The 57,671-nt window shown below is 44.4% G+C and carries 54 protein-coding genes and 16 tRNA genes (2 of these 70 running past the window's edge); 51 read left to right on the top strand and 19 right to left on the bottom strand.

The window, feature by feature from the left end; all coding sequences use genetic code 11:
- The 7 genes from HC752_RS03000 to HC752_RS02970 form a co-directional block, all read left to right on the top strand.
- Positions 1–198: the end of a DUF2170 family protein gene (locus HC752_RS03000; protein ID WP_190333594.1), read on the top strand. The gene continues 204 nt to the left of window position 1, outside the view; 198 of the gene's 402 nt are visible here — the last part of the coding sequence; its start codon lies beyond the left edge, outside the window; it ends in the stop codon at positions 196–198.
- Positions 198–884 (top strand): PspA/IM30 family protein, encoded by a 687-nt coding sequence (locus tag HC752_RS02995; protein WP_190333593.1) that lies wholly within the window; start codon positions 198–200, stop codon positions 882–884. Before HC752_RS03000 ends, HC752_RS02995 begins: the two co-directional genes overlap by 1 nt.
- A gap of 15 nt (positions 885–899) precedes the next feature.
- Positions 900–1,925 carry a potassium channel protein gene (locus HC752_RS02990; protein ID WP_190333592.1) on the top strand — a complete coding sequence of 342 codons (1,026 nt, stop codon included), beginning with the start codon at positions 900–902 and terminating at the stop codon, positions 1,923–1,925.
- Positions 1,926–1,927: 2 nt separating this feature from the next.
- A complete protein-coding gene (locus tag HC752_RS02985; protein ID WP_190333591.1) occupies positions 1,928–2,563 on the top strand; it encodes a YjfK family protein in 636 nt (211 codons plus the stop codon).
- A gap of 20 nt (positions 2,564–2,583) precedes the next feature.
- Positions 2,584–2,997, top strand: a complete 414-nt coding sequence (locus HC752_RS02980) for a DUF350 domain-containing protein (RefSeq protein ID WP_190333590.1) — start codon at positions 2,584–2,586, stop codon at positions 2,995–2,997.
- Between the two features lie 10 nt (positions 2,998–3,007).
- Positions 3,008–3,631 carry a DUF1190 domain-containing protein gene (locus HC752_RS02975; protein WP_190333589.1) on the top strand — a complete coding sequence of 208 codons (624 nt, stop codon included), beginning with the start codon at positions 3,008–3,010 and terminating at the stop codon, positions 3,629–3,631.
- 93 nt (positions 3,632–3,724) lie between these two features.
- Positions 3,725–4,888, top strand: a complete 1,164-nt coding sequence (locus tag HC752_RS02970) for a glutathionylspermidine synthase family protein (RefSeq protein ID WP_190333588.1) — start codon at positions 3,725–3,727, stop codon at positions 4,886–4,888.
- A 75-nt stretch (positions 4,889–4,963) separates the two neighbouring features.
- Here HC752_RS02970 and HC752_RS02965 read toward each other — a convergent pair whose 3' ends face one another.
- The 6 genes from HC752_RS02965 to HC752_RS02940 all read right to left on the bottom strand — a co-directional run bounded on the left by HC752_RS02965 (position 4,964) and on the right by HC752_RS02940 (position 12,099).
- Positions 4,964–5,392 carry a hypothetical protein gene (locus HC752_RS02965; protein WP_190333587.1) on the bottom strand — a complete coding sequence of 143 codons (429 nt, stop codon included), beginning with the start codon at positions 5,390–5,392 and terminating at the stop codon, positions 4,964–4,966.
- Between the two features lie 132 nt (positions 5,393–5,524).
- Positions 5,525–6,493: a sel1 repeat family protein gene (locus tag HC752_RS02960; protein WP_190333586.1), complete on the bottom strand. Its 969-nt coding sequence runs from the start codon at positions 6,491–6,493 to the stop codon at positions 5,525–5,527.
- A 36-nt stretch (positions 6,494–6,529) separates the two neighbouring features.
- The gene (locus tag HC752_RS02955) at positions 6,530–7,498 is read right to left on the bottom strand and encodes a sel1 repeat family protein (protein WP_190333585.1); all 969 of its coding nucleotides are present in this window, start codon (positions 7,496–7,498) and stop codon (positions 6,530–6,532) included.
- A 4-nt stretch (positions 7,499–7,502) separates the two neighbouring features.
- Positions 7,503–11,051 (bottom strand): hypothetical protein, encoded by a 3,549-nt coding sequence (locus tag HC752_RS02950; RefSeq protein WP_190333584.1) that lies wholly within the window; start codon positions 11,049–11,051, stop codon positions 7,503–7,505.
- A complete protein-coding gene (locus tag HC752_RS02945; RefSeq protein ID WP_190333583.1) occupies positions 11,048–11,572 on the bottom strand; it encodes a DUF4123 domain-containing protein in 525 nt (174 codons plus the stop codon). Before HC752_RS02945 ends, HC752_RS02950 begins: the two co-directional genes overlap by 4 nt.
- The gene (locus HC752_RS02940; protein WP_104400393.1) at positions 11,572–12,099 is read right to left on the bottom strand and encodes a PAAR domain-containing protein; all 528 of its coding nucleotides are present in this window, start codon (positions 12,097–12,099) and stop codon (positions 11,572–11,574) included. Before HC752_RS02940 ends, HC752_RS02945 begins: the two co-directional genes overlap by 1 nt.
- 347 nt (positions 12,100–12,446) lie before the next feature.
- Between HC752_RS02940 and HC752_RS02935 the strand changes: the two genes are divergently transcribed.
- The 3 genes from HC752_RS02935 (at position 12,447) to HC752_RS02925 (ending at position 15,622) form a co-directional block, all read left to right on the top strand.
- Positions 12,447–13,331 (top strand): hypothetical protein, encoded by an 885-nt coding sequence (locus tag HC752_RS02935; RefSeq protein WP_190333582.1) that lies wholly within the window; start codon positions 12,447–12,449, stop codon positions 13,329–13,331.
- A gap of 279 nt (positions 13,332–13,610) precedes the next feature.
- Positions 13,611–14,423, top strand: coding sequence for a bifunctional hydroxymethylpyrimidine kinase/phosphomethylpyrimidine kinase (gene thiD, locus HC752_RS02930; protein WP_190333581.1), 813 nt, complete (start codon positions 13,611–13,613; stop codon positions 14,421–14,423).
- A gap of 326 nt (positions 14,424–14,749) precedes the next feature.
- A complete protein-coding gene (locus HC752_RS02925; RefSeq protein WP_190333580.1) occupies positions 14,750–15,622 on the top strand; it encodes a TraB/GumN family protein in 873 nt (290 codons plus the stop codon).
- Positions 15,623–15,761: 139 nt separating this feature from the next.
- Here the strand turns inward: HC752_RS02925 and rluF are convergent, their stop codons facing one another.
- The 3 genes from rluF to HC752_RS02910 all read right to left on the bottom strand — a co-directional run bounded on the left by rluF (position 15,762) and on the right by HC752_RS02910 (position 17,747).
- The gene (gene rluF / locus HC752_RS02920; RefSeq protein WP_190333579.1) at positions 15,762–16,811 is read right to left on the bottom strand and encodes a 23S rRNA pseudouridine(2604) synthase RluF; all 1,050 of its coding nucleotides are present in this window, start codon (positions 16,809–16,811) and stop codon (positions 15,762–15,764) included.
- Between the two features lie 77 nt (positions 16,812–16,888).
- On the bottom strand, positions 16,889–17,470 hold the full coding sequence (smrA, locus tag HC752_RS02915) for a DNA endonuclease SmrA (protein ID WP_190333578.1): 582 nt from the start codon (positions 17,468–17,470) through the stop codon (positions 16,889–16,891).
- Between the two features lie 136 nt (positions 17,471–17,606).
- Positions 17,607–17,747 carry a DUF3149 domain-containing protein gene (locus HC752_RS02910; protein WP_190333577.1) on the bottom strand — a complete coding sequence of 47 codons (141 nt, stop codon included), beginning with the start codon at positions 17,745–17,747 and terminating at the stop codon, positions 17,607–17,609.
- 446 nt (positions 17,748–18,193) lie between these two features.
- Between HC752_RS02910 and HC752_RS02905 the strand changes: the two genes are divergently transcribed.
- A tRNA-Pro gene (locus tag HC752_RS02905) sits at positions 18,194–18,270 on the top strand.
- Positions 18,271–18,368: 98 nt separating this feature from the next.
- Here the strand turns inward: HC752_RS02905 and ybaK are convergent.
- The 8 genes from ybaK to hemA all read right to left on the bottom strand — a co-directional run bounded on the left by ybaK (position 18,369) and on the right by hemA (position 26,772).
- Positions 18,369–18,842, bottom strand: a complete 474-nt coding sequence (ybaK, locus tag HC752_RS02900) for a Cys-tRNA(Pro) deacylase (RefSeq protein ID WP_190333576.1) — start codon at positions 18,840–18,842, stop codon at positions 18,369–18,371.
- Between the two features lie 79 nt (positions 18,843–18,921).
- The gene (gene ushA / locus HC752_RS02895) at positions 18,922–20,577 is read right to left on the bottom strand and encodes a bifunctional UDP-sugar hydrolase/5'-nucleotidase UshA (RefSeq protein ID WP_190333575.1); all 1,656 of its coding nucleotides are present in this window, start codon (positions 20,575–20,577) and stop codon (positions 18,922–18,924) included.
- Between the two features lie 826 nt (positions 20,578–21,403).
- Positions 21,404–22,255 (bottom strand): 3-deoxy-8-phosphooctulonate synthase, encoded by an 852-nt coding sequence (kdsA, locus tag HC752_RS02890; protein ID WP_190333574.1) that lies wholly within the window; start codon positions 22,253–22,255, stop codon positions 21,404–21,406.
- Positions 22,256–22,268: 13 nt separating this feature from the next.
- Positions 22,269–23,078 (bottom strand): SirB1 family protein, encoded by an 810-nt coding sequence (locus HC752_RS02885; protein WP_190333573.1) that lies wholly within the window; start codon positions 23,076–23,078, stop codon positions 22,269–22,271.
- Between the two features lie 3 nt (positions 23,079–23,081).
- Positions 23,082–23,465, bottom strand: a complete 384-nt coding sequence (locus tag HC752_RS02880; protein WP_190333572.1) for a SirB2 family protein — start codon at positions 23,463–23,465, stop codon at positions 23,082–23,084.
- A gap of 59 nt (positions 23,466–23,524) precedes the next feature.
- Positions 23,525–24,373, bottom strand: a complete 849-nt coding sequence (prmC, locus tag HC752_RS02875; RefSeq protein ID WP_190333571.1) for a peptide chain release factor N(5)-glutamine methyltransferase — start codon at positions 24,371–24,373, stop codon at positions 23,525–23,527.
- Between the two features lie 35 nt (positions 24,374–24,408).
- Positions 24,409–25,497 (bottom strand): peptide chain release factor 1, encoded by a 1,089-nt coding sequence (prfA, locus tag HC752_RS02870; RefSeq protein WP_190333570.1) that lies wholly within the window; start codon positions 25,495–25,497, stop codon positions 24,409–24,411.
- Between the two features lie 18 nt (positions 25,498–25,515).
- Positions 25,516–26,772 carry a glutamyl-tRNA reductase gene (gene hemA / locus HC752_RS02865; RefSeq protein WP_190333569.1) on the bottom strand — a complete coding sequence of 419 codons (1,257 nt, stop codon included), beginning with the start codon at positions 26,770–26,772 and terminating at the stop codon, positions 25,516–25,518.
- A gap of 140 nt (positions 26,773–26,912) precedes the next feature.
- Between hemA and lolB the strand changes: the two genes are divergently transcribed.
- From lolB to HC752_RS02760, 21 genes are all read left to right on the top strand, one after another.
- Positions 26,913–27,560, top strand: coding sequence for a lipoprotein insertase outer membrane protein LolB (gene lolB / locus HC752_RS02860; RefSeq protein ID WP_190333568.1), 648 nt, complete (start codon positions 26,913–26,915; stop codon positions 27,558–27,560).
- Complete coding sequence (ispE, locus tag HC752_RS02855; RefSeq protein ID WP_446751417.1) at positions 27,557–28,429, top strand: 4-(cytidine 5'-diphospho)-2-C-methyl-D-erythritol kinase; 873 nt, start codon at positions 27,557–27,559, stop codon at positions 28,427–28,429. The genes lolB and ispE overlap by 4 nt, the downstream gene beginning before the upstream one ends.
- Before the next feature lie 29 nt (positions 28,430–28,458).
- Positions 28,459–29,403: a ribose-phosphate diphosphokinase gene (locus HC752_RS02850; RefSeq protein ID WP_190333566.1), complete on the top strand. Its 945-nt coding sequence runs from the start codon at positions 28,459–28,461 to the stop codon at positions 29,401–29,403.
- Between the two features lie 209 nt (positions 29,404–29,612).
- Positions 29,613–30,203, top strand: a complete 591-nt coding sequence (gene pth, locus HC752_RS02845; protein WP_190333565.1) for an aminoacyl-tRNA hydrolase — start codon at positions 29,613–29,615, stop codon at positions 30,201–30,203.
- A gap of 10 nt (positions 30,204–30,213) precedes the next feature.
- Positions 30,214–31,305, top strand: a complete 1,092-nt coding sequence (gene ychF, locus HC752_RS02840) for a redox-regulated ATPase YchF (RefSeq protein ID WP_190333564.1) — start codon at positions 30,214–30,216, stop codon at positions 31,303–31,305.
- A gap of 294 nt (positions 31,306–31,599) precedes the next feature.
- Positions 31,600–31,676 (top strand) — tRNA-Met (locus HC752_RS02835).
- A gap of 38 nt (positions 31,677–31,714) precedes the next feature.
- Positions 31,715–31,799 (top strand) — tRNA-Leu (locus HC752_RS02830).
- Positions 31,800–31,871: 72 nt separating this feature from the next.
- Positions 31,872–31,946 (top strand) — tRNA-Gln (locus HC752_RS02825).
- 92 nt (positions 31,947–32,038) lie between these two features.
- Positions 32,039–32,115: transfer RNA gene (locus HC752_RS02820), tRNA-Met, on the top strand.
- 62 nt (positions 32,116–32,177) lie between these two features.
- Positions 32,178–32,262: transfer RNA gene (locus tag HC752_RS02815), tRNA-Leu, on the top strand.
- A 29-nt stretch (positions 32,263–32,291) separates the two neighbouring features.
- Positions 32,292–32,376, top strand: a tRNA-Leu gene (locus HC752_RS02810).
- Positions 32,377–32,432: 56 nt separating this feature from the next.
- Positions 32,433–32,507 (top strand) — tRNA-Gln (locus HC752_RS02805).
- A 51-nt stretch (positions 32,508–32,558) separates the two neighbouring features.
- Positions 32,559–32,643: transfer RNA gene (locus HC752_RS02800), tRNA-Leu, on the top strand.
- Positions 32,644–32,711: 68 nt separating this feature from the next.
- Positions 32,712–32,786 (top strand) — tRNA-Gln (locus tag HC752_RS02795).
- A 51-nt stretch (positions 32,787–32,837) separates the two neighbouring features.
- A tRNA-Leu gene (locus HC752_RS02790) sits at positions 32,838–32,922 on the top strand.
- Between the two features lie 72 nt (positions 32,923–32,994).
- Positions 32,995–33,069, top strand: a tRNA-Gln gene (locus HC752_RS02785).
- A gap of 133 nt (positions 33,070–33,202) precedes the next feature.
- A tRNA-Gln gene (locus HC752_RS02780) sits at positions 33,203–33,277 on the top strand.
- Between the two features lie 53 nt (positions 33,278–33,330).
- Positions 33,331–33,415 (top strand) — tRNA-Leu (locus HC752_RS02775).
- Between the two features lie 13 nt (positions 33,416–33,428).
- A tRNA-Met gene (locus HC752_RS02770) sits at positions 33,429–33,505 on the top strand.
- Positions 33,506–33,557: 52 nt separating this feature from the next.
- Positions 33,558–33,642, top strand: a tRNA-Leu gene (locus HC752_RS02765).
- Positions 33,643–33,823: 181 nt separating this feature from the next.
- Positions 33,824–34,873, top strand: coding sequence for a lactonase family protein (locus HC752_RS02760; RefSeq protein ID WP_190333563.1), 1,050 nt, complete (start codon positions 33,824–33,826; stop codon positions 34,871–34,873).
- 27 nt (positions 34,874–34,900) lie between these two features.
- On the opposite strand, the gene HC752_RS02755 is transcribed toward HC752_RS02760, so the two are convergent.
- Positions 34,901–36,052 carry a 2-octaprenyl-3-methyl-6-methoxy-1,4-benzoquinol hydroxylase gene (locus HC752_RS02755; RefSeq protein ID WP_190333562.1) on the bottom strand — a complete coding sequence of 384 codons (1,152 nt, stop codon included), beginning with the start codon at positions 36,050–36,052 and terminating at the stop codon, positions 34,901–34,903.
- A gap of 220 nt (positions 36,053–36,272) precedes the next feature.
- Here HC752_RS02755 and HC752_RS02750 point away from each other — a divergent pair, with 220 nt between their 5' ends.
- From HC752_RS02750 to HC752_RS02665, 18 genes are all read left to right on the top strand, one after another.
- Positions 36,273–38,006, top strand: a complete 1,734-nt coding sequence (locus HC752_RS02750) for a substrate-binding domain-containing protein (RefSeq protein WP_190333561.1) — start codon at positions 36,273–36,275, stop codon at positions 38,004–38,006.
- On the top strand, positions 38,003–39,238 hold the full coding sequence (locus HC752_RS02745) for an ABC transporter substrate-binding protein (protein WP_190333560.1): 1,236 nt from the start codon (positions 38,003–38,005) through the stop codon (positions 39,236–39,238). Before HC752_RS02750 ends, HC752_RS02745 begins: the two co-directional genes overlap by 4 nt.
- A gap of 55 nt (positions 39,239–39,293) precedes the next feature.
- Positions 39,294–40,169, top strand: a complete 876-nt coding sequence (locus HC752_RS02740) for a carbohydrate ABC transporter permease (RefSeq protein ID WP_190333559.1) — start codon at positions 39,294–39,296, stop codon at positions 40,167–40,169.
- Positions 40,166–40,990, top strand: coding sequence for a carbohydrate ABC transporter permease (locus tag HC752_RS02735; RefSeq protein ID WP_194717268.1), 825 nt, complete (start codon positions 40,166–40,168; stop codon positions 40,988–40,990). Before HC752_RS02740 ends, HC752_RS02735 begins: the two co-directional genes overlap by 4 nt.
- A gap of 4 nt (positions 40,991–40,994) precedes the next feature.
- A complete protein-coding gene (locus tag HC752_RS02730) occupies positions 40,995–41,825 on the top strand; it encodes an enoyl-CoA hydratase/isomerase family protein (protein WP_190333558.1) in 831 nt (276 codons plus the stop codon).
- Positions 41,818–42,612 carry an SDR family NAD(P)-dependent oxidoreductase gene (locus HC752_RS02725; protein ID WP_190333557.1) on the top strand — a complete coding sequence of 265 codons (795 nt, stop codon included), beginning with the start codon at positions 41,818–41,820 and terminating at the stop codon, positions 42,610–42,612. The genes HC752_RS02730 and HC752_RS02725 overlap by 8 nt, the downstream gene beginning before the upstream one ends.
- Position 42,613: 1 nt before the next feature.
- Complete coding sequence (locus tag HC752_RS02720; protein ID WP_190333556.1) at positions 42,614–43,702, top strand: hypothetical protein; 1,089 nt, start codon at positions 42,614–42,616, stop codon at positions 43,700–43,702.
- 9 nt (positions 43,703–43,711) lie between these two features.
- Positions 43,712–44,755 carry an ABC transporter ATP-binding protein gene (locus tag HC752_RS02715; RefSeq protein ID WP_190333555.1) on the top strand — a complete coding sequence of 348 codons (1,044 nt, stop codon included), beginning with the start codon at positions 43,712–43,714 and terminating at the stop codon, positions 44,753–44,755.
- A 12-nt stretch (positions 44,756–44,767) separates the two neighbouring features.
- The gene (locus HC752_RS02710) at positions 44,768–45,874 is read left to right on the top strand and encodes a hypothetical protein (RefSeq protein WP_190333554.1); all 1,107 of its coding nucleotides are present in this window, start codon (positions 44,768–44,770) and stop codon (positions 45,872–45,874) included.
- Positions 45,855–47,045 carry a CaiB/BaiF CoA transferase family protein gene (locus HC752_RS02705; RefSeq protein WP_190333553.1) on the top strand — a complete coding sequence of 397 codons (1,191 nt, stop codon included), beginning with the start codon at positions 45,855–45,857 and terminating at the stop codon, positions 47,043–47,045. Before HC752_RS02710 ends, HC752_RS02705 begins: the two co-directional genes overlap by 20 nt.
- A gap of 199 nt (positions 47,046–47,244) precedes the next feature.
- Positions 47,245–48,036: a hypothetical protein gene (locus HC752_RS02700; protein WP_190333552.1), complete on the top strand. Its 792-nt coding sequence runs from the start codon at positions 47,245–47,247 to the stop codon at positions 48,034–48,036.
- A 7-nt stretch (positions 48,037–48,043) separates the two neighbouring features.
- Positions 48,044–48,274 carry a hypothetical protein gene (locus HC752_RS02695; protein ID WP_190333551.1) on the top strand — a complete coding sequence of 77 codons (231 nt, stop codon included), beginning with the start codon at positions 48,044–48,046 and terminating at the stop codon, positions 48,272–48,274.
- Between the two features lie 2,412 nt (positions 48,275–50,686).
- Positions 50,687–52,111: a tRNA (N6-isopentenyl adenosine(37)-C2)-methylthiotransferase MiaB gene (gene miaB, locus HC752_RS02690; RefSeq protein ID WP_190333550.1), complete on the top strand. Its 1,425-nt coding sequence runs from the start codon at positions 50,687–50,689 to the stop codon at positions 52,109–52,111.
- A gap of 74 nt (positions 52,112–52,185) precedes the next feature.
- Positions 52,186–53,331 carry a PhoH family protein gene (locus HC752_RS02685; protein WP_190333549.1) on the top strand — a complete coding sequence of 382 codons (1,146 nt, stop codon included), beginning with the start codon at positions 52,186–52,188 and terminating at the stop codon, positions 53,329–53,331.
- Positions 53,331–53,795 (top strand): rRNA maturation RNase YbeY, encoded by a 465-nt coding sequence (ybeY, locus tag HC752_RS02680; protein WP_190333548.1) that lies wholly within the window; start codon positions 53,331–53,333, stop codon positions 53,793–53,795. The genes HC752_RS02685 and ybeY overlap by 1 nt, the downstream gene beginning before the upstream one ends.
- A 74-nt stretch (positions 53,796–53,869) precedes the next feature.
- On the top strand, positions 53,870–54,775 hold the full coding sequence (gene corC / locus HC752_RS02675) for a CNNM family magnesium/cobalt transport protein CorC (RefSeq protein ID WP_190333547.1): 906 nt from the start codon (positions 53,870–53,872) through the stop codon (positions 54,773–54,775).
- 52 nt (positions 54,776–54,827) lie between these two features.
- Positions 54,828–56,339 (top strand): apolipoprotein N-acyltransferase, encoded by a 1,512-nt coding sequence (gene lnt, locus HC752_RS02670; protein WP_190333546.1) that lies wholly within the window; start codon positions 54,828–54,830, stop codon positions 56,337–56,339.
- Between the two features lie 92 nt (positions 56,340–56,431).
- The gene (locus HC752_RS02665) at positions 56,432–56,986 is read left to right on the top strand and encodes a hypothetical protein (RefSeq protein ID WP_190333545.1); all 555 of its coding nucleotides are present in this window, start codon (positions 56,432–56,434) and stop codon (positions 56,984–56,986) included.
- A gap of 3 nt (positions 56,987–56,989) precedes the next feature.
- On the opposite strand, the gene HC752_RS02660 is transcribed toward HC752_RS02665, so the two are convergent.
- Positions 56,990–57,472, bottom strand: a complete 483-nt coding sequence (locus HC752_RS02660; RefSeq protein ID WP_190333544.1) for a zinc ribbon-containing protein — start codon at positions 57,470–57,472, stop codon at positions 56,990–56,992.
- Positions 57,473–57,588: 116 nt separating this feature from the next.
- Here HC752_RS02660 and leuS point away from each other — a divergent pair, with 116 nt between their 5' ends.
- Positions 57,589–57,671, top strand: partial view of a leucine--tRNA ligase gene (leuS, locus tag HC752_RS02655; RefSeq protein ID WP_190333543.1) — the 5' end (the start) only. Its footprint extends 2,491 nt past the window's final position; 83 of the gene's 2,574 nt are visible here — the first part of the coding sequence; it begins with the start codon at positions 57,589–57,591; its stop codon lies beyond the right edge, outside the window.

The following is a 57,671-nucleotide window of genomic DNA, read 5'->3' as shown; positions in this document are numbered from 1 at the left end:
GAGATCCTACGAACTCACAAAATGTTCCCGCTTTCGACCATCGGCATCAATACCATTTCAGGTAACGACTACTACGTAGCGTTCGGATCCCTTTCTTCTCAATCCAAAGAAGAGAGCGTCTTGATTGAGATCGCGACGTTGTACCGTAATGTGGAAGCGTTCATCGAACTGTATGACGAATTTTTGGGAGAAGCATAATGGGCGTATGGAAAAAACTATTTACAGCCATTAAAGGCGGCGTAAACGAAGCGGCAGAAGACATGGCGGATAGCCAAGCACTGCGCATTTTGGATCAAGAAATCCGTGAAGCGAAAGAGGAACTTAGAAAATCCGACCAAGCCTTGGTTTCTTTGGTGGCCAAGAGAAAACTGGCCGACAATAAAGTCGCTGGGTTAAACAGCAGCATTACTGAGTACGAAGAGCACGCGCGTAATGCCATGACAAAAGGCGAACAAGACTTAGCACTCGAATGCGCGGGGCGCGTTGCCGAGCTCACCAACCAACGCACCACAGAGCAAAACTACGCTGAACAGTTCAAAGTATCTGAGCAAAAGTTACGCGTGAACATCGCGCAAGCCAAAGACAAGCTCCGTCAACTTGAGCAACAAGTGGATGTGGTGAAAGCCAATGAAGCCGTGCAAAAAGCGCAGGCTTCCGTTTCGTCGACCAATGTCGGGGCAAACAGTAAAATGACGACGGCGGTGGAATCTCTTGAGCGCATTAAGAACCGCCAAGCAGAGAAGCAAGCTCAGCTAGAAGCAGCAGAAGAACTGCATGAAGCACAATCTGGTAGCAGCCTAGATCAGAAGCTAGCCAATGCGGGTATTACCGCCGGTGGACAATCTTCAGCCGAAGACGAACTGGCTCGTATCCTAGGTAAATAAGGACGCATCCCTAATATGGCTGTGTGGTTTACATTAAGACGGTGGGTTTATGCCCACCTATTTTCATTAAGAACGAAAAGCTTACTTGGCTTAGCCGCGGGCTACATCGCCCTATCATGGATTTTACTGACGGCTGCAGGGGAATCGGATCTCACGGCAAACGTCACCGACTTTCTGTATTACATTGTCGTGACCTCTTCGACCGTCGGTTACGGAGATATGTCTCCCGCTACACCGCTAGGACGCTGGATTGTGGCGTTTTTTGTTATCCCTGTCGGTCTTGGATTATTTGCGATATCAGTAAGCCAACTGGGGGCTTTGGTCGTCACGGTGTGGCGCGCTGGCGTATTAGGAAAACGGAGAGTCAACGTGGAAAATCACATTTTGTTGTTGGGTTGGAATGAACAACGAACCCTGCACTTAATTCGTATGTTGCAGCATGAGGAAACGGGCAGACGACGCATTGTGCTTTGTGTAAAAGCGGACATTGAAAACCCACTGCCGTCAGAAATTGACTTTGTGAAAGTCTCGGCATTCACAGAATGCACCGACATGGTGAAAACCAACTTATCCGCAGCGAGCTGCATCATCATTGATAACCCAGAAGATGACGTAACACTCTCAGCGGCGCTGTATTGTGCCAATGAAAGCCCAAATGCCCACTTGTTAGCGTACTTCAAAGATGAGGCATTAAGCCGCTTGCTAAAACAACACTGCCCTAACGCGGAATGCATCCCTTCCGTTGCCACGGAAATGCTTGCGAAAGCCGCCGTTGACCCCGGCTCCAGTGCACTTCATCAAGAGTTATTGAACTCCACGCAAGGCATGACTCAGTATTCCGTTGAATTTCCCGCCAGTGCCACAGAGACACAAGTGAGCGAGCTGTTTGATTCCTTCAAAAAAGACCATCAAGCCACCCTCATTGGTATCGATAAAGGGCAAGGAATAGAACTTAACCCAAGTTTGGATTGCCCAATAACAGCTGGCACCACCATTTTTTATATCGCCGACGAGCGAATCGATAACTTTAGTTGGAAATAACCATGTTTGACTGGTTTAAGAAAAAAACAGGCAGCACGCCGGAAAAGCCCAACGCACCTGAAATATTAGGCTTAAGGTTAGGCGGCGCATTCGAATTGGATGATTTGAAGTTTCGCATGATTGAGCCCCACCTAACCATCGAAGGGGCATCTCGTACTCAATTGATTCAAGCGGTCGGGGAAGTTCAACTTGATCACCAAACCAAACTGCTGCGCTACTACACCGACGATGACGGGTATCTTCAAGTCTTACTGCATGGTGACGGCGATGGCGGCGTTTCAGAAGTGAAGCTGTTTTACTTTTACGAAACCCAATCGATTGATAGAGAAGATGGCTGGAATCGTTGGCTAGAGACAGATTTGGTTCAGCCCTCTCAACAACTTGATGGGCATGAATTTACCAAGGTATGGGATAACGACCGACCTGTTGCAATGACGGAAAAGACCTATCACAGCAACGGAACTCTATCGGAAACCGACCAATTCATCATGCTTTATGAACGAGACGCAGCACCGGATTTGGCCGAATCACTGCTTATCTCTTGTGAAGAAAATTTTAACAGCGGCACGGCTGAGCGCTGCGTTACCTATATTACTGGCATTGACATATCACCCACTGACTTCTCTGTCATTGGATAACATAACAAGGAAACTCTTTCATGGAATTAGTCGCTCAATCCCTAGCGGGTCTAGTGGATTTCGTCACGTACTTTGCGATTTGTATCGCTTTCTTAATTCTGTTTAAGCTGGTTTATATACGCTTTACCCCCTACGACGAGTGGACGCTCGTTAAAGAGAACAACATCGCTGCCGCCGTGGCACTTTCTGGCTCGTTTGTGGGTTATAGCATCTCGATTGCGGGTGCGGCATCGAACTCCGTCAACTTGGTGGATTTTGTTATTTGGGGTGTCGTTGCATTCGTGGCTCAGTTACTTGCCTTTATGCTTGTGCGCTTTATATTCTTACCCAAAATCTCTCAGCGTATTCAAGACAATGAAATTTCAGCGGGTATTGTGTTGGCGAGTGTTTCCATCGCGGTAGGTATGCTTAACGCTGCGTGTATGACTTACTAAGGAGCACCGGATGAAACGGAGTAAAAGAGTCATACTGCCATCCATGAAAAAGGACTGGCAACAAGCAGACATGAAGCCCCTTGTGGCTTTCATTGGTTTAGCATCAATAACCGGGTGCTCCGACGACTCAACCGAAGCGCAAATCTTCAAAACAGTGGGTGAATGCAGTGAAGCCAACCCAGGCTATTATCAACAGTGTCAAGCGGCTTACAAAGAAGCCGCCGAGATGGCATTTTTGTCTTCGCCTCGGTACACCTCCCAAAGTGACTGTGAATTCGATTTTTCTCAGGGCTGCGTTCAACCGGAATACCAAAATTGGTTTGCTCCAGCCTTGGGTGGGTTTATGTTTGCTCGGCTGACGAATTCCGGTTACTACTCTCGCCCTTTGTATACTTACCGTGGCGGCTGGTATGGCTCCGACGGAAGCTGGTACGGCTCAAGCAATGGCAGCTACAAGAAATACAAAAAGGTCAAAATCAAGTCATACGATCTCAATAAGCAACCCGCGATTTCTCGCACCATGTCGCGTGGCGGGTTTGGTTCAACCGTAGAAGCCAAATCCAGTTGGAGTAAATCTTCTGGATCCAAATCCTCTTCTCGCTCAAGCGGCAAGAAATCGGGTTGGGGCGGATAACGTCATACCACCAATAGGGGGCATATTGCCCTCTATTTCTTTTGTTCACCATAAAGGTTGGCAAACCTTTCTTCATAGAATCTGATATTTCTGATGTTAAGAATCGAAACCAAAGAGCGCGAAAATTGGCGTGCACTTGCAAAGCAATATGGCTTTGGCTTTCACAGTATGTACGAAGACCCATATTGGGATGAGCGGGCGTACTACCAATTTACTCTTGAGCAAATCGAACAGGACATTGAAGAACCAACTGAAGAAATCCACCAGATGTGTTTGCAAGTCGTCGACAAAGTGGTGAACGACGAAGCACTGCTCGCAAAATTTAAGATTCCAAACGCAATGTGGGACAACGTTCGTACATCGTGGCGAGCCAATGAGCCTTCCTTATATTCAAGGCTTGACTTTGCTTATTCAGGGAAAGGGCACGCAAAGCTGCTGGAAAACAACGCTGATACGCCAACCAGCTTATACGAGACAGGGTTTTGGCAATGGGTTTGGTTGGAAGACAAAGTCAACGCAGGGGAGCTGGACAGGCGATCCGACCAATTCAATATTCTGCAAGATTACCTGATAGACCGGTTCCATCAGCTCGCCAAATCTCAGCCAGGTCAAACGCTGCATTTCTCGTGCTGCAAGGACACAGAAGAGGACAGAGGAACGGTTCAATATTTGGAAGATTGCGCCAAAGAAGCAGGGCTCTCGACGGCGTTTGTGTTTATTGAAGACATTGGTATCAACCAACGGCATGAATTCACAGATCTAAAAGATAATCCGATCCGTTGGATGTTCAAACTCTACCCATGGGAATTCATGTTCAACGAAGAATACGCGCAACACCTTGTTGGTGCAAAAGTGAATTGGCTAGAGCCGATGTGGAAGTCGATTTTATCGAACAAAGCGCTGCTTCCCATGTTATGGAAGATGTTCCCGAATCACCCTAACCTATTACCTTCGTATTTCTCGGACGATCCTCAAGCCAGCACATTAAAAGACTACGTAGTCAAGCCAATCTTCTCACGCGAAGGGGCGAATATTTCCATTTTCAAAGACGGAAAAGAGGTCGCAGCAGCAGATGGACCGTATGGCGAAGAGGGGGCAATCATTCAGGCATACCACCCACTGCCCGTATTCAATAACTGCCACACCCTTGTCGGCAGTTGGCTCGTCAACGACCGAGCCGCAGGCATGTCGATCCGAGAAGATGATTCACTCATCACCCAAGACTACGCTCGATATGTTCCGCATATTATTTTGTGATGAGAGAATAATAATAAAGAAAAAGCGCCTAAATTAGGCGCTTTCATTTAAAACTGTACTCGCACCCAAATTATATCAGGCGTTTTTTTTGCAATATACTGAAGCAAATGTACCTAATTGCCCTTCGATATAAGGAGATACAGTGAATGATTTTATACTCACTGAGCTCCAGAATTGTTTACCTTCAGGTGTGGACGCATTAGGGCAAAAAGACTCCGTAAGTTCTCTATATTTTTCTTCTAATTCATCCATATTGGAAAAATATTCGTCTCCAGACCTTTTAGCTAATGTATACAACATGTTATATGTACGCATATCATTTTCACTCATTCTTACAGATGCATAATAGCCAAGACCTTTTTCCTTAGTTACTTCAAGTACCGACCATCCATCATTTTTCACCAAATAACCACTTTCTAAATGCTTTTCTATTGCATTACTATTGTCATCTGAACATGCAACTAAGAGTAATGGAAAAACAAAGAAAATACTTTTAATATTCATACACCAACCATTGACTTATAAAAAACAAACAAACTAAAACCTTACTTAAACATCATAATGTTTATCTTAACTTTCTATCATTAACTTAAAAAAATATAATATATTTACCGCCCCTTTCGTTTAATTTTTTAATCAAAACAAAATGATGGATATTTCATCTAGGAATAGGTTGATTTTAATGTCTTTAACAAACTCTTCTACTTGGCGATCCAATTCATCTTGTTCTTCTTGAGAAATGACTCTTCTAGTAACTCGCTTTCCATTTTCATCAAATAATGGCATACCATCAACTTTTACACCTTCTATCAGAAAGCGATTATTATTTCTTTCATGGCCACCTAGAGAACCAGACAACCGGTTATAGTAATACGCTTTTTTGTTATCTTTCACATCAACAGAATAGTTAAGATAAAGTGCTTCTGCCGCCTCTGGATACCCTAATCCTAGAGCTCTATTTAACCATTTTTCTGCTTCGACTGAGTTGGTTTCTTCTATGTGATAATAAAGAGAGACCATAGCTGGTGCGTAGCCTTTGTTTGCTGCCGCTTTAATATATTCCAGAGCTTTATCTTCCGAGACCCAACTGCTTACTCTTAATGCCGCTTTGTTAGCACCTTTTTCAAATGCTTCTTTGTAAATTTCTTCTGACTTGTAAGAACGGTAAAAAGGTACAAGTTCCCACCAATAAGGTTTCTTTACTCTCATAGCAAACATGGCTTTTCCGTTCCCATTTTCGGCTTGAATTTTCCATCCTTCAAATGCCTTATCAGCCCATTTTTCATCACAAGGCCAACCTAAATAATCGCATGGGCTATCTATGTTTAACTCTTTACCAGCGAGAATTGCCATTGCCCATGGGCTACCCATTTCAGCAGCATTTAAAAACGTATCGCCTGCTTCAAAGTGTTTGCCATTTTTATATTGAACCACCCCGAGCCAATAAGTAGCGTAAACGCTTCCTTTTAGGGATTCCTCTAAGAGTATTTCTTGTGCTTGGTTGTACTCTTTTTGGTTAAAAAAGCGAATACCTTGTTCTATTGAATCATTTGCCCAAGAACACAGTGGAATGAACAGCATTAATAAAAACAGTAATGGTTTCACAATAAAAAGTAAGCGCCTGAGTAAGGCGCTTTTTTGTTAAAATAATTCGATGGAAGTTTCATCTAGGAAGAGGTTAATTTTAATGTCTTTGACAAATTCTTCTACTTGGCGGTCTAATTCATCTTGTTCTTCTTGGGAGATTAATCTTCGGGTTACCATCTTTCCATCCTCATCAAATACTGCGCTACCATCCACTTTAACAGCTTCAATAAGAAAATAGCTACTATCTCTTTCCCTTCCTCCCATCATCCCAAATAATTTGTTATAGTAGTATGTTTTTTTATTATCTTGGGAATCAAGATGATATTTAAAATAAAGAGCTTCAGCCGCCTCTGGATACCCTAACTTTATAGCTTTATCTAGCCATTTCCCTGCTTCGACTGGGTTGGTTTCTTCTATGTGATAATAAAGAGAGACCATAGCTGGTGCGTAGCCTTTGTTTGCTGCCGCTTTAATATATTCCAGAGCTTTGTCTTCTGAAACCCAACTGCCGATTCGCATTACGGCTCTATCGGAACCTTTTTCAAAGGCTTGGCTATAGATTTCTTCTGATTTATAAGATCGGTAGTAAGGCACAAGCTCCCACCAATAAGGCTTCTTTACCCTCATAGCATACATAGCTTTGCCGTTCCCATTTTCGGCTTGAGTTTTCCATCCTTCAAATGCCTTGCCAGCCCATTGCTCATCACAAGGCCAACCTAAATAATCGCATGGGCTATCTATGTTTAACTCTTTACCAGCGAGAATTGCCATTGCCCACGGGCTGCCCATCTCTGCTGCTTTTAAAAACGTATCGCCTGCCTCAAAGTGCTCACCATTTTTATATTGAACCACCCCGAGCCAATAGGTGGCGTAAGCACTGCCTTTTTTTGATTCTTCTAAAAGCAGTTCTTGAGCCAAAGCATATTCTTTTTGGTTAAAGAGGCGAATACCTCGCTCAATTGAATTATCAGCCCATAGGAATGGGCAAAAAAGTATAGAAATTAACAAAAATAATTTTTTCATGATATTACAACCAGTTAATATTTCGGTATCCGATAGCTCTAAGTTTACTTATATTACGTTCACTAGCAGAAATATATTCTAACTTTTCACTTGCTCCTCCACGCCCATTAAACTTTGGCTTCTCCATTATTTGATTAAGCATAGTAAATTTAATAATCATTTTTTTAAACAACTTGAAGCTATCATTTACTTTTACCATATAAACTTTTTTACTTTTGTCATTTGGCTCTTCATAATAATCATCTTGTGAAATAACAAAGAAACCTCTTAAACTTATTACATTATTGGCGTAACGCTGCCATTTTTCTTCATCATTTATCTTAGTTGGTTGAGATAAACCCATTCTTTGGACTGCATTTTCAAACCGGCTAATTTGTTGTAAATCTGGATTATTCCCGCCTAACCATTCTAAAATCCTAATAATTGCAAAGCGTTGATTTTGGTTTCTTCGAGCTATTTTATCTCTATTTTCTTTTTGGTAATCAAATATTGCGATATCTGGTATAGATGTATAGTTAATTAGCACTGTAAGCACCTTTGCCAATGTTTCCGCTGGCATATTCTTTATCCAACCAGAGTTTTTAACTTGATTGTCTTCTGAGAGAATAAAGTTTGCTACGAAAGATGCCGTGTCTTTCTCTGTCGCAACCTTTTCCATATTCAGTATCATCTTATAAGGCAGTAAAAGGACTTGAGCTATGGTCAACCCGTATGCCATCGCTACGGTAATAACCATATTGAACACAACGAAGGTATCTAATTCCCCATCGAGTGGTTCGGCGAAAATCCTGTAGCGAGAAAAGCCAGGTTCTTGCATCACTTCTAATAGGGCAGAGAAGAATTGGTCTGCCGCCTTCATGTTTATTTCCGATGCGATTTTTCCTCCTATCCCGACGACTTCACTTGCCTGAACATTCGTGACAAAAATCAGCCTTCCGTTGTGTAACGTTACTTGCAACAAAAACTCGTAGCCAAAACCAAGAGTTAATCGCGCCCCCACCCCTATATTAAAGAGATTGAGCACTTTATTGCTGTTCTCTGGCTTCCATAGAAAGTTCGCCTTTACACTGCCGCCTACTTCTATTCCGGCAAATGCCTTTGCGCTTACCGCAGCACCTGCTGCAAATGTCGAAGCGCCTTCCTTGTTACCATCCCCTAACGTCGTCACCGTGTAGTTGCTGTAGTCTTGTTCATTGTTGACCATACCTCTCACACCCAACCCACGTTCATTGGCGTTACCAACGTATATTCCATTAGAGACCTGAATACTGGCGGCAATAGCTCCAAAAACTTTCCCGTTTATTACCAGTTGCGCGCCACCGAGTTTTTTCACTTTGTTTTCTTTTACTATGGTGCCATCTGGTTTTTCTGTTTTTTTTATGTATGGAATATCAAGGTCAATAAAACTTGTCTTGTTCGGTATATAAAAGTCGAAGGAGTTTTGTGCCGTCGCTAAGTCGATGCCGACTTTAATATCAGCATTAGCTAGTATGTGATCTTTATTGAAACTGTCCCCAGTAATTGCTGTAGAAGCTTCTGTTACAAAACGCATGAACTGAGCTTCACCGCTTGTGTTTAACTCACCTTTAATCCCAAATAGATCCGTTTTTTCTGTTTTCCAAGGGAAGGGGACCGACTTTACCCAGTCGTCATCACCAATATACGCCTTGCTCTCAAGAAACTTCCATTCAGCGAACTTTAGCTCTGTGTTCCCAGCAATTTGCTTAAGCAGATTTTCTGGTACTTTTCCTATCGCTCCATCTCCAGCAACGTGGCTGTACCCAGAAAAGCTTATTGGTTTTGAACATAATTTATTTTTGGATGCGCTTTCACTTAGCACCGGGTTGTTGGATAAAATATATAAACGCTTTTCAGGATCGCTTGCTAAGGAGCATTCAACAATATGCACCATCTCTTCAGCTCGCTTTGCGATGATGACTTTGTCTAAGTTTCTTGGTTTCCACTTTCTTTCATCTAGCACTATCGGATAGGGGCTATAGTTTTTAGCGCTGTCTTCAGCTAAGTCATTAGGACCTAAAAACATTTCAGGATTTCGAGCATTTCTCTGAATTTTATGTTTTAAGTCTCTTAATCTTCTCGATGCCTTTTCTGAGTAGGTGATAATTGAATTTATGTATTCAGAAAATTCTTCATTTTTTTCTACTAGGTCATTAAATGCACCAATTCGGTACGCGATTTCTTTTAAAATCGAAATTTTTAACACATACGCGGGATAAAACCCTAAATTTTGGGTGTTTATTTTTTCTAGTAAGGTTGTGATTTCTTTAACACTGACTTTCTCTTTACAAAGTTTATCTACTGCAAATGTAACTTCATCCTTACCATTAAATAGCTCACCAACACTTAAGCATTGTTCTTTAAATACAACATTTAGCTTGTTTAATGTATACAGAATAGGAAAGAAGGAGCGGTAAACGATGTTGTCATAGTTTCTCAGTACGTCCTCTACATCCTGCTTTTCATGTTTATTTTTTAAAATGGGCACGACTGAGATAAACTCCCTGTAAAAGCGAAAAACGTCATCCAAATCCAGTACGCTTGTATTTTTGCTTACGTCATCTTTTTTCAGGTTATCGATAATGCCAGAGCGACGTCTCCAACTGCTTAACTTTGCCAATGCTCTATCAATATCTTCATGATAATCATAGGTGTAGTATTGTTTTTGGCTGAATTTGTATTTATTGGTTTTGTTGGAAATTTCGGTTTTTTCAGCCGTTTCTATCGCTTTATCTTTTAGGTGTTTTATATGCCCCTCTAGTTGACCTATCGCCTTTTTTTGGAGCCTTCTTAATGCATTGAGCGTTGTTACATCAACCGCGTGTTCTTTGTCTTTTCTGTTGACTTGAGTTGCTCCCCAATAGCCTGTTGCCATTGCGGTGTCAGAATCACCAAAAAATTCCTTTATGAACGCTTGTTCTTGTTCGTATCTTCTCTGTATATTTTTAAGCTCACGCCCCATTCCAGATAACCCAAGGGTTTCGTCGTCATTCGGAATCCTGATTACTTCAGTTTTATTTAGGCTTTCTCCAAGGAGGATTTTTTCGATATTTGCCCGCTTTAAGGCACTTTTATCGCCATCATTTAGAAAGTATTCGTGGCTCAGTACATTAAATGGCTCTAGTAACCCAAGAGAGGCAAGCCCTTTAACCGTTTCTTCTCTACTTCCCTTGATTTTGTCTGCACATTTTTTTGCGTCGCTAACAACGCATTCTTTGGCATTCTCATCTAGCAGGATGTACTGACTTTTTTTTGTTTTCGGATTTTCAAGGACATACAGTGCATCGACAAACTCTGGTCTCTCACATTGTGCTGCGACGAGTTTATCATTGGGTAATTCTTGAGGCATTTCTTTATCAGATTCATCGACTTTATCGATAACTGGAGGGAGCAATTTTCCATCTGATCGACATTGACCAATGTCACTTAAGTTAAGGATACTGAGTGCATCTATGGAGGCTTGTTCTGTCTGAAGCGCCTTAGTTATTTCAGAACATTGATCTCCGCGTTGTATTATATATTTGCCAATTTTCATGACATCAATTCCTTTACTAACTTAGTGCTTAGAACTAATCGTGGGTTGCTCACATTAGGATGGTTGTTTTTCAATCTCTGTACTTTTCGATTTTCAGTAGAACGAGGGGAAACGTAGAGTGATGACGCTGCCCCCAAAAAGGCAGAGATGCTTTTTTCGTCGAGCATAGGAATACACTTGGATATGGTATTGGGAGAATAGAAACGAAAGAAAAACCAACGTTGGTCTTCACTGTATATCGTGATATTACGCTGTAATGTATCAAGAATATCCTGTTTCTTAGTTTCTATGGCGAACTCAAAAACCACACCACTGCTTGCCCAGACATCATCAGAAAGCCAATTATTCCATAATTCGCATTTAGGGCTTATTTCCACCCAAACGGGGCTTTTGTCTATCTGGGGCATCCAATGTGTACCTTGATACAATAATCCCCATTGATCTTCATTTAATGTTCTAATTTCTTCTAAAAAGCCTGTACGGAGTTCGTCTAGTACAAGGATGTATTTATGATCAACCATTACGCACACTCGCAATCGGTATGTGCATTGTTACCCATCCCTTTTTGGCACATCTCAGCAATAGGGATATCCAAATAGGCGAAGGCTTCCAACCTTTCTGCGGTAGAGGCAAGTGACGGTACTACAGGAACAAATTCTGTCGCCTCTGCAAGGTCATTGTTTTCGGGTGGCTCTCGGTGTTGAGGCATTTGTGATCTGTCTAAAATACTTGATCCACCACCAGACGCCCCACCACCTGTTTCCCCAATCAAAACCGTCGGGTTACCAGAAGCTACGGAACCACCATGTGATGTGCCATCGCCCTGACGAGCCGCTGGTTTACCATTGATAAATACGCCAGAAGAGCCTGCGGCTATGCTGTCGGGAGGGCCAACGCAAACACACATATCTCCTTGTCTCGCTGCTGGCATACCGCCGATAAATACATTAGGCGAGCCAGCGGCAACTGGCCCCCCAACATGTGGAACTTTCCCCGTTACAGCGGGGCAAGTATGAGCAGAGCCTACATGTGCAGCTGGTTTTCCCATTATTTTTCCTTCGCGCAGCCTACCGGAGAGCCATTAACCCTTTAATGTTAATCAACTCAATATGAAACTAACCACTTATTTAGCGCGCGAAAATAGCATAGAGGTTCAAATCTCTCAATTAGATACACCGTTCCATATGGCAGTAGATTGATTTCTGCCGCATTTTTACACAGAACCTTGTAACCCTTTAATTAGAAAGAAATTATTGATAGAAGTATGATAAGGGAGTTTTGAATTTAGAAGCCAGTCAGAACCCCAATGCCTTATTTTTCCAACTTATTAACACCTACACCTTCTAACGCTGGTTATAATGTCTTTTTCTCTCCCATCCCTTTGGTATGACTTACATGGAACATTCTTTCGGCTCGGATCAAAAAAGCCCACTCCCTCAACCTTTACCCTCTGCGCAACTTTCGTCTTCCAAAAAGATATGGATAACGCTATTGGTTGTTGCTATTACGGTACTTGGGTTTGTGCGGGTTACAGACGAGAAAGCTCATGAGAGGGTGAACGAAAGCATGTTGGTTGCGGGGGCGAGTTTTGCTACTGCCCGTACGTTAGATGCAGCAATCTCGCTCGTTAAGAGTGCAGAAGTCTCCGTTGGAGTGGCTTCTATTACGCTGGGGCAAGTTCTGAATCCAGTGAGCGATTTAATCGACAAGTTCGCGTGGGTGATGACGCTTGCGGTCGGCTCCTTGGCTCTGCAAAAAGTCCTCTTGATCATGATGTCGTCGCAGCTTGCCAATGCGTTGTTGGCCATTTGTGCTTTGGGGTTATTGGTGTCTATTTGGTCGCCCATTATGCAGGGCTACACGAAACAGTGGTTCTCGGTATTTAAGTTTATGGTGCTGATTCGGTTTGCTGTGGTGATTTCCCTTGGTTTGAACATTATGGTGGATACGCTGTTTTTGGATCAGCAAATCGAATCCAGAGCCACTTACATAGAAGAAGTCACCACACTTGTTCAACAAGCATCCGATCCATCCACGTTAGAAAAACCTACGGAAGATTCTGGCTTCCTAGGCTCTGTTAAACAAGAATGGGAAAATTTAACGGGCAAGCTGAGTGCCCAAACCGATCGGCTTAACGTAATACAAAACAGCGTGGAAGATGCCATTATCAGTTTAATGGAGCTCATCGCCCTGTTCTTGTTAAAAACTGTTTTGCTGCCACTGGGGTTTTTGCTCGTGTTCAAAAACATCATTTTGAACAAATCGATTAAGCTACTCTAAATGCAAATTTAATAACAATCCGTTACTGATACTAGAGTTCATTCGCAAGTCTATCTGTATAGCAACTGGTGAAACTCTGCTCATCATTTACAAGCCTTTGCTGCAAAATATCGATTGTAGCCAATAGATATGTCAAAAATACGGCACCATTTACCCAACTTGTGAGTGAACCCCCTATTCACTTTCGCCCGTTCCGACTTACTATTGTTGGATGCATTAGCACTGGTGAATGCACTACCCCCTCTGTTCACGTGCGCATTACTCTCTACAGGAGTCACCATGTTCAACAAACCAACCACCCCTATCGTGCTTACCATCGCAGGTTCAGACTGCAGTGGCGGTGCAGGCATTCAAGCCGACATCAAAACCATCTCGGTAACGGGAAGCTATGCATGTTCAGTGATAACTGCACTAACAGCACAAAATACACATGGTGTGACGAGCGTACGTTCTGTTCCCGCTGAATTTGTTGCACAACAGCTGGATACGGTTTTCTCTGACTTGAATGTCGTCGCGGTCAAGGTGGGCATGCTGAGTAATGAAGACATCATACATGCTGTAGCCGAACAGCTTAAAGCGTATAAACCGTCATTTTTGGTGGTCGACCCTGTAATGGTTGCCACCAGTGGAGATACATTACTGGAAAACAAGGCGGTGGATGCGCTAAAAAAAACACTGCTTCCTTTAGCGACGTTGATTACACCAAACCTTCCAGAAGCGGTGGTATTAACAAATGCGACGCTCCCGACAAATGAAGATGAAATGCGCTCCATGGCAGACGCACTGAGGCTATCTGGTGCACGTAATACGTTGTTAAAGGGAGGGCACTTGAAAGGCGATGAAAGCAGCACCGATTTATTAATAACACCCGAAAGAGTGTTTCGATACAGCGCTAAACGCCATTTAACTAAGAATACGCACGGCACAGGATGCACGTTGTCGTCGGCGATTGCTTCTTACCTAGCACAAGGGCATACACTAGAAAGATCCGTTAGCATGGCAAAACATTACATTACCAAAGCCATCGCTCATTCAGGTGAATTAGCCGTGGGCACGGGCTCGGGCCCCGTTCATCATTTCTATACCGATTAGGTGCACAATCGGTTCTCCAACTTATAATCAATGGCTTAGCTTCCCTACCTAAACTCACCTCATCAGCCGACATACCACCATACTGAGCAATACATGCTGAGCAAAAAATCCTTTAGAAAAGCAGGCAACTTGAGGATTGCGCGGGTGAAAAAGAACGGAAAATAGCGTGGGTAATTCACTGCTTTCTTTAAATTAAGAGGATATGATGCCCTATGACGGTATATACTACTTAGGGTGATAAAACTTCATAAGATACATACTCATAGTCACGATGAGCGTATACCGAAACGCGACGTAAAATCGATAACCAACATCAGGAATTTTCTATGTCTTTGTCTTCTTTCTTGCGTGTTGCATGGGCTCTATTTCTTGTTTTCCCGCTTGCATCCAATGCCAAAGAACCACTCTACTGGAAAGCGCAAAAAGGCGAGCAGACTTTATTAATACTGGGTTCAATCCACGTCGGCGATAAAAGCATGTACCCGCTGCCCAGCATAGTGGATCGCTTTTTAAGTGACAGCGAAGCGCTGATTGTTGAGATTGATTTAAACCATCCTCCAGAATCACTCCGCTTTCCAAAGTCTGAGTTTTCGACCAGTGACATTCTGAATAAAGAACAAGCATCAAAATTGGGGGCTATCGCCAAAGAGTTGGGGTTACCTAATGCTCGATTGCAAAATTCTCCACCTTGGCTTACCGCTTTGTCACTTCAAATGGCAAATTTCCAGCGCTTAGGTTACGCCAGCAATGACGGCGTTGATCACGTTCTGACCAACCAAGCATTGAAATACGATGTTCCCATCCAAGCATTAGAAACAGCAAATCAGCAACTTGGTTTTCTCAATGCACTCCCTAACAACGGAGCGCAATTGCTAATAGAGACACTCCTGCATTGGGATATGTATAACGATGAATTCCGTTGCCAAATTTCAGCGTGGAAATCGGGAGACAAAAATAAACTCCTTCAACTACTCAAAGAAGGGGGCTTTGATGAAGACGCATTGGAAACCTTGCTGTATCAACGCAACCGAGACTGGGTAAAAAAATTAAATGCCTCACAATGGCTCGAGACGTCGGGCAACTATACTGTGGTGGTGGGGGTATTACATTTACTTGGGAAGTACAATGTACTTGATCTCCTTGAACAACTAGGGTGGAGCGTTCATCAGCTTTCCGAATCATCAAAAGTAAAATGCTAGCGGGAAACGAGCATGCTGACCAAACAACCTTAGAAACGATCGCATAGCATGCGTGTAGAGACGTATCACGAATAGAACAACAGAGGAAGACAGTGCCTTCCTTTGTTGTATAAGGATAGGGTTGGTTTCGCGCGAAGGTTTAACCCAGCGTTTTTCCACTCGGTTTTCTGACCTTAAATGGACGACTTTTCCCACCAGTTAGGGATTCTGATCGTCTGCTCTTTTGCCCATGGTTACTGCTATTACTACCCTTATTATTCCCGCTCTTATCGACAGTACCGTTATGATGTCTAGCCGTTTGACCTTCGCCACCTTTATTGGCTCGGCGATGAAAATCGGTACCTTTGCCTTTAAAGGTTTTGAATTTTTTAGGCTCAGCGTGCTCTTTTTGGCGATGATCGTACAGCTTTGCATCCGTCGCTTTTTCAATCTTCTTACCGCGACTGTCTGCGCGAGAAGCTTCTTCCGTCCCAACCGATGATTCACACAAACGGTGAATGTCGGCGACTTCTTCATCGGTTAAGTATCGCCACTTTCCATTAGGAATACCATCAAGCGAAATGTTCATAATTCTGACACGACGCAATTTAAATACCTCAAAGCCCAACGCTTCACACATACGTCGAATTTGTCGGTTAAGTCCTTGAGTTAGAACAATTCTAAAGGAAAATTTTGTTTCCTTAGAAATTTGGCAAGGAAGCGTAACCGTATCTAATATTTCAACACCGCTCCCCATTTTATCGAGAAACTCTTGAGTGATCGGCTTATCCACTCTCACAACGTATTCCTTTTCGTGAGAGTTGCCAGCACGTAAGATCTTATTAACAATGTCGCCATCATTGGTTAGAAAGATCAATCCATCCGAAGGTTTGTCTAAGCGACCAATGGGAAATATGCGTTTTCTATGACCAACGAAATCAATAATGTTGCCTTCAACGTGACGCTCTGTTGTACAGGTGATCCCTGTTGGTTTGTTCAACGCGATATAGATTGGTTTCTCTTTTTGCCTCAAAGGGTTTCCGTCGATCAGCACGTCGTCGGTGGGTAATACCTTGACGCCCATTTCCGGTAGTTCACCATTGATGGTCACTCTACCTTGCTCGATAAGCTTGTCGGCTTCTCGGCGTGAGCAATACCCAGTTTCACTAATGAATTTGTTTAGCCTTTTGGCTTCAGATGTCTGAGACATATTGATATTTTCTCTTTTGTTAACGTTTCACAACGGAGGACAATCGGTGTGAACCAGCGGGGCTTCCGCCTTAAAAATTAGCTCATTCGTTTCTGATGACGCTCTCGATTTTCGAGCTTTTTCTCTGCACTTTTTTTCAACATGACATACAGGGCACCAGTTCCGCCATGGAATCGTTGCGCGCTATGAAAGCACATGACTTCTTGGATTTGGGACAACCAATTCACCACATAGCTTTTCATCAATGCAGGCGGGTTAGAACGCTCCCCTTTGCCATGAACAATCACCAATGTCCGAATATCCAATCGCTGGCACTGTTTAAGAAACTTAACCACTTCATCTCGCGCCTCTTTCAACGATTTCTTGTGCAAGTCTAACCGCGCTTGTATTGGGTACTTCCCAAGCCTTAGCTTTCGATAAACCCCATCCTGAACCCCCGGTTTTTGGTACTCGACCATGTCATCTGGTTTCAGCATTGGCGCGTAATCTACAGACAAATATTCGGGGTCATCTTCTGACAGAGACATCGCCGCTTCACGCTTGGCAAGTTGCGCATCAGTAACTTGGTGTTTTTTCTCGTGAATGGCTGTGTCGTTTTTGATAGGAGTGACATCCCCCATCATTTGCTGAAAGAGAGTCAGTTCATCATCTTGAGACATAAGTTCATCTCGAATGCATCATCAACAGATGGACGGATTATATACCCAAGTGATGGGAATATGGAGGGTTAGAAAAAGAAAAACCGAAGAAAGCAGTCCACTCCCTTCGGTGCAATTGAGTTAATTGCTAAGCGATCTAGTGAGGAGATTTGTCATTCAATACTTTATAAACGAAGTAGGTGCCAAAAAACAGCATCAGTCCAATTGCGCCGAATATAACTATCATTGAAGACAGCCCTATAGCATTACCCAATAGGAGATCTAGCCAAAAGTCCATGTTTCCTCCGTCAGTGTTGAAAGACAGGGTTAACGTTAATACTCGATGGATTACTGAGTACTGATCTAGATCAACAGTGTTACCGACGTGACAATTTTGTTTCTTTTGATGTGTTTCCAATCACACTCACTTATATTTATCCTCCCTCTAAGCACGACATCAATGAGTTAACCTCGCCGTTAGAAAGAGCCATTGAATTAATTGAAAACAGTGTAATGTGCCCTTTCTCGTCGGCATTGTTTGATAACAAGACGAATTTACGTGTCAGTAGAAAACCTATTGCAAGTAAATTCAACGCAATGAGCGACAAAACAGAGACTAGAAAGGTGTTCTGCTATCCAGAGCTGAGGCTAAGTTGAGGTTTATTTAGAAAAAGGCTTGCGTCTATCGTCAGAAACCGTATCATACGCATCCGTCTTGAGGCAAAGCCTTGAGAGATAAAGAATCGGTGAATAGCGCAGCTTGGTAGCGCATCTGGTTTGGGACCAGAGGGTCGGGGGTTCGAATCCCTCTTCACCGACCATATTTTAAAGCCTCGTCTACGGACGAGGTTTTTTCGTTTTAGCGACCTAAGTTCTTGCGTCGTATAATCGGTCTGGAAGCCCTACTGAAAAAGAATACCTACAAGCAAAGGTTAACGAATTGAGCGCGGGTTAGCGTAGCTAAGTCTTCAGGGGCGAGTTCTATTTCCAACCCTCGTTTACCAGCGCTCACACACATTTGTTTTAGCTCCAGGGCAGATGAATGAATAAAGGTCGGTAACGCTTTCTTTTGCCCTATTGGGCTGATACCTCCAACAATATAGCCTGTCGTCTTTTGCGCAATATTGGGATCCGCCATGTCGGCTTTCTTACAATGTGCAGCTTTAGCTGCAAGCTTAAGATTCAACTTAGATGCAACGGGTATAACAGCAACCGCTAGGTTTTTATCTTGCCCATCTAGGCTAAATAACAACGTCTTAAAAACACATTCGGGGCTTTGGTCTAAAGCCTCAACGGCTTCAAGCCCATAATTTTGATGACTTGGATCGTGTGTATATTGATGAACCTTGTGACGGATTTTTTTCTTTTTCGCTAAATTGATGGCTGGCGTCATACTTACGATTTCCAGTGGAATAAAAAAGGCGAAGCATCCGCTTCGCCTTTATCAAATCGTAATCGTCACTATGGGTCAATTACTTATATACTATTTCGCCTTTTGGCTCATACGCAGTTACGTTGATTGGGCTGTTACTTTCTAAGTAGTCCTTCAGGACTTCAGCATCAACAAAACCAGTGTTTACATGACCTGGGTGACCAGTCAGCTTAGGATACCCGTCCCCGCCTGCTGCGTTGTAACTAGGAACGGTAAAGCGATACGTTTTCGCTTTATCCAATGCTTGACCACCGATCTTCACATTACTGACTTTACCGTTAGCAACCGTCATAGAAATGCCTGCGAACTGAGCGTAAGCGCCTGAATCAACCGATTTGGTTGCAACAACATTTAGGTAATCCAGTACCTCAGCACCAGTCATATCGGTGTAAGTTAGAATGTTGGCAAACGGTTGAACAGTCAGTACATCTTTATACGTTACCGAACCTTGTTCAATGGAGTCACGTACACCACCAGAGTTCATCACCGCAAAGTCTGCTTTCGCACGCTTCATATGTGCTGTCGCAATCAAACGACCAAGGTTCGTCTGTTGGAAACGGACAACATTACGATCGCCTTCAAGCTTGCCATTCGTTTCGGCAATCTTAACATTCAACTCAGCTTGACCTTTTTCTTGGTAAGGCTGAAGGAATGCGAGTACTGCTGGATCTTGAGCAATTTCATCTTCAATGAAAACTCGTTTGCTCTCGCCGTCAACTTTGATCTTCTTCTTCAAGTTAACAGGAATTAAATCGTAACTGACCATTTGAAGCTCACCATTAGTGAATTCAAAGTCGGCACGACCTACGTACTTGCCCCACTCATGAGCTTGAACAATCCAAGTGCCATTTTGCTGATCAGGCTTACACTCGTCAGAAGGCTTAAAATTCTTCTTCGCAACGTTTGGACCTTCCATACATACAGGCTCTTGAGAGTGACCACCCACGATCATGTCCAAAGAACCTTCATCTAGGTAACGAGCCAACGCAACATCACCCGGAGCATTGATACCACGGTTGCCATCTTCGTAGTGACCCATGTGTGTAACAGCAAAGATAAGATCAGGCTTTTCAGACTTTTCTAACTCAGCAATCAGCTTTTTCGCTTCCACTTTAGGATCACGGAAATCGAGCCCGCTGATAAATTCAGGGTTACCAATTTTCGCGGTATCTTCGGTTGTTAGACCGATAACTGCAATCTTAATGCCTTGCTTTTCAAAGATTTGATAAGCCTGATACTTTCGCTCGCCCGTTTCTTTGTCATAGATATTGGCAGAAAGCATCGGAAACCCACCCCACTTAATCTGCTTTTCCAACACATCGAGTGGGTTATCAAATTCGTGGTTACCCAATGCCATTGCATCGTAACCTAACATTTTCATGCCTTTGAAATCGGGTTCAGCATCTTGTAAATCAGACTCAGGAACACCAGTGTTGATGTCACCACCTGAAAGAAGCAATACACTTCCCCCATCTGCACGAATCTCTGCACGCAGCTCATCGATTAGCGTCTTACGAGCAGCCATACCGTACTCACCGTATTTGTTCTGCCAAAAACGACCATGGTGATCATTGGTATGCAAAACCGTAAGCTTGTATGTCGTATCTTCTTCCCACGCTGGTGCAGTCGCACAACCAGTTAGAGTCGCAAGTAATGCTGCACTTATCGCAGCCTTCAAACTTAGGCGTTCCTTCATTGTTATAACCTTTTCTAAGTTAGTAGGGATCCACTGGCATCAGAATCTGATGCAAAATCAAGCAATATTTTTGCAAGATCTTCGAAAAACATGAACAAGTTTAAATTAACTCAAGTAAACCACCATAATCATTTCAGATTTATGACGATTTGATCACCTTAATTAATTATCAAAAGTGTAACAAAATGCCATACCTACACATCGTGGCTTATCAGATCACAAGCAAACGATTACCTGTGAACTAACCGTTTAGCGTGTCGATACCCTTTCCAATTTTGTCTTCAAAAGGCAATGAGATGACTTACCGAGCGAAACACCCTAAAAAACCTATAATGTTCAAACTAGGCAGTTATGATTACGCTCTCTGTACTTGTTTGCCTTACAATAATCACTTCCATCTAAATTTGGCGTGCTTCATCTATCCTTTTTGAGCAAACTCGCCATGGTGTTTATAACCGTGCGATCAGCTTATCAAATACGACGGCTGAATCTCTGAAATACTGGTTGGGATCACACAAGAACGTCGAATTCGGTAACTCCAGTGCATTCACTAGAGTAAGCCTCTACTCAGCGGAAACGGTTGTATCCAAGCCGCATGTTGCCTCTACAAAATCGCATCGTGCTTGCGGCATCCACCTTGGTAAACGCTGACAGTCAAATGATCGATATGTCTGGGAAGGCGGTGTTATGAAGTGGCTCGCTTCAAGCTTTAGACTTGCGAAAAAATCAAACCAAAGCAGACACAAAAACGGGCTTTGAAAGCCCGTTTTTTTGATGTTTCATCGTGTGGAAACTTTATGTCGGATTCACGCAGTAACTCACTGACTTAGTTAATCTCAATGTGTTCAAAGCTCTTAATGACATCATCCAGAGATTTCATTTGAGATAAGAAAGGTTCCAATTTATCAAGAGGCAATGCAGACGGACCATCACACAGTGCCTTTTCTGGATTAGGGTGTGCTTCAATAAACAAACCGGCAATACCGGTTGCCAACCCTGCTTTTGCAAGCTCCACCGTTTGCTCACGGCGACCACCAGAAGCGGCACCTGATGGATCACGCATTTGCAGCGAATGAGTCACATCGAAGATGATAGGGCTGCCATTAGAGACCTTCTTCATCACCCCAAAACCGAGCATATCTACCACAAGGTTATCGTAACCATGGCAAGCACCACGCTCACATAAAATGACTTGCTCGTTACCACACTCCGCAAACTTATCAACAATATTCCCCACTTGAGCTGGGCTCATAAATTGAGGTTTTTTCACGTTGATCACAGCGCCTGTCTTAGCCATAGCCTCAACCAAATCGGTTTGGCGCGCTAAGAATGCAGGAAGTTGAATAACATCCACAACCTCTGAAACTGGCTGAGCCTGCGCTTCGGTGTGGATATCGGTAATGATTTTCACGCCAAAGGTCTCTTTCAGCTCTTGGAAAATCGTCAAACCTTCTTCCATACCTGGACCACGGTACGAATGGATTGAAGAGCGGTTTGCCTTATCGAAAGACGCTTTGAATACGTATGGGATACCCAGTTTCTCTGTCACCTTTACGTAATGTTCACAAATCTGCATAGCAAGATCGCGGGACTCAAGCACATTCATGCCCGCAAAAAGTGTAAATGGCTTGTCGTTAGCGACATCCAGCTCGCCAATTTTGACGGTTTTCTGTTCCATGTGAAGGTCTCGCCTAATGAATAGTAATTTGCGTTTCGCTCATGGTACTCACCTGAGCTTTAAGGAGTTCTGCCCCCGGATCGTCTGGGCACTGTTCAATAAAAAACTGGTAATCCGTTGCCGCAATTTGATGGCAATCGAGTTGCTGATAGATGAACCCACGATCTCGGATCTCATAGGGGTCATCTGGGACAAACGTCAGTGCTAAATCAGTACAATTCAACGCTAAGGTGTATCGCTCTTCACGCAACATCGCCGATTTAATCAAGGCAAGCCATCGGCCAATGACGGTTGGGTTATCCGCAGAAGCCAAATGCTCTGGTTTCAGTTTGGCTAGCGGCCCATCATGACCAATCAACCATGCACGCAGTGTTTGCTCACTGACGTATTCCCCATCAAATGGGTTTATGTATGCCGCCCTTTCATCCGGCCACATCACCTTGACAAGAAACTGAGTGGGAAAGGTCACCCCTTCAACAGGGAAGCCCAATTTCTGTCCAAAGTAGAGTAAAAGCGATCCCAAGCTAACAGGAATCCCCTTACGTCGCTCAAGCACTTTGTCGATAAAGGCGTTTTCACTTGCAAAATAAGCTTCACTGTCACCTTCAAATTGCCACTGACAATAAAAAAGGCGTAAAAAAGCCTCAAACCTTGCTTGCTCATTCACTTCATGACTCAATTCTTGCTCAGCTTCTTTTAACAAGCGTTCAAGCTCTGCATTTGCCCAATGCACATTGGTATCCGGATTTACCGCCTCATTTAGCGCTAAAGCCCCTTCAACCAATGTCATGTTATCTAAATCTTCGTCGAACAGATGAAACATGATTTAACCTAAAAATACGGGTACTTTCGTCACAGCAAGTTTCCCTGCCATAGCCAACCATCCAAGCGCACCAAAAAAGGCAAATGCTCGTAATAATTGGTTTTTTCCTAATTTTAATGCAAAAAATCCAAGGGCAATGTAAGCCAGCACGCAAGTTATCTTTTCCGTTAACCAAAGCCCTGCTGGCGTAAATGGTACAAAACCCGTAATAGCAATCAATCCCACACCAGACAACAGCAAAAGTGTGTCATTGATGTGAGGTGAAATTTTGAGAAATTTATTTCCTAACGCAGGTGACTTTGCCAACATCAATGCGTAACGAAGAACAAACAGCAAGACACTGATTGTAATCGTAAGCATGTGAAAATATTTTAGCGCTATATACATAATGATTATCTTATTTTGTGTGTGATCAGGACATGACTCGCTAGACAGGTCGTCCTACATCAAAATGGAAAGCGACCCAACGTAACTCTGTCGTTTCCCGCATAATCTTGTTCTGTCACGACATCAACATACCCGAGCGACGTAAAAACGTCTCTCACGGATGAACCCTGCTCAAAGCCATGCTCCATCAAAAGCCAACCGTCTTTAGAAAGATAAGACCGCGCATTATCAGCTATGTAGCTCAGATCCGCCATTCCCTTCTCTTCTGCAACCAGCGCACTTATTGGCTCAAATCGGACATCACCTTGCTTGAGGTGCGGATCACCAGCGTCAATGTAAGGTGGATTACTCACAATACAAGCAAATTTCGTTCCCTCAGCAATAGGGGAAAACCAACTTCCTTGAAAAAATGAAGCATTTCGGATAGCTAAGCGCGTAGCATTTTCTGTGGCCAATTTTTGAGCTTCAACACGGATATCTACTCCCGTAACCTGTACCGAAGGCAGTTCACTGGCTATCGCCAATGCAATGGCACCCGTTCCTGTCCCCAAATCCAGCACTTCTCCCTTGGAATCAGACATCTTATCCAGCGCCAATTCAACTAGGCGCTCGGTATCTGGGCGAGGGATCAACGTTGATGGCGACACCTTCAACGGCAACGACCAAAACTCTCTTTCACCAACAATGTAAGCGACGGGTTCTCCATTCAAACGCCTTTCTAATAGAGATAGAAAAGCTTCATCTTGTTCAACCGTTAAAGCGCGCTCAGGCCAAGTCAGCAAGTGGCTTCTTGGTTTATCCAGTACGTGGCACAGTAACACAGCGGCATCCAACGACGGCGAATCGCTGCCGCTGTCTATTAATTGCTCTGTTGCCGTTTTTATAGTGGCTTCAATACTTACAGGCATACCTTACTCACATGTCATTCGTGCTCAATATGCTGTTAGTTTTGTTCAGCCAATGCTGCGAGTTGATCCGCTTGGTACTCTTGAATCACAGGATCAACCAAGCTTTGCAGATCCCCTTCCATAACGTCATTCAAACGGTACACGGTCAAGTTGATGCGATGGTCAGAAACACGCCCTTGTGGATAATTGTAAGTACGGATTCGATCACTACGATCACCAGAACCCAACAGATTGCGTCGAGTTGTTGACACTTCTTCTGCTCGCTTAGCTTCTTCCGCCTGAGTAATTCGAGCTGCCAATACAGACATCGCTTTTGCTTTGTTCTTGTGCTGAGAACGCTCATCCTGACACTCAACCACCGTACCAGTCGGCAAGTGAGTAATACGGATCGCGGAATCCGTGGTGTTAACGTGCTGACCACCTGCACCTGAAGCTCGGAACGTATCTATTTTTAAATCCGATGCTTTTATTTCAGGAATTTCAGCTTCAGGAATTTCAGCCATGATGGCAATGGTACACGCTGAGGTATGCACACGACCTTGAGATTCTGTTTCTGGCACACGTTGAACACGGTGACCGCCAGATTCAAACTTCAATACCCCGTAGGCACCCTCGCCAACCACTTTCGCGATCATCTCTTTGTAACCACCATGCTCCGATTCATTGGAGTTCACAACTTCAACACGCCAGCCGCGTTTCTCGGCGTATTTGCTGTACATGCGGAATAAATCACCCGCAAAAATGCCCGCTTCATCACCGCCTGCACCGGCTCGAATTTCTAGGAAGCAGTTGCGGTCATCATTCGGGTCTTTTGGCAATAAAAGAATCTGAAGTTCGTCCGCTAAATGCTCAATGGACGCTTTTGCTTCTTTGATTTCTTCTTGTGCCATTTCACGCATTTCTGCGTCGTCTTCATTCGCCATTTCTTCAGCCGCTTCAAGATCTTCTTGAGCTTGCTGATAAGACTGAAAGCATTTCGTCACTTCTTCCAGCTGAGAATATTCTTTCGAAAGGGCGCGGAATTTGTTTTGATCGCCAATGATATCGGGATCGCCAAGCAAATGCTGGACTTCTTCATAACGCTCTACCAGCGTTTGAAGCTTGGTCAAAATTGAAGTTTTCATAATGTTCTTAAAATCAGTTTAGGAGTCTTCGAGTCCGAGACTCTGACGTATAACAGTTAATTTGGCGGGCTCCCCCTGCTCTGCTGCACTTTGCAGCGCACGCGTGGGAGCGTGAATCAACTTGTTGGTTAACTTATTACTAAGCTCGATAAGAATTTTTTCAGGATCGCCCCCCGAAGACAGCGATTGCAAACTTCTGGCAAGCAACTCTTCACGGATACCATTCGCAGATTCACGGTAGTCTCGAATGCTGTCTACCGCTTGCAGCGAACGAAGCCAAGTCATAAACCCAGCACTTTCTTCAGCCACGATGGCTTCCGCTTGAATGGCTTCGACTTTTCTCTGTTCTATATTCTTATCAACAATAGATTGAAGATCATCCACTGTATATAGATAGGCATCGTCCAGCTCAGAAACTTGCGCTTCTACATCTCTAGGCACCGCAATATCAACGATCAATACAGGTTGATGCCTGCGGGCTTTTAACGCCGTTTCTACCATTCCTTTCCCTATGATCGGCAGGGGACTTGCTGTTGAACTGATAACAATATCAGCTTTTGGCAAATGTTCCGGTATTTCTGGCAAACTGATCACTGACGCACCAAAATCTTCCGCCAGTGTCTTTGCTCTTTCACGAGTACGGTTTGCAACGATCATATTTTTACACCCATGACCATCAAGGTGCTTGGCCACCAGTTCAATGGTTTCACCCGCACCAACCAACAATACCGTCGTCTCTTCAATCGATTCAAAAATGTGTTTTGCCAGTGTACACGCAGCATAAGCGACAGATACCGCATTACCACCAATCTCAGTTTCAGTTCGAACACGTTTAGCAACAGAAAAGGCTTTCTGAAAAAGCTTCTCCATTGTGGCATCAACGGCTTTAAATTCACGAGCATCCGAAAATGCCTGCTTAACCTGACCTAAAATTTGAGGCTCACCCAACACCAAAGAATCCAATCCACAAGCCACTCTCATCAAGTGTTTAATTGCCGATTGTTCTTCATGGATATAAAGGCTAGGCATTAAGTCGGTCGAATGAATACCGTGAAAGTCGGTTAACCAATCGATTATCTGACCTTTTCCTACATTTTTAACGTCACAATATATTTCTGTTCGATTACAGGTTGAAAGGATCACCGCACCGTTAATACTCAAGTTATTGGCAATATCAGAGAGTGCTTGGGTCAGCTTGTCTGGAGAAAATGCGATTTTTTCTCGCAATTCGACCGACGCCGTATTGTGATTGATACCAATGACAAGCAAAGACATGTAGTGAGAGATCTCTGTCCGAAAATATTGTAAGAGCTGGAATTTTACTTTATGGAAGCACCTATTTAAAGGGGGGATTTAAACACGATGCGATTTAAATGATATAGTGAGCGCCGAATTAGCGTTATGTGGAGCCAAGATTGACTATTCTACTCATTTCACCTATTACCCGATTTATTCGTGCCTTGAGAAGCTCTTCTGCATTATTTGTCGCTTCAGTAGCACTTTTACTTTCTGCCTGTACCACTCTTCCGGAGGCGCCCAATCAACCTGTTGACTGGGTTTCACACCAAAAACAACTGGAATCACTCCAGGAATACGCCCTGACAGGAAAAATGGCTTACATCAGTGAAAGTAAGCGCCAGAGCCTGAATTTCTACTGGAAAAAAACTCATAACTCAGAGGAACTTCGTCTAACTACCTTGCTTGGTCAGACCGCGTTATTGCTTAACATTGATGAAACGGGTGCAACGGTCGTCACGCATAAAGGGGAGACCTATCGGCACGTCAGTAGCAATATTTTGATTAAGCAACTTACCGGTCTAAGCATCCCGATTGTTCAACTGAGCGAGTGGATAAAAGGTTTGCCGCTCGATGCCGACGCCTACCAACTTAACAATGCCAATACCTTGAGTGACTTAACGAAACAAATCGATGGGCAAACTTGGAATCTCAACTTTAACAAGTATACCGAGCAAGATGGATTCGTATTACCGTCGAGCTTGACGTTAGTACAAGACAAAACAAAATTAAAAATTGCCGTTTCAAAATGGATAATCACCCAATGATTCCAACCCATACCACCTGGCCTTCGCCGGCAAAACTCAACCTGTTTTTATACATAACAGGCCAGCGAGCCAACGGTTACCACGAGCTCCAGACATTATTTCAATTCATCGATTATGGGGACGAACTGAGCATAAAAGCCAATACCACTGGAAAAGTGACGCTGTCGCCAGAGATTGAAGGTGTTGCCCTAGTCGATAATTTAATTTGGAAAGCCGCCCATGCTTTGCAACAGAAAACCGGATGCCAATTAGGCGCCCATATAGAGTTGAAAAAAGTGCTCCCCATGGGCGGGGGAATAGGGGGAGGCTCTTCAAACGCCGCCACAACGTTAGTTGCGTTGAATTATTTGTGGCAAACCAACCTATCCGATGACGAATTAGCAGAAATAGGGTTGGCTTTAGGTGCCGATGTCCCCGTTTTTGTCCGCGGTCACGCCGCGTTTGCGGAAGGTGTCGGTGAAGAGATTTACCCAGCGAAACCGGAAGAAAAAGTCTATCTTGTTCTTCGACCGAATGTCAGTATCGCGACAGCCGACATTTTTTCTCACCCTCAATTGACAAGAAACACACCAAAACGAGATCTGGCAACGCTTCTTGACACTGCGTACGAAAACGATTGCGAAAAAATCGTCCGAATACTCTATCCTGAGGTTGATAAGCAACTTTCATGGCTGCTACAATACGCGCCGTCAAGATTGACGGGTACTGGATCATGCATTTTTGGCGAATTTTCGAGCAAAAGTGAAGCAGAATCAGTACTCTCTCAGCTTTCAGATGATGTACATGCATTTGTTGCTACAGGCGTAAATCTTTCGCCTCTAAAAGAAAGATTGGTCAAGTACCAATCGACCGACTCACAATCTATATAAAAACTGGACGCAACCCCGAGGTTTCTACCGTGCCTGATATGAAGCTATTTACTGGTAACGCTACACCTGAACTAGCCCAACGTATTGCTGATCGTCTATACATCTCCCTAGGTGACGCCACCGTTTCCCGTTTCTCTGACGGCGAAGTCGCTGTTCAAATCAACGAGAACGTACGTGGTAGTGATGTATTCATCATCCAATCTACTTGTGCACCAACCAACGACAACCTAATGGAGTTGGTGGTAATGATTGATGCAATGCGCCGTGCTTCAGCTGGCCGTATTACAGCAGTAATCCCTTACTTCGGATACGCTCGTCAAGATCGTCGTGTACGTTCAGCCCGTGTGCCAATCACTGCTAAAGTGGTTGCCGATTTCCTTTCTAACGTTGGTGTTGACCGCGTTCTTACTATTGACCTTCACGCTGAACAAATTCAGGGCTTTTTCGATGTTCCTGTAGACAACATCTTTGGTACTCCGGTACTGCTTGAAGATATGCGTGCTCGTGGTCTAGAAGATCCGGTTGTTGTCTCTCCTGATCTGGGTGGTGTTGTGCGTGCTCGTGCAACAGCGAAAGCTCTTGATGATACTGACATCGCTATCGTAGACAAGCGTCGCCCGCGAGCTAACGTTTCAGAAGTGATGAACCTGATTGGTGATGTCGAAGGTCGCGACTGTGTGATCGTCGATGACATGATCGATACTGGAGGCACGCTTTGTAAAGCAGCAGAAGCACTAAAACAACGTGGGGCTAAGCGTGTATTCGCTTACGCTACTCACGCCGTATTTTCTGGTAATGCTGCTGAAAACATTGCTAACTCGGTACTCGACCAAGTCATTATTACTGACTCAATAGAGCTACCTAAAGAAATGGCAGCGACAGGTAAAGTAACTCAACTGACCCTGTCTAGCATGCTGGCTGAAGCGATTCGTCGTATCAGCAATGAAGAATCTATCTCTGCAATGTTTAACTAAGCTCTGGTTTATAACTAAGCTCTAGATTCACTAAGAGCTCTTAGTTCAGCTAAGAACTAAGGTTGACTCAGAACAATCCTAGTTTTAAAAATGCCTCGCAATGCGGGGCATTTTTTTATCCGTAGAATGCCCATAGACATCCTGTCGATTATTAAGTTTGAAGTGTGCTATCATATCGCGCTTTTTGATTACGCAGAGAGACCATAACCTTGAGTCAGACCATTAAACTCCTGGTCGGATTAGCCAATCCTGGACCGGAATACGCAAGAACCCGTCACAATGCAGGGGCTTGGGCTGTTGAAGAATTAGCGAGGGTACATAATGTAACCTTAAAAAATGAAGCTAAGTTTTTCGGGTTAACGGGTCGTATCATAGTCAATGGTCAAGATTTGCGCTTACTGATCCCAACCACCTATATGAACCTGTCAGGCAAAGCGGTCGCCGCTCTTGCGAAGTTCTATCAAATACCCCCTGAAGAAATAATGGTGGCTCATGATGAACTCGACATGCCTCCAGGCGTGGCCAAATTTAAAAAAGGCGGCGGGCATGGTGGACATAATGGTCTAAAAGACATCATCAGTAAGCAAGGCAACAACAAAGATTTCTATCGCCTTAGGATTGGCATTGGTCATCCGGGGCATAAAGACAAAGTGGCGGGCTATGTATTGGGCAAAGCACCAGCCAAAGAGCAAGAATGCATTGATGCCGCGGTAGATGAATCTGTCCGCAGCCTCGACATCTTGTTAAAAGACGGACTTACGAAAGCGCAAAACCGCTTACACACGTTCAAAGCTGAATAAGGTTACTATCATGGGTTTTAAATGTGGCATCGTTGGTTTGCCAAATGTTGGTAAATCAACTCTGTTTAACGCACTGACTAAAGCAGGCATCGAAGCAGCAAACTTTCCTTTCTGTACTATCGAGCCAAACACAGGCGTAGTACCTGTTCCAGATTTACGTTTAGACGCATTAGCAAAAATTGTTAATCCGCAAAAAATCTTGCCTACGACAATGGAATTTGTCGACATTGCGGGTTTGGTTGCAGGCGCTTCAAAGGGTGAAGGCTTAGGCAACAAATTCCTAGCGAATATTCGTGAAACTGACGCGATTGGTCATGTTGTCCGCTGTTTCGAGAACGAAAACATTGTCCACGTAGCAGGTAAAGTCTCGCCAATTGAAGATATTGAAGTCATCAATCTGGAACTTGCGTTGGCAGATTTGGACTCTTGTGAGCGTGCGATTCATCGCAACACAAAGAAAGCCAAGGGTGGCGACAAAGACGCGAAGTTTGAGCTAGCCGTTCTGGAAAAACTGCTTCCTGTTCTAACGGAAGGTGGTATGGCTCGTACTGTTGATCTGGCAAAAGAAGAGCTGGCAGCCGTTGGTTACTTGAACTTCCTAACGCTAAAGCCAACCATGTACATTGCCAATGTGAATGAAGATGGTTTTGAAAACAACCCATATCTCGATGCCGTACGTGAGTACGCTGAAAATGAAAACAACGTTGTTGTCGCGGTGTGCGCATCTATCGAATCAGAACTGTCGGAACTCGACGATGAAGATCGTGAAGAATTCCTTGCTGACATGGGAATTGAAGAACCAGGTTTAAACCGTGTTATTCGATCTGGCTACGATTTGTTAACACTGCAAACTTACTTCACCGCAGGTGTAAAAGAAGTGCGCGCATGGACTATTCCAATTGGTGCAACCGCACCTCAAGCGGCGGGTAAAATTCACACCGATTTTGAGAAGGGCTTCATCCGTGCTGAAGTGGTTGGATACAATGATTTCATTCAATTTAACGGTGAAAGTGGCGCAAAAGAAGCAGGGAAATGGCGTCTAGAAGGCAAAGACTACATTGTGAAAGATGGTGACGTCGTTCACTTCCGCTTCAACGTTTAAGCGTTTTTCTTCACGTTTTTACTTAAAAGTGTTCAAAAAGCCAACAAATTTGTTGGCTTTTTTTATTTAATGATACTCATAATACCAATTTGAACGCCTCTTCAAGCTATGCCCATGTTGCAATCACAACACTTTTAGATCAGAAATACGTCTCTTTGCTTAAAAAAAGGGCGAACAATTCTAAAATCGCAATTTATCAAAAAAAACTGTTGACGGTTTTGGGTCATATCCGCATAATGCGCTCCGTTCTCGATAATAAGGCGACTTATAAGAGAGCACAAAAAGTTAAAAAATGGCTACGTAGCTCAGTTGGTTAGAGCACATCACTCATAATGATGGGGTCACAGGTTCGAATCCCGTCGTAGCCACCATTTCCTAAGTGCTTTTTCGAAAGTTTTTAGGAAATAATGCGGAAGTGGCGAAATTGGTAGACGCACCAGATTTAGGTTCTGGCGCCGCAAGGTGTGAGAGTTCAAGTCTCTCCTTCCGCACCATTATTCTGTAAAGCAATGATTATTAAAGTCATGGCTTTAATAATTAAGAGCAGTGTAATAAACACTTGCTGTTGGGCTATCGCCAAGCGGTAAGGCAGCGGCTTTTGATGCCGCCATTCCCTGGTTCGAATCCAGGTAGCCCAGCCATATTATTTTTCACCGAAAACTTTTTGAATTTTCGGTAGAACTGGAGTAGAGATTGTATTATATTGTCTCGCTCGAAAAACATAGCAAAAGATGGCTACGTAGCTCAGTTGGTTAGAGCACATCACTCATAATGATGGGGTCACAGGTTCGAATCCCGTCGTAGCCACCATACAAATACAATTGTTATTGGCTTTTACCAATTAGCGAATAACAAGATAGAAAATTTGAGACGCGGAAGTGGCGAAATTGGTAGACGCACCAGATTTAGGTTCTGGCGCCGCAAGGTGTGAGAGTTCAAGTCTCTCCTTCCGCACCATCTCAAATCCTCTATCACAACAAATTCATGCGGAAGTGGCGAAATTGGTAGACGCACCAGATTTAGGTTCTGGCGCCGCAAGGTGTGAGAGTTCAAGTCTCTCCTTCCGCACCATGATTTGTTTTCTTTAGAAATAAAGAACCGTGAGATTGACACATTAAACAATCAGTTGGGCTATCGCCAAGCGGTAAGGCAGCGGCTTTTGATGCCGCCATTCCCTGGTTCGAATCCAGGTAGCCCAGCCATTACAACGTCTGATTGACTCATCAATTGTCAGTTAAGACCACAAAATTGTTGCGGAAGTGGCGAAATTGGTAGACGCACCAGATTTAGGTTCTGGCGCCGCAAGGTGTGAGAGTTCAAGTCTCTCCTTCCGCACCATATTATTTTAAAGCGATCGCTCTCACAGCATCGTTTTAGAAATCAAGAGTGAAAATCACACTCGCAGTTGGGCTATCGCCAAGCGGTAAGGCAGCGGCTTTTGATGCCGCCATTCCCTGGTTCGAATCCAGGTAGCCCAGCCATTACAACGTCTGATTGACTCACCAATTGTCAGTTAAGACCACAAAATTGTTGCGGAAGTGGCGAAATTGGTAGACGCACCAGATTTAGGTTCTGGCGCCGTAAGGTGTGAGAGTTCAAGTCTCTCCTTCCGCACCATTATTTCTCTAAGACAATGGTTCTAAAACCATGACTTTAGAAATTAAAAGCAGTGTAATAAACACTCGCTGTTGGGCTATCGCCAAGCGGTAAGGCAGCGGCTTTTGATGCCGCCATTCCCTGGTTCGAATCCAGGTAGCCCAGCCACTCATTTCACACTTAAATGCTTAATAAATTGAGTTTTAAGTAGATACAGTATATAAACTACCGCAAAGCGGCGGTGGCGGAATAGACTGAGGTAAGACTTCAGTTATCAATTTCCGAAATGTAGTTGATCTACTGGGCTATCGCCAAGCGGTAAGGCAGCGGCTTTTGATGCCGCCATTCCCTGGTTCGAATCCAGGTAGCCCAGCCATATACAACGTTGTTAAGACTTTACCAATTATCTTAATAACTACAAATTTTGATGCGGAAGTGGCGAAATTGGTAGACGCACCAGATTTAGGTTCTGGCGCCGCAAGGTGTGAGAGTTCAAGTCTCTCCTTCCGCACCATTTTTCATAAAGTGGCTACGTAGCTCAGTTGGTTAGAGCACATCACTCATAATGATGGGGTCACAGGTTCGAATCCCGTCGTAGCCACCATTTACAACGTCTGAATGATTCACCAATCATCGTTCAAGACTACAGATTTGTTGCGGAAGTGGCGAAATTGGTAGACGCACCAGATTTAGGTTCTGGCGCCGCAAGGTGTGAGAGTTCAAGTCTCTCCTTCCGCACCATAATTTAGAAACCCACCTTTTGGTGGGTTTTCTAATTTTTGCACCATCGTTTCTTACCAGCCTCCTCAAATCTTTGTTCTGATTCTCATTCTTTCTTTATTCATTCCACTTTCGGTTGCGTTTTCACCTTAATCGTACTGATCATAGCTGTCATTAATTTTGCAGACTAAGGCAACGCAGAATGGGAAATCATCAAAAAGTTCTGATTGGCAGTTACACACAATCCATTGGTGCCATGACGGGAGAAGGAAAAGGGGTTTCTTGTGTTCATCTCGATTTGGAAACGGGCGCTTTTGACAAGCACACATTGCTGTCTGATATTCAAAACCCCACGTATTTGACTCATCAAAACGGGCAAGTGTTCACCATTCATGAGTTTACTCAAGAGGAAGGTGCCAGCATTTCAGTCCACGATATTACAAACCATCAACTGATCCAACTCGATAGCAATCCAGTCTTCGGCGATTACCCATGCCACATCGCCGTAAATTCCGAGCAAACATTGGCGGTCACGTCTAATTATGGCACGGGCAACTTCAGTGTATTCTCACTCGCCAATGATCACCTCGAACACATACAAACCATTCAGCATACTGGCGTGAGTTCTCGTGCCGATAGACAGGAAGCCCCTCATGCTCACTTTGCCTGCTTTTTAGAGCACACAAGTGAAATAGCCACGGTAGACCTTGGCACTGACCGAGTGAGCTTTTATCCAATATCCCACTCACTCGTCAACGAACCTGGCGTCCAACACGTTCACACACCACCAGGTAGCGGGCCACGCCATCTAGTCTTCTCAAAAGACGAGCTTACGGCTTATGTGCTTTGTGAACTGTCTGAAGAAGTTCTGGTTCTGAAAAAGGATGAAAGGAACGGTTGGGAAATAGCATCATCCGTATCTCCATTTGTAAAACATAATGAGGGTGGCGCGGCGGCGGCGATCCGTTTGTCTCCCGATGAAAAGTTTGTCTATGTTTCAGGTCGACAACAATCTTCCATCGTCTGTTTGCAAGTGGAGCACCCCAATAAGTTAACCGTTGTTCAGACGATTTCGTCCGGCGGGCTAAATCCACGGGATTTCAACCTGACCCCAAATGGAAAATGGCTGATCGCCGCAAATCAAGATACGAATAATTTGGTGTCTTATCGACGAAATGAAGAAAGTGGAACATTACAGGAAACGGGGCACAGCCTCTCTATGGGTAACCCCGTTTGCGTACAGTTTTATTAGCTGAGTTTATAGCATTCGAATGTGACGCTATAAACCGAGCGCATAGCGCAGCACTTGTTGCTTAATAGGACCGGAATGCTCCGCCAGTTTTAAAGCTGCGTTACGTGCAAATGCGACGGGGGGGAACGTGTCTTTAAAGACTTTGTAAAATACGTCCATACCCGTTTGCATTAAAAGGTTATCGCGTTTGCGAATCGCTTGATATCGATCCAACGCTTGCTCCGTTAATCCTAACGAATCGCTTTGTTCTAGCAGCACTTTGACATCTTTGAACCCCAAGTTAACGCCCTGCCCTGCTAAAGGATTTATCGTGTGAGCCGCGTCGCCGACTAACACACAGCCCTTTTGATGATAACGCTGAGCATGGCGTCTTGTGAGCGGAAAAGATCCGGCTTGCTCTACGGTAATCGGACCTAACTCTGCTGGGAATCCATCCATGATGCTCTTTGCCAACTGTGTATGACTCATCGTGAGCAGAGAGCGTATTTTAGCGGGGGAATCGTACCAAACAACTGAACCTTGATGCCCTAGAAGCGGTAAGAATGAACGAGGTCCAGACGGGGTAAACTGCTGCCACGTTATGTCTTGCTGAGGTTTATCCGTTGTCACATTCACCAGCATACAATGCTGTCGGTAATCCCAAGCCGTGACACCTATTTGGGCAATTTGCCTTACCTTAGAATTCGCCCCATCAGCACCAATCACCCAAGTCGCTTGGTATTCTTCCCCACTGGCTAAACGAAGCTGTCTGCCATCCAAGTTATCGTCTATCGCCTCCAAGGTATCGGGGCATTTTAGCGTAATATTGTTTAGCCTAGACATCGCTTCCCACAACCCCAGTTGCACGATTCGATTCTCTACGATAAAACCGAGTTGCTGTAGATTGAGTTCATCTGAATGAAAACGTGTACGGCATTCTGGCATATCCCATGTTTCAAGACGCTTGTATGGACACACGCGACGCTTCTCGATGGACGCCCATGCTCCAAGCTCTTCTAGAAAATTTACCGATGCTTGAGAAATTGCAGATACGCGTAAGTCCATGGGTTGGGCTGAGTCATAAGCTTCAGGTTGATAATGCTCAACCACCAAGACTGCTTTACCCTGTTTGGCGAACCCCACTGCAACGGCAGCTCCTACCATTCCCCCACCAATAACGGCAATATCAAACTTTGTCATACACTTCCCAATGAGCAACTTCTGCCAGAAGCGCTTAGTTTAATGCTCTACTGGACAGGTCGTCCACGATCAGAACCAGTATCAGGTCACTCTTTACGATCAATAAAGAGCATAAATAATCATTTGTGATAATTTTGTAATTTATAGGTAAATAATTTGATCATTTGGATTGATTTATACAGATAATGGTGAACATTGTTTATCCAGTGAACCGCTCATTATGAATCAAAGGATCCGAGAACAAGCGATATTAAATGTGCTAGAGAACCGTCAAAACGTCTCTATTGCGCAGCTTGCTCAGGAGTTTCCTCAGGTAGCCAATGTCACAATTCGAAGAGACGTGGCAAGGCTGGCAAAAAATGGAAAACTGGAACGCTCACATGGCGCGGTTCATGCTGTTAAACACAGTTCTGTCCCTGCATTTCCCCAAGAAAATATAGGTCTTGATGAGGTCGATGCACTGATCCTCCCTCCCATTCATGAGCCTTGGGGTGAACTTATCAAGCAACGCGCATTGGCAAATGGCCTGCCTGTATTGTCTGAATCTGCCCCCGACGCTCAATGCACTTATATTGGTCCCGATAATTTAGAGGCGGGTTTTCAACTTGGAAAATTTGCGGCCACTCAGCTTAATCGAGATGAAGTGAAATGCGCTAACGTCTTACTCATTAACCATGCACAGCTGTCCAACACACAACAAAGAACGAAAGGGTTCTTGCGAGGCTTTAACCAATGTTACTTAGGTGAATTGCACACGCTGTCGATTGATGGCTTTGGTCATTACAGAACCGCATTACGTCAAATACAAGATGCACTGACCACTCACCCAGACATCAACGTTCTGTTTGGTGTGAATGATCACTCGATTCTTGCAGGGTTAGAAGCAACGAAAGGTCGGCATGACATCTACGCCTATTCGGTTGGATTGGAGGGCGATGATTTACTCGATGAACTCACTTACGGTAATCGACTTCACGCATGTGCGGCTTTATATCCAGAATTGGTTGGCTACATGGCGGCTCACACGGTTGCCAAGTTGGTTAGTGGCATGGTTCCTCAGCCAGTACTGACCCCCTTTGATATTCTGACAGGACAAGATGTGCATACTCGGTTTACCAGACAAAATGATCACTGGGTGCTAAAACAGAACCTCTCTGAACTGGTGAGTAGTGACTTTTCCGTCGACAAAAGCAGCCTTAACTCTGCAAAAATCATGTTTGTACCTCACTTTATTGATCATAACTGGTATCGGAAATTGGCGAAAAGCTTGGAATCTGAATGCCAGCATTTAGGGCTTCAATGTGAAATCCAACCACCTGAAATTCAATTTCATAAAGAAGTGAATCATGCTCGAGAACGCATTGCCCAAATGGCGGTGAAGGTACTCAAGCGAGAAAGCAAGATATTCATCAATCACGGTGCCTTTGCCATGCCCTTGGCTTCCGCCTTAGTCGATACCGCGGGCAAGCACACAATTGTGACCAACTCTCTCGATGCCTTTGAGTTTTTCCAACAGCACAAACACGATTTTCGGATCATCCTAACCGGTGGGGAAGTGTTGTCGGGTCAGCGTGCACTGACTGGCTCCGCTTGCTTTTCTACCTTAGAACAAATTCGTGTCGATAAAACCTTTCTTTCGGTGGATGGCATTTCATCCAAATTTGGCATCAGCATGAACGATGAAGCTTGCTCACTCGTTGCCAAAACCGCCATTGCCCGCTCTCATCAAACACTGGTTTTAGGTGAAGCCAGTCAAATGGGGGCGGAGGAAAATTACCTGATAGCGCCATTGCATGACATTAGTGATGTCATAACAGATTTAGGCACCATTCCGGCACAGCGGCTTGAGCTGTCGGCAAATGGTATACGCGTTCACCTTGCCGAAGACTATTTGAAGTCTGAAGACAAGACACAACCAGTGATGCACCAAAGTAAACAAGGAGATAGTTTATGAAGCGTCTCAGTACACGTTTGCGCCGTTTATGCGCCTCTATCAGCTTAGGGCTGATGGTGTCTGCCCCCACGGTTCAGGCAGAAGACATTACCCTCCGCTTTTGGGATAACCAACAAACTGAATCGGGGTTGAGTGACTACCAAAAAGCGTCTGTTGCTCTTTTTGAAAAAGAAAACCCTGGGATCAAAGTGGAGATCACAACCGTGCCCTACCCTGAATACCAGCAAAGGCTGCTTACAGCGGTAAGAAGTGGCAATGCACCCGATATTTCGACGGTCGACCAAATTTGGCTGTCGGCATTTGCGGAAGCAGGAGCGATCATCTCACTCGACGATAAAATGGATGCAGCGTCAATGAAAGCTGGGCAATTCTTTCCCGGTGCGTGGTCGTCTGTTCAATACAAAGGCAAAACTTGGGGTGTGCCGTTCAACGTAGACGTATGGCAATTCAGTTACGTCAACAATGCTTTATTCAAGAAAGCCGGGATCGCCCCCGACTCCATCGTCACTTGGAATGGGCTAAAAACCGCCGCAAAAGCATTAACGGACAAGTCCAAAGGGCAATATGGCGTTGGTTTGTTTGGTCATAAAGGTGAAGACACTGTCGTGGTGGTCAACTCCTTTATCTTCTCTAACGGCGGTCAAGTATTGGATAACAGTGGACAATGTAAGTTAAATGAGAAGCCAGCAGTCGAAGCATTAGCGTATCTTCAAGATCTCGCACAATACGCACCTAAAGGCATTTTGAATGCGTCCAGTGGCGATATGCGAGAGCTGTTCCTCAATGGGTCATTAGCCATAGAATTCTGGCCGGCTTTGGAACAACCTACATTGAAAAAATCCAATATTGATTGGGATTTCGTCAACGGTCATGCCCCTGAGGGTAAAACACCCGTTGGTACTTACGGTGGCTGGAATTTAGTGGTGTACAAAGGATCCAAACACCAAGAAGCGGCCTGGAAATTCGCCCAATTTCTCACAAGGCAAGACATTAACGGAAAAGTGGTCGACCTTCTTCCAGCCAACGTTAACGCGGCACAAGCATTTGTTGATGCAAATCGCCGCAAACCAGATGCCATTATTGAACACCTGAATAATGCATCCCCCAGACCGCTCTCCTCGCGGTATTTGGAAATTGCCGATATTCAAATGGCAATGATTCAAGATCTCTTCGATGGCACTGATGCACAAAAAGCCGCGGACGCAGCCTGCATCAAGATCAATCAGCTGTAACTGAATCGCTGGTAGCTGTTACAAGCTATCAGCGCTGCTAAGCATGGATGTGGCAATGAAGTACCAACAACGATTTGGCTTTCCTTTGATAATGATTGCGCCTGCCGTCGCGCTGATCGGAATACTGATGTATTACCCAATGTTCGGCACATTCATAGAAAGTTTGTACACCACATCCTTCATCAATCCTGAACCAGAGTTTGTGGGATTTCAGCTATACAGCAAACTCCTATCTCAGGATCAGTTCTGGCAAATCATCCAAAACTCCGTTGCGTGGACATTGGGTGTGATTGTGTTGCAAAACTTGTTTGGTTTTTTAACAGCACTTTTGCTGAATGAGAAAATACCTGGGCAAGGGCTAATGCGCTCTTTGGTGTTACTCCCTTGGGTTTTGCCGGGCATCGTGGCTGCCATAGTATGGCGTTTCATGTATGACCCACAATTAGGGCTCATCAATTCAATGCTCCTGTCTGGTTCTTTGATCGACGAAGCCATTGCATGGTTAGCCACCCCTAGTACCGCCATGTTTGCGGTGGTAATAGCGGCGGTTTGGAAAGGCTTCCCATTTTCAACCGTTGTGTATCTCGCAGCATTACAAAGTGTTGATAAAGAGCAAATTGAGGCGGCCATTGTCGATGGCGCGGGACCATTTCGTCGCCTAATAGAAATCATCATTCCCGCCGTTCGGCATGTTATGGCGATCAACTTGCTGCTTACTGCCATTTTAACATTCAACTACTTCGACATGGTTTGGGTACTCACTCGCGGGGGGCCCAAAGACAGCACTCATATTTTTCCCACTAAGATCTTTGAACTGGGCTTCGGGCAATTTCGTTTCGGAGAAGCGGCTACGTATGGCGTAATGTCGATACTCATCTTGGTGGTTCTGCTCTCGGTTTACTTCTGGCTGCAAAAAAGGGAGAGTCGATGAATATCAACATGAAACAGATTGGGCTACTGGCTGCTCAATTTCTATTGACATTGATCATATTACTGCCGATTTTTTGGATGGTGTCGATTTCTTTAAAACCGTCCACTGAAGCCTTCGCCATACCAGCAAAGCTCTGGCCAGATACCCCTACTTTTGAAAACTACCGTAACGCCTTTCGCCCAGAATTTAGGCAGTACTTCTTCAACAGTGTGGTCATCTCTTTCAGCACATTGGTCATTTCCACCAGCCTAGCTTTGATGGCAGCTTACGCCTTCACGCGCTTTCAACTGCGTGTTATGGCGATTTTCCTCGGCTTGATTCTTATCTCCCAGATGTTCCCTTCCAGCGCCATCATCATTCCAATTTACAAAATGATGGACAACGCTGGCTTACTCAATACAAAGCTTTCTCTCATTATTGCCTACATCACCATAACACTGCCTGTAGCAACGTGGATGCTGAAAGGGTTCATGGACAATATCCCTTCTGTGCTCGACGAAGCCGCCGCAATGGATGGCGCCAAGCCAATGCGTGTTTTTTTCGAAATCGTGCTTCCACTGTGTCGACCCGGAGTCATCGCCACCAGCGTGTACATTTTAATTGTCACATGGCAAGAATTCCTATTCGCCCTGTCGTTTACCACCACTCAGGAAATGCGAACTTTGCCTGTCGGGATGAATGATTTCATCGGTCAATATGGCATTCGCTATGGTGAGCTCATGGCAAGCTCCGTCATGATTTCTTTGCCCATCGTGGTGGTGTTTTTCTTCCTACAAAAACACTTTGTTGCAGGACTCACTGCTGGCTCTGTAAAAGGATGATTCCATGAAAGATGATCACTTTACCTTTATCCAATTAACCTACCCAGCCCACCACGTTGCGCTGATCACGTTTAACCGACCAGAAAAGCTGAATGCGCTCTCTGAAGACATGCAAAATGAGCTGCTTTTGGCGCTGGAGAATGTCGATCACGACGACAACATTCGAGTCGTGATGTTTACCGGCAGTGGTAACAAAGCCTTTGTCGCGGGGGCAGACATTAATGAATACCGTGGTTTGCAAATCAAAAAGTTTAACGACTACCAACTCCAAGGAAGAAAAGCATTCGAAAGGATAGAGCAGCTGCCCAAACCGACCATTGCACTGGTTAACGGCTACGCGATGGGCGGCGGATTCGAGATAGCGCTAGCCTGCGACTTGATGATCGTAGCGAACAACGCTCAGATGGGGTTACCCGAAGGTTTACTAGGATTGTGCCCCGGAGGAGGAGGCACACAACGATTACTGAGAGCCGTAGGTAAAGCCGTCACTCTCGATGTACTGCTATCGGCCAAACGAATTAAAGCCGATGAAGCCTTACGCCTTGGTCTCGCCTCTCAGGTTTGTTCTCAAGAAAACCTCATTTCTGAAGGGTTGAAAAAAGCAGGGTACTTACTAAAAGTCAGCCCTACCGCCCAAGCCGCAATGAAAAAGCTGGTCAGGAATGGATTCGATACGCCGCTTGAATCGGGGCTCAGTTGGGAACAAGCCGAACTTTTACAGCTTTATTGCTCCACCGACGGACAAGAAGGTGTCGCTGCTTTTTTGGATAAACGAACCGCCTCTTTTGATGCAAGCTCTGAAATAAATGCCCCTCAAGGAGCTCACCATGAATAAACACGAACATACCGCGGGAGACAAATTGACGGGACACGTTGCCGTGGTGACAGGTGGCGCCGAAGGCATTGGGTTAGCGTGTGTTGAAATTCTAGCGACACGTGGCGCAACGGTGATCATTGCAGATATCAATCAAGACAACGGGGAAGCGATAGCCAATCAACTTAAGTTGGATGGGTTGGATGTGCACTTTTATCTAACCGATGTTTCCGTTCCTGAATCCGTAAGCCAATTATTTGAGTGGCTGCACACACACAATTGGCTGGTCAGCATCATGATCAACAACGCCGCCGTCGCCCTTCCTGGTGACGCTGTCGAGATATCAGAAGAAAGGTGGCAACACGTCATTAACACCAATTTGTCTGGCGTATGGCGAGGCATAAAACACGCGGTTCCCGACATGAAAAAACTGGGGAAAGGGACCATTGTGAATATCAGTTCTGCGCAAGCATTTGCTGGGTTTCATGGCTGGAGTGCTTATGCTGCCGCGAAAGGGGGCATTAACGCGCTGACTCGGCAAAGCGCCATTGAATTTGCGCCCGATGGCATCCGAGTTAACGCCGTCGCGCCAGGCACCATCATGACCCCAATGAACGAAAAGATTTTTGATGAAGTCGATAACCCTGAGGAACTTCGCCAACGCTGGAATGACAACCACCCGATAGGTCGATTTGGTCAACCGCACGAAGTAGCTCAAGCGGTGCTCTTTCTCGCCACAGAACAATCGAGTTTCATCACGGGGCAAATACTCATCACCGATGGCGGTATGCTGGTGAAGGGGGACTGAAATGCCAGTATCACTTCACAACGATCATGTGGCATTGGAATTTAAAACCAAAGGTGGGCATCTGGATCACATTCGATTTTCCGATGGCAAACACCGTTTTTCTCCAATGCACCGGGCTCCTTGGATTGATGAATACCACCCAGATTACCCCGTTATTTTGCAGCAACTGTCGGGAGACTTCTTCTGCGCACCATTCGGTGAAAGCGACATAGAGCCCGCTCCCCCACACGGTTGGAGCAGCAACGGAAACTGGCTGATATTAGACCATGAAGAAAACCAACTGGTTGCTGAGCTGGACCGCCGTATTTACGGTGCAAAACTCACCAAGAGAGTCACATTACAAAGTGGCTCACCATTCATTTATCATTTACATGAATTTTCGGGCGGTAATGGGGCGATCCCTATCAGTTACCATGCGATGCTCAGGTGCCAATCCCAAGTTCAGTTGTCCTTTTCGCGTAAAGCATTGGGGTACACGGTTAATGAAGCATTGGAACCCGATCCAACACTCGGGCGCTCACTTCTTGCTTACCCTCAGCAATTTACCGATATCCAATCGGTCCGGTTGGCGAATGGACACCTCGCGGATCTTTCTGTTTATCCATGGAACGAGCGCCATGAAGACATACTCCATCTTGTATCACCAAACGAACAAGTATGGGGATGGACTGCCGCATTGTGCAAAGAAGAAGGCTGGGTCTACCTCGCGATCAAGCCAGAAACGTTATTGCCACTCACCACGCTTTGGCAAAGCCATGGAGGAAGAAATTATCCCCCCTTCAATGGTTCACACACGCACGTGCTTGGGTTAGAAGAAGGCTGCGCGTATTCCCACTTAGGGCATAAAGCATCAACTTCCTGCAACCCAATCAATCAGCAAGGGTACCCCACCGCCATAGCACTGCATCCCAAAGGGAAAACGCAAGTGGGGTATGCCTTTGCTGTTTTTAATGCGCTCCCTAATTGGCAAAGCATTCACAGCGTGGAAGTTCGACAGCGCAACATTCGTGTAACGGGAAATGATGGTACACACCGAGATATTTCCTTTGCCCCCTCTCTTCTTCATTTCTCAGTGTCGAACACTGAATAAGGATAATTCATGGCCTCTGTTGAGCTCAAACAACTCTCAAAATCTTGGTCGACAGTGACCAGCGTTGATAACTTAAATCTGAGTATTCGAGACCGAGAATTTCTGGTGTTGCTCGGACCATCGGGCTGCGGAAAAAGCACCACAATGAGAATGATTGCCGGATTAGAAACGCCCTCGCAAGGCGATATCTTGATCGACGGAAAACGCGTGAATGAATTGCCTCCAAACGAACGAGATTTGGCAATGGTGTTTCAAAGCTACGCACTATATCCGCATAAGACCGTACGCAATAACATCGACTTCCCACTGAAAGTACAAGGATTAAGCAAAAGTCAGCGCAATGAAATGATCAACGAAGTCGCCAAACGTGTTGAGCTCGATAGCTTACTTGATCGCAAACCCGCACAGCTCTCTGGGGGGCAAAAGCAGCGTGTCGCCCTCGCCCGAGCCATTGTTAGACAACCCAAGTTATTTCTTCTCGACGAACCGCTATCAAACTTAGACGCCAAACTGCGCTCAAGCATGCGCGCTGAGTTAAAGAAGCTGCAACATGAGTTGGCAGTCACCACCATATACGTCACACACGATCAGGTCGAAGCGATGACGCTTGCCGATCGTATTGTGGTGATCAATCAAGGGAAAATACAGCAAGTCGGCACACCTGAAGAGATCTACGACAAACCTCAGAATACCTTCGTGGCCACGTTTTTAGGCAATCCCCCCATGAATCTCATCCCTTGCGACCACGTCAACCTTTCTCGCCCACTTCCCATTCCAGAAGGGGCGGTCACACTTGGAGTACGACCGGAAAACATCCGCCCCGTAAACGATCCCAATGCCCTCATCCAAGCCACCGTCACACTAACGGAGTTATTGGGTGACAGCTACCTGTATACCTTATCGTTAAAAAGCAAAGTCCTAATGGTCAAAACATCGCGGCAAATGCAAGTGAATACTGGTGAGACCATCGGATTGGAGTTCTCTTCCGATCACGTTCACTGGTTTGATAGCGTAGGAGAGCGCATAGAACCGATTGCTATGCAATTACAATGAGCAGAGGCTGTCATGAGCATAAAAGGACTCACCTGGGATCACCCTAGAGGCTACCAAGCCTTACAATCCAGCTTAAAGTGGGCGCATTGCCCCCTAGAACAATGGGACGTTCAGCCTTTATCCGGTTTTGAAGAAACACCACTGCATAAACTCGCCGATCTTTACGATTTACTCGTTATTGATCACCCGCATTTAGGGCAAGCCATAGAGTCTGATTGTTTACAACCCCTTGATGCCCATCTTTCTCCCCTGTGGCTGGAAGGGTTGAAAGACCGCTGCATCGGGAAAACCGCTCACAGCTATTGGCTCGACAATCACTGCTGGGCACTGCCTTTGGATGCGTCTTCCCAAATCATGGCTTATCGCTCCGAATCAAGAGACACCACATTAGCCATTAATGGTTGGCTCGATTTATTGCGAACTCAATCTCGCTTTCAGCTGTGTTTAGCCGGACCTCACGCCACATTGCAGCTTTTGGCTCTTTCTCTTGCAGTAGGCTCAAGCGGTCCTAATAACCATCAATTTATGAGCACTCATGATGGCGTTGAAGCCGTCGATTTAATGAAATCTTTATTCTTAGCGAGTGTTGCACCGTCCACCTTTCTTAACCCTATTGAGATTTTGGATGCGCTTTCCAACACCAGTAAATTTGACCTATGTCCGTTTGTCTATGGGTACGTTAACTACAGCCAAACCCCGGCAACTGTCGAAGTGTGTGCACCACCAAATAACGTATCGATATTAGGCGGAACCGGTATAGCCATTACGAAAAAATGCCACATCAGCAATGAGTTACTGCTGTATCTTAAAAAACTGCTCAGTTCCGATATTCAAAATACCTTTATTCCCAAACACGCTGGTCAGCCTAGTTTCAAATCTGCATGGCGCAACACCGAGGTGAATCAGCAAGTGAATCATTTTTATCGTCATGCGTATGCAACCGTAGATAACGCTTACTTACGACCAAGGCACACAGGCTATATAGAGTTTCAAGATAGAGCGGCACAGCTTATTCGCGAAGGGCTCACCAATCGAACTTCATCAAAACAACTGGTGAAAGAAATGAATCTTTTGTATTCAAAAACAAGGAGAAATGGGCATGGAACACGCTCTGAGTGATGTCACAATATTGGATTTTTCGCAGCTTCTACAAGGGCCTTTTGCCACCCAGTTGCTAGGCGACATGGGCGCAAATGTCATCAAAGTGGAAAGACCAGGTGCAGGGGATTTATTCCGCTCTCTCACGTTTAAAAACCAGTGGGTAGGAGGGAAAGAAAGCCCTAATTTCCTTGCGTGGAACCGCAACAAACGCTCCATTGCGGCCAACTTAAAATCAGAAGAAGCCAAAGCGATCCTCTACCGTTTAGTCGAAAGCGCCGATATCGTTATCGAAAATTTCAGACCAGGCGTCATGGATAGGCTTGGTTATGGTTACGACGACCTAAAAGCTATTAACCCCAGAATCATTTACTGCTCTGGTACTGGCTATGGTGAATCGGGCCCCTACGTTTCTCGCCCCGGTCAAGATATGTTGGTTCAAGGGCTGACAGGGTTAATGGCCGCGACAGGGCAAGCTGACCACCCTCCAACACCTGCGGGTTCTGGCTTTTCAGATCAAGTGGGTGCGATGAATATTGTCTACTCTGTCCTTTCCGCACTGTACTGGCGAGAGCGTTCAGGCAAAGGACAGAAAATTGTCGTGAACTTATTGGCCGGCATGCTCGCCCATCAAGGTCAAGAAATGCTGATGGCGATGAACTTCAATCAGGACTTCCAACGCCCCAACTCTGGTATTGGGCACCCAGGAATGGATGCACCTTTTGGTACTTATCCAACATCAGATGGCTGGGTCACCATTGCCATGAGCCCGTTTAAGACTCTAGTCAAAGTACTCGGAGACGATACCTTACTGAAATACGATGACCCGACCGTTCTGTTCGATCAGCGCGATACCATTTGGCAAGAGATCGCCAAGCGAACTCAGGCGTTTGATACTCAAACCTTAATGACGATGATGTTAGCGGAAGATATCTGGTGCGGCGAAGTGAAATCCCATCTTGAAGCGGCAGACGATCCTCAAGTAAAACATTTGGGGCTGATTCAGGCATACCAGCACCCCGTTGCTGGTGTAGTAAAGTGTGTGGGACCTGCCGTATCGATGTCTGAGACCCCCCCCAATATTCATCGACCAGCCCCGATGGTGGGTCAGCACACTCGTGAAGTGTTACTGGAATTTGGCTTTACTGATGAAGAAATATCCATCGCGATAGATTCTGGAGCTCTGGGTTAGTAAGTTGGAGTCGGCAATCCTAAATGGTTGAGGATCAATAACGCCAGTTAGCATTTTGTAGAAGCATTGCAATACCTTTTGATAAAAACTGAGAGTTCATGGCATAACACATTGACTCTAAGTATCTGTTTTGCTTTTAAAACATCCAAGGTTAGTGCCAATATGCATCAAATATCATTTCACTCCAAAAGGAATTGTCGTGACGCAAGCCATTCAGCTATGTTTTTCAAATACCTCTCAAAACTACCCTGTGGATATATCGGATAAAGACGCTGTAGCTCACTTTAGAAAAAACAACCCTCATATCATCGGAAACACTATCCCCAAAGGCACCCCTTATGTCGTTTCTCACGGCAATGAAGCCACTGCCTTAGAGTGGCGAGGCAAACGTCCCGATTTAGTCTGTGCCTTTAACCAAGCGCAGGCACTCTCTCCCCAAGCGCAGCGTAACTTAGCTGATCTGTCTGATTTGTACGGTGGAGACACACTTCTCGCTATCGCAAATTTCTACCAAGATGAAATCATTCCGATAGTCCAAAATGAATCTGTCGGAGCAATAGGCGCAGCAACTACTGCAGCTGAGACTCGCCTCTCTGAGTTTGGTAAAGCGGCAAATAAGCTGCAGACAGCTTATGAAAAAGTCAGAAGTGCATATAAAGGAAAAGTGCCTGCAAAACAACTAAAAATGTTGGAACAAATCGCGAGAAATTGCCAAACCGATTTCCAGCTCAAGTTTCAGGCTGAAATACAAAAATACATTGTAAGAGTCAAAGCAGGACGCCGAGGCACGATATATACAAATGGTCAGCTCGGTATAAATCGAGCCAAAAGTGGAAAAACAAGTCGCCCGATCCAAATATCAACAACACGTGAATTTAATAACCTTCGTGCGCTTGAAAGAGGCTCAAACTTGTTAGGAAAAGGGTTATGCTGGAATGAGAACCAGAAACGTTCACAAGGACTATCAAGCTGGTCGAGATTGGCAGCGTAGAGCCGTAATGGAAACCACGGGGTTTGGTATGGGATCTGCGGCTGGTATGGTCGCTGGTGCAGGTGTAATAAAAGGTGCTAGTGCCCTTGGCATCGCTTTATTAGCAACTCCTGTTGGATGGTGCTTCGTAATTGGTTCTGCAATAACCATAGGTTATTTGGCATCTAAGGGTGGCGACAAGGTCGGACAAGGGCTTGCAGCCCAGACTTATGATTTTTCGAAACAAATACATTGGTAAAATATGGTGGAAAATTTTTTTTCTGAAGACAAACTAATACTCCTTGCAGGGACTATATTTTTCATAATGGGTATAGCTTGTATTTTATTTTGCCGGATTAGCGTTAAATATATTGATAACAAGATGGACGAAAACGGAATCTCCCCCCCTGCATGGGACAGAGGAATCGGTGCCAGAAGTATAATGTACGCGATGGTGTTGAGTTCTAATAAAATAGCTAAGGTTTCTCCGGTTGATGACGAGGCAATCCTAAAGCACTCTAGGAAGAAAGATGCTGTCTTAGCGAAGGTTTATCTCTATTCGTTTTCTCTTTTTATTAGCATTACCATGCTTGTCTATTTCATGTACGGAGATGGTAATAGTTACTAGATTAGTTTATCAAAATAGATTTTTCATGAAAAGCTTTATAAAATAACGACCCATATTTTTGTTATGGAAACATATTTATCAAAAGAATTCTTAGTATTCATATCCATGTTCCTATTTCTAGTTTCTGGGATAGCGACTATCTTGTTTAGTCGCATCAGTGTGAACTATATCAAAAGAAAGATAAGAGAAGAGGAAACTAGTCTACCAGAATGGGACAAAGGAGTAGGAGTAAGATTAATGATATATTCATCGGTTATTTTATTTCCCAATAGAAAAAGATACCGCTCTCTCATAGACATAGAAAAAACAAAAAGATATGCGAGAAAAAAAGACTACTATCTAGCTCTTTTTTTTGAACTTTCAATGGTAATTTTCATAGGTATCTCAACTATCACATATATATTATATGGTAATGAGTTTGGATAAATCCTCATATTTGGCTTATGACCTTTATTTTAACTTCTATCTTCTATTTGGTTTTTTATTTTTTTGTATGAGCATATTTAGCTTTATCTTTAGTCGAATTTCAATTAACTATATCGAAGAAAGATTGAACAGCATAGGTCTTCAATCACCTAAATGGGATAAAACCATAGGTACACTTGTGATGAGTTACTCACTAGTACTTGTATTTAAAAAGCTAAAACCGACTTTTTTAAATTATGATGAAGTGAGAACATATGCAAGAACGCTAGATTACCTATTGGCACTGGGGATTGTCATTTCATTTTTTTCTTTATTTATCATGATGATATTGTGGCACATCATCTTATATTAAAGGAAAAGCATGACAGAGAGCCTTTTTTATGAAAGTAGATTACTACTTGCGGGTACTCTATTTATTATATAGGGTACCGCTTGCATTTTGTTTGCCAGATTAGCGTTAAATATATTGATAACAAGCTGGATGAAAACGGAATCTCCTCCCCTGAATGGGACAGAGGAATCGGTGCCAGAAGTATAATGCACGCAATGGTTTGAGTTCTAATAAAATAGCTAAAGTTTCTCCGATTGATGACGAGGCAATCCTAAAGCACTCTAGGAAGAAAGATGCTGTCTTAGCGAAGGTTTATCTCTATTCGTTTTCTCTTATTATTATTATTACCATGCTTGTCTATTTCATGTACGGAGATGGTAATAGTTACTAGATTAGTTTATCAAAATAGATTTTTCATGAAAAGCTTTATAAAATAACGACCCATACTTTTGTTATGGAAACATATTTATCAAAAGAATTCTTAGTATTCATATCCATGTTCCTATTTCTAGTTTCTGGGATAGCGACTATCTTGTTTAGTCGCATCAGTGTGAACTATATCGAAAGAAAGATAAGAGAAGAGGAAACTAGTCTACCAGAATGGGACAAAGGAGTAGGAGTAGGAGTAGGAGTAGGAGTAGGAGTAGGAGTAGGAGTAGGAGTAAGATTAATGATATATTCATCGGTTATTTTATTTCCCAATTGAAAAAGATACCGCTCTCTCATAAACATAGAAAAAACAAAAAAATACGCGAGAAAAAAAGACTACTATCTAGCTCTTTTTTTTGAATTTTCAATGGTAGCTTTCATTACTATTTCAACTTTAACGTATATATTTTACGGAAGTGAGTTCTGACAAACATTAAAGATCTAACCTTTCATTATTCGGTCACGCTGTTGGTGAACACACCAAAGAGGTATTAGCTGAATTTGGGTTTACAGATCAGGAAATTACAGATGCGTTGGCTTCTGGGTCTATTGCTTAACCAAGTTAAAATAAAACAAACAGGCGCGCTCAACCTGTAGCACGCCACTTCATCCACCTCTAAACAACTCAGTTGCTCTCAGCATTAATATAGCAAACGGTAAAATCGCAACCTTTAGATCCTGTTCCAATCTTCAACAATTTCCGTATTTTTTCTATGGTGAAACCTCGATATTTAGAGCAAATTACCTTAAAACGATCTCTGGTCAGTTGGTTTTTAAAGCAGTACAATACGCCGCTCACTACAACAGTAGTGGTTATAATTTGAACAAATACGAACAAAATGACGAGCGTGAGTGCGATGAGTAAGAAACTGCTAATTAAAACTTGGGGCTGCCAGATGAACGAATACGATTCGTCAAAAATGGCCGACCTGCTTAATGCCGCCAACGGATACGAGCTAACAGAGGAACCTGAAGAAGCAGACGTTCTATTACTTAACACCTGCTCCATCCGAGAAAAAGCGCAAGAGAAAGTCTTCCACCAGCTTGGTCGCTGGAAAACGCTGAAAGACAAAAAGCCGGGCGTCGTTATTGGTGTTGGCGGCTGTGTCGCGACACAAGAAGGCGACCATATTCGACAACGCGCCCCGTTTGTTGACGTTATTTTTGGTCCACAAACCCTTCATCGCCTGCCCGAGATGATCAAATCGTCTCGTGACAATTCAGGTCCCGTTATGGACATTTCTTTCCCTGAAATAGAAAAGTTCGATAACCTACCTGAACCTCGCGCTGAAGGAGCGACCGCCTTTGTTTCCATTATGGAAGGCTGCTCTAAATATTGTACTTTCTGCGTAGTACCGTATACCCGTGGTGAAGAAGTCAGCCGCCCAATGGACGATGTGCTCTATGAAATTGCCCAATTGGCCGATCAAGGAGTCCGCGAGGTCAATTTATTAGGGCAAAACGTAAACGCCTACCGTGGTGCGACTTTTGACGATGACATCTGCACCTTTGCTGAGCTACTTCGCCTTGTTGCCTCGATTGATGGTATTGATCGTATTCGATTCACGACCAGCCACCCACTCGAATTCACTGACGACATCATTGAGGTATATGAAGACACGCCTGAGCTAGTCAGCTTCCTTCACCTGCCCGTGCAAAGTGGTTCCGATCGCATATTAACGATGATGAAGCGTCCTCATACCGCCATCGAGTACAAATCCATTATCCGTAAGCTACGAAAAGCACGCCCAAACATCCAAATCAGCTCTGACTTTATTGTCGCGTTCCCCGGTGAATCCGACAAAGACTTCCAAGACACGATGAAGCTAATCAAACAGGTCGACTTCGACATGAGCTTTAGCTTCATCTACTCCGCCCGACCAGGCACACCTGCCGCAGATTACCCGTGTGATGTCAGCGAGCAAACCAAAAAAGAACGCCTTTACGAATTGCAGCAACAAATCAATACTCAAGCAATGCGGTACTCCCGTTTGATGATGGGCACTGAACAGCGTATTCTTGTTGAAGGTCCATCTAAGAAAAATTTGATGGAGCTTCGTGGTCGTACGGAGAACAACCGAGTCGTTAACTTCGAAGGCCCGGCAGAACTCATCGGTCAGTTTGTCGACGTTAAAATCGTTGACGTCTTTGCGAACTCGCTTCGTGGTGAACTGATACGAACCGAAAAAGAAATGAACCTTCGTGTGGTGATCTCTCCATCGGAAATGATGGAAAAAACCCGTAAGGAAGATGAGCTAGGTGTCGCAACCTTCACACCATAAGCTTACAGATTAAATAACCGTGTAGAGCCCGGTCGAAGTCGGGCTTTATTGTCATGGTTTAATGTGAGGCAGCATTGAGTAATAAAATCGTCACTCTAGAAATCGATCTAGAACCTTCAGACAACCGTCGCTTGTCCAGCCTTTGTGGTCCTTTCGACGACAATATCAAACACTTAGAACGCCGACTTGGCATAGAAATCAATCATCGCGGTCATTTCTTTTCCGTTGTGGGTAAGCCCCATACCGCTTCTGCTGCGCTGGATATCATCAAATCTTTATATGTCGAAACCGCGCCAGTGAAAGGTCAAATTACCGACATTGAACCAGAATTGATTCATCTAGCGATCAAAGAATCAGGCGTATTAGAGCAATCCACCGAATCCGCGATTGAGCATGGCAAAGAAGTCTTCATCAAAACCAAAAAAGGTGTGATCAAGCCACGCACCCCCAACCAAGGACAGTACTTGGTGAATATGGTCACTCACGATATCAGCTTCGGTATTGGTCCTGCGGGTACAGGTAAAACCTACCTCGCCGTTGCCGCCGCCGTTGATGCTTTGGAGCGCCAAGAGATTCGCCGGATCCTTCTCACTCGCCCTGCGGTCGAAGCGGGTGAAAAACTGGGCTTTTTGCCTGGGGATTTAAGCCAAAAAGTCGATCCTTACTTGCGCCCACTCTACGATGCCCTATTCGAGATGCTTGGTTTTGAACGCGTTGAAAAGCTCATAGAACGTAACGTTATCGAAGTCGCTCCCCTCGCCTACATGCGTGGTCGTACACTCAACGATGCCTTTATTATTCTCGATGAAAGCCAAAATACCACGGTTGAACAAATGAAAATGTTCCTGACGCGTATCGGCTTTAACTCACGAGCGGTGATTACGGGCGACGTCACACAAATCGATTTGCCTCGTGGCGCAAAGTCTGGTCTTCGTCATGCTATCGAAGTCTTGAGTGAAGTTGATGAAATCAGTTTCAACTTCTTCCTATCTGATGATGTAGTACGCCACCCTGTTGTTGCTCGTATCGTTAACGCGTATGAAAAGTGGGAAGCCAAAGATCAAAAAGAGCGAAAGGAATACGAAAAGCGTAAACGGGAAGAGCGAGAAGCAAAATTGCTTGAAACCCAAAGAGCTGAGCTTTTGCCACAATCGGTTAGTACAGCACAATCGGTTAGCACAGCACAATCGGTTAGCACAGCACAGTCGGTAAGCAAATAATGACCATCGAACTTGATCTTCAACTTGCGGTCGAAAATGAAAGCGGACTGCCTTCTCAACAAGACTTTCAAACATGGCTAGATAAGACCATTCCGCTTTTCCAGCCTCAAGCCGAAGTCACCATTCGTATTGTTGACGTAGAAGAAAGTCAGCAACTGAATCACGAATACCGAGGCAAGGATAAACCAACCAATGTGCTTTCATTCCCATTTGAAGTCCCTCCCGGTATGGAAATGGACTTGCTCGGTGACTTAGTCATTTGTAGACAAGTGGTTGAACTGGAAGCAAAAGAACAAGATAAGAGCGTTACCGCGCACTGGGCGCATATGGTTGTACATGGTAGCCTGCATCTGTTAGGTTATGATCATATTGAAGACGAGGAAGCCGACGAAATGGAAGCCCTCGAAACGGAAATTATGCAATCTATGGGGTTCAAAGACCCATATTTAGCAGAAAAGCAGTAGCCTAAAACGGAACGACAGATAGGCTACTTTACGTGTGCTATCACACATCTGATAGCGTTAACGATTGAGAAATCATGAACGAAGACAATTCGCCCCCCTCTGCGGAAGGGAAGAAAGAAAAAACGGAAGGTCCGAGTAGAAAGTCCTTCTTTGAACGCCTTGGTCAGCTATTTCAAGGTGAACCGAAAGATCGTCAGGAGCTCGTCGACGTCATTCGGGATTCTGAAATAAACGACCTGATTGACCATGACACGCGGGATATGCTCGAAGGTGTTATGGAAATGGCAGAAACGCGGGTAAGAGACATTATGATCCCGCGCTCGCAAATGGTTACCATCGAACGAACTCATGTTCTAGACGATTTGGTTGCTCTGATTACTGATGCTCAGCACTCTCGCTACCCCGTCATCAGCGAAGACAAAGACCATGTGGAAGGCATTCTTTTAGCGAAGGACTTATTAAAATACTTAGGTTCGGACAGTGCTCCATTCGATATTGAGCAGGTGATACGCCCTGCTGTCGTCGTTCCAGAAAGCAAACGCGTTGATCGTCTATTAAAAGAGTTCCGAGAGGAACGTTATCACATGGCGATTGTCGTAGATGAGTTCGGGGGCGTTTCAGGCCTGGTCACCATTGAAGATATCTTGGAAGAAATCGTTGGCGAAATCGAAGATGAATTCGATGACGAAGAAGAAACCGATATCAAGAAATTGAGTAAACACACCTACGCCGTTAAAGCTTTGACGACCATTGAAGACTTTAATGAAATGTTCAGTACTACCTTCAGTGATGAAGGGGTGGATACGGTCGGCGGCATGGTGATGACCAGCTTTGGGCACCTTCCTGCGCGTGGTGAAGTGGTCGAAATTGAGCATTATTTGTTTAAGGTTACCGCTGCAGATAACCGTCGCGTCATTCAACTTCAGGTTACTGTCCCTGATGAGGAGCCTCTTCCTGCAGAAGAGGATTTGAGTAGCTAACCTGATTTAAGTTAACTAAGTAGCCAAATGCTACGACAATAATAAGACGAAGATGATCACGATACCAAATCATCGCCTCGTGCGGCCGCTTGCGGCCGCTTTTATTGGGGCACTGACCACGCTTGCTTTTGCGCCTTACCAAATCTGGGGCTTGGCTATTCTCAGCCCACTCTTACTTCTCTTACTTTTAGAAAAACAATCCACCAAACAAGCATTAGCTATCGGGTTTAGTTGGGGGATTGGACAATTTTCCGTTGGCATTAGCTGGGTCCACATCAGTATTGATACGTTTGGTGGGTTACCTAAATTCGCCAGTTTGACGCTGATGTTTTTGTTGATCAGTTACCTTTCAATCTACCCTGCTTTGTTTGCTGCTACACTCAATCGTTGGTTTCCAAACGCGAATCTCGCCCGATTTTTACTTGCGGCACCATCATTATGGCTCATAAATGAGTGGTTAAGAGGTTGGGTTCTGACTGGTTTTCCATGGCTGTGGCTTGGGTACAGCCAAATAGGCTCTCCGCTCAGTGTTTTTGCCCCTATAGGCGGCGTGGACAGCATCAGCTACATTATCTGGCTGATCGCAGGTGCAATCGCTCTCGCTTTCACACAAAAGCAATGGCACTTTTTCGCCCTTCCTGTCGGGATCTTTGCACTTGCAGGCGCTCTTAGCTCAGTTCAATGGGTGGAAGAGGATAAAGAAAATACGACTAAGTTCGCATTGATTCAGGGAAATATTTCTCAAGAACTCAAATGGCTTCCCAGCCAACGCTGGCCGACGATCATGAAATACATGGATCTGACTCGCAAAAACTGGGATGCCGACGTAATCATTTGGCCTGAAGCCGCCATACCCGCATTTGAAAATGAATTGCCGTCTTTCCTTAGCAATCTTGACAGCGCGGGTCGCCTAAATCAAAGCAGCATCATTACTGGAATCGTAACATCGACAAGCAAAGACAATTTTTATAACAGCGTGATCGCAATTGGGCAAAATCAGCAAGAACAATACGACCCGGCTACTCAACCGAAGTACCACAAATATCACTTACTTCCTTTTGGTGAATTTGTGCCTTTTAGCGACATTCTTCGTCCAATTGCACCGCTTTTTAACCTGCCAATGTCCTCCTTTAGCCGAGGAAATTTCGTGCAAGAAAACATCGAAGCAAATGGTCGTTATTTCGCTCCCGCACTCTGCTATGAGATCATATTCAACGAGCAAGTCCGTCAGAGCATCACCGAAAAAACCAATTATATACTCACACTTTCAAACGACGCTTGGTTTGGTGACTCTATAGGCCCTCACCAACATATGGAAATTGCTCAGATGCGAGCACTCGAATTAGGCCGCCCCGTTATCAGAGCGACCAACAACGGTGTCACAGCAATTACCGATTACAAAGGAAAGATCATTCATCAAGTGCCGCAATTTAAAACGGAAGTGTTAGCCGCAGAAGTAAGTACAGCAACCGGTATGACACCGTATCGAATATTGGGTATTTGGCCGTTGTATTTAATTGTGTTGATTAGTGTATTAGCAGCTCTTGGAATAAACAGACGCTAACGTTAACAATTTCAATATAAATAATTGCAAACATAAATATTTTATATAGCCTGTTAATTCTTAACAATGAATGACAATGGAATGGGATAGATATGAAAAGGGCTTTGGTTTCACTAGCAACTGTGATTGTTTTAACTGGTTGCCAATCAAATAAACTTACTGAAGTTAATGGTAATGGCGCTGTTTTATTCCCAGTGACTATCGACTATAAAAGTGTATTCAGCTACCCATGTCGCACAATCTCATTCGAGTTAGATAACGTAGAATACTCTTTTAATATTGATGTAGAAAAGCAAGAAGACTTATTAGGTGGGTACGAAAGGCATTTCGGCTACGGTTTAATTTCAGATATCCCGCCTGGCGATTACCTTGTAAATGAAGTTCGTTGCTATGCGCACTCTGGTAAAATTTTTAATGGCGGAAAAAGTTATTTACCTTTTAGAGTTTTTCTCGATTTCGAAGTAAAGCCAAATACTATTACAGTAGATAATACGGGTATTTCAGGCGACGCCATCCAAGAATCAGATGGTTCAAGAAGCTTTGATTTTAATTGGTATGAACAGTCAAATGAGTTTCAAGACCGCGCGATAGAGCAATTAAAACAGTCTCAACAAAATATCTCTGGATGGTCAATTATCAAAGAATAAGCCTCAAGGCTTCAACGCTCGCCGTGTGAAGCCTGTGTTACCACACTTCTTACAAGGTGGAATCAATGTGGCGTGATTAAAATACGATTTATCACCGCATTTATCACAAACCAAATACCCAAGCCCTATGATTTCGCCAGTTTGATACAACCCTTTGTGTTCCAAATCAAGAAACAGCTCCCGCCATTCAACTTTAGTTCTGTCGGTAATCTCCAATAGCCCCTCCCAAACGGAATCGGCGATTAATCGATAAAAAGGGCTCTCGGGGAAGGCTTCTTTGCTCTGTTGACAATTTTGAGCAAATTCACTGAGATCCGAACGGACATAAGCGGAGACAAGAGAAAACTCATCCTTAGCCATATCGCTAGCAGCAGCAGCGATCTGAGACGATGTTTTCAAGACACGTTCTAGCTCTTCAGGGCTATGTTTTAACGCGTCGACAACCTCCTCTAGGAACGCTTCATAACGGGCTTTACGCTCAGGCATAAACGACCTCCGTGCATTGACTATTGTTGACTGTCTTTCCTTTATGTATTCTATGCTGATCTATCACCGTCTGATCTAACCGATCTCACAAATTCCAAGATAACCGGATATCATTGATGCAAGAGCAATATAACCCGCAAGATATTGAGCAGAAAGTTCAAAAGCACTGGGACGACAACAAAACATTTGTTGTGAGCGA

The organism is Vibrio sp. S9_S30 (assembly GCF_014694455.1).
Classification (GTDB): domain Bacteria; phylum Pseudomonadota; class Gammaproteobacteria; order Enterobacterales; family Vibrionaceae; genus Vibrio.
The sequence above is the reverse complement of the archived record's forward strand: the minus strand, read 5'-3'. Positions and strand labels throughout refer to the sequence as shown.

Coding starts and splice junctions, on each gene's coding strand:
- HC752_RS02885 (WP_190333573.1), bottom strand. CDS start 23,078: ATGTTTCATCTGTTCGACGAAGATTTAGATAACATGACATTGGTTGAA.
- HC752_RS02995 (WP_190333593.1), top strand. CDS start 198: ATGGGCGTATGGAAAAAACTATTTACAGCCATTAAAGGCGGCGTAAAC.
- HC752_RS02925 (WP_190333580.1), top strand. CDS start 14,750: ATGTCTTTGTCTTCTTTCTTGCGTGTTGCATGGGCTCTATTTCTTGTT.
- corC (WP_190333547.1), top strand. CDS start 53,870: ATGAACGAAGACAATTCGCCCCCCTCTGCGGAAGGGAAGAAAGAAAAA.
- HC752_RS02965 (WP_190333587.1), bottom strand. CDS start 5,392: ATGAATATTAAAAGTATTTTCTTTGTTTTTCCATTACTCTTAGTTGCA.
- kdsA (WP_190333574.1), bottom strand. CDS start 22,255: ATGGAACAGAAAACCGTCAAAATTGGCGAGCTGGATGTCGCTAACGAC.
- lnt (WP_190333546.1), top strand. CDS start 54,828: ATGATCACGATACCAAATCATCGCCTCGTGCGGCCGCTTGCGGCCGCT.
- HC752_RS02660 (WP_190333544.1), bottom strand. CDS start 57,472: ATGCCTGAGCGTAAAGCCCGTTATGAAGCGTTCCTAGAGGAGGTTGTC.
- HC752_RS02750 (WP_190333561.1), top strand. CDS start 36,273: ATGAATCAAAGGATCCGAGAACAAGCGATATTAAATGTGCTAGAGAAC.
- HC752_RS02720 (WP_190333556.1), top strand. CDS start 42,614: ATGCCAGTATCACTTCACAACGATCATGTGGCATTGGAATTTAAAACC.
- ybeY (WP_190333548.1), top strand. CDS start 53,331: ATGACCATCGAACTTGATCTTCAACTTGCGGTCGAAAATGAAAGCGGA.
- ispE (WP_446751417.1), top strand. CDS start 27,557: ATGATTCCAACCCATACCACCTGGCCTTCGCCGGCAAAACTCAACCTG.
- HC752_RS02725 (WP_190333557.1), top strand. CDS start 41,818: ATGAATAAACACGAACATACCGCGGGAGACAAATTGACGGGACACGTT.
- HC752_RS02880 (WP_190333572.1), bottom strand. CDS start 23,465: ATGTATATAGCGCTAAAATATTTTCACATGCTTACGATTACAATCAGT.
- ychF (WP_190333564.1), top strand. CDS start 30,214: ATGGGTTTTAAATGTGGCATCGTTGGTTTGCCAAATGTTGGTAAATCA.
- HC752_RS02990 (WP_190333592.1), top strand. CDS start 900: ATGGCTGTGTGGTTTACATTAAGACGGTGGGTTTATGCCCACCTATTT.
- HC752_RS02935 (WP_190333582.1), top strand. CDS start 12,447: ATGGAACATTCTTTCGGCTCGGATCAAAAAAGCCCACTCCCTCAACCT.
- prfA (WP_190333570.1), bottom strand. CDS start 25,497: ATGAAAACTTCAATTTTGACCAAGCTTCAAACGCTGGTAGAGCGTTAT.
- HC752_RS02985 (WP_190333591.1), top strand. CDS start 1,928: ATGTTTGACTGGTTTAAGAAAAAAACAGGCAGCACGCCGGAAAAGCCC.
- prmC (WP_190333571.1), bottom strand. CDS start 24,373: ATGCCTGTAAGTATTGAAGCCACTATAAAAACGGCAACAGAGCAATTA.
- HC752_RS02950 (WP_190333584.1), bottom strand. CDS start 11,051: ATGAAAATTGGCAAATATATAATACAACGCGGAGATCAATGTTCTGAA.
- HC752_RS02975 (WP_190333589.1), top strand. CDS start 3,008: ATGAAACGGAGTAAAAGAGTCATACTGCCATCCATGAAAAAGGACTGG.
- HC752_RS02745 (WP_190333560.1), top strand. CDS start 38,003: ATGAAGCGTCTCAGTACACGTTTGCGCCGTTTATGCGCCTCTATCAGC.
- hemA (WP_190333569.1), bottom strand. CDS start 26,772: ATGTCTTTGCTTGTCATTGGTATCAATCACAATACGGCGTCGGTCGAA.
- HC752_RS02980 (WP_190333590.1), top strand. CDS start 2,584: ATGGAATTAGTCGCTCAATCCCTAGCGGGTCTAGTGGATTTCGTCACG.
- ushA (WP_190333575.1), bottom strand. CDS start 20,577: ATGAAGGAACGCCTAAGTTTGAAGGCTGCGATAAGTGCAGCATTACTT.
- HC752_RS02940 (WP_104400393.1), bottom strand. CDS start 12,099: ATGGGAAAACCAGCTGCACATGTAGGCTCTGCTCATACTTGCCCCGCT.
- HC752_RS02970 (WP_190333588.1), top strand. CDS start 3,725: ATGTTAAGAATCGAAACCAAAGAGCGCGAAAATTGGCGTGCACTTGCA.
- HC752_RS02715 (WP_190333555.1), top strand. CDS start 43,712: ATGGCCTCTGTTGAGCTCAAACAACTCTCAAAATCTTGGTCGACAGTG.
- HC752_RS02955 (WP_190333585.1), bottom strand. CDS start 7,498: ATGAAAAAATTATTTTTGTTAATTTCTATACTTTTTTGCCCATTCCTA.
- HC752_RS02735 (WP_194717268.1), top strand. CDS start 40,166: ATGAATATCAACATGAAACAGATTGGGCTACTGGCTGCTCAATTTCTA.
- HC752_RS02705 (WP_190333553.1), top strand. CDS start 45,855: ATGGAACACGCTCTGAGTGATGTCACAATATTGGATTTTTCGCAGCTT.
- thiD (WP_190333581.1), top strand. CDS start 13,611: ATGTTCAACAAACCAACCACCCCTATCGTGCTTACCATCGCAGGTTCA.
- HC752_RS02710 (WP_190333554.1), top strand. CDS start 44,768: ATGAGCATAAAAGGACTCACCTGGGATCACCCTAGAGGCTACCAAGCC.
- HC752_RS02695 (WP_190333551.1), top strand. CDS start 48,044: ATGGAAACCACGGGGTTTGGTATGGGATCTGCGGCTGGTATGGTCGCT.
- rluF (WP_190333579.1), bottom strand. CDS start 16,811: ATGTCTCAGACATCTGAAGCCAAAAGGCTAAACAAATTCATTAGTGAA.
- HC752_RS02730 (WP_190333558.1), top strand. CDS start 40,995: ATGAAAGATGATCACTTTACCTTTATCCAATTAACCTACCCAGCCCAC.
- HC752_RS02740 (WP_190333559.1), top strand. CDS start 39,294: ATGAAGTACCAACAACGATTTGGCTTTCCTTTGATAATGATTGCGCCT.
- HC752_RS02945 (WP_190333583.1), bottom strand. CDS start 11,572: ATGGTTGATCATAAATACATCCTTGTACTAGACGAACTCCGTACAGGC.
- ybaK (WP_190333576.1), bottom strand. CDS start 18,842: ATGACGCCAGCCATCAATTTAGCGAAAAAGAAAAAAATCCGTCACAAG.
- HC752_RS02910 (WP_190333577.1), bottom strand. CDS start 17,747: ATGGACTTTTGGCTAGATCTCCTATTGGGTAATGCTATAGGGCTGTCT.
- smrA (WP_190333578.1), bottom strand. CDS start 17,470: ATGTCTCAAGATGATGAACTGACTCTCTTTCAGCAAATGATGGGGGAT.
- HC752_RS02665 (WP_190333545.1), top strand. CDS start 56,432: ATGAAAAGGGCTTTGGTTTCACTAGCAACTGTGATTGTTTTAACTGGT.
- HC752_RS02760 (WP_190333563.1), top strand. CDS start 33,824: ATGGGAAATCATCAAAAAGTTCTGATTGGCAGTTACACACAATCCATT.
- miaB (WP_190333550.1), top strand. CDS start 50,687: ATGAGTAAGAAACTGCTAATTAAAACTTGGGGCTGCCAGATGAACGAA.
- HC752_RS02755 (WP_190333562.1), bottom strand. CDS start 36,052: ATGACAAAGTTTGATATTGCCGTTATTGGTGGGGGAATGGTAGGAGCT.